Source organism: Dactylosporangium sp. NPDC050588, from assembly GCF_040654975.1.
GTDB lineage: Bacteria > Actinomycetota > Actinomycetes > Mycobacteriales > Micromonosporaceae > Dactylosporangium > Dactylosporangium maewongense.
This window is the reverse complement of the sequence record NZ_JBFAJA010000077.1, coordinates 1-57,671: the sequence shown is the minus strand read 5'-3', so window position 1 is coordinate 57,671 and position 57,671 is coordinate 1. Positions and strand designations below refer to the sequence as shown.

General features: G+C 72.9%; 48 protein-coding genes and 2 pseudogenes (1 of these 50 running past the window's edge). 30 read left to right on the top strand and 20 right to left on the bottom strand.

Going from position 1 to position 57,671, the window contains the following annotated elements; translation table 11 throughout:
• From AB0I21_RS41890 to lysX, 3 genes are all read right to left on the bottom strand, one after another.
• Positions 1 to 403, bottom strand: partial view of a cation:proton antiporter regulatory subunit gene (locus tag AB0I21_RS41890; RefSeq protein ID WP_360569243.1) — the 5' portion only. The gene continues 80 nt to the left of window position 1, outside the view; only the first 403 of its 483 coding nucleotides appear in the window; it begins with the start codon at positions 401 to 403; its stop codon lies beyond the left edge, outside the window.
• Positions 404 to 437: 34 nt separating this feature from the next.
• Positions 438 to 1,136, bottom strand: coding sequence for an IclR family transcriptional regulator (locus AB0I21_RS41885; RefSeq protein WP_360569242.1), 699 nt, complete (start codon positions 1,134 to 1,136; stop codon positions 438 to 440).
• A 62-nt stretch (positions 1,137 to 1,198) separates the two neighbouring features.
• Entirely contained in the window at positions 1,199 to 4,453 is a 3,255-nt protein-coding gene (gene lysX, locus AB0I21_RS41880; RefSeq protein ID WP_360569241.1) for a bifunctional lysylphosphatidylglycerol synthetase/lysine--tRNA ligase LysX, read from the bottom strand.
• A 57-nt stretch (positions 4,454 to 4,510) separates the two neighbouring features.
• Here lysX and AB0I21_RS41875 point away from each other — a divergent pair, with 57 nt between their 5' ends.
• Both AB0I21_RS41875 and AB0I21_RS41870 read left to right on the top strand, forming a co-directional pair.
• Entirely contained in the window at positions 4,511 to 5,008 is a 498-nt protein-coding gene (locus tag AB0I21_RS41875; RefSeq protein ID WP_360569240.1) for a hemerythrin domain-containing protein, read from the top strand.
• Positions 5,009 to 5,043: 35 nt separating this feature from the next.
• A complete protein-coding gene (locus AB0I21_RS41870) occupies positions 5,044 to 5,751 on the top strand; it encodes an SDR family oxidoreductase (protein WP_360569239.1) in 708 nt (235 codons plus the stop codon).
• On the opposite strand, the gene AB0I21_RS41865 is transcribed toward AB0I21_RS41870, so the two are convergent.
• Entirely contained in the window at positions 5,740 to 6,501 is a 762-nt protein-coding gene (locus AB0I21_RS41865) for a UDP-galactose-lipid carrier transferase (protein ID WP_360569238.1), read from the bottom strand. The genes AB0I21_RS41870 and AB0I21_RS41865 overlap by 12 nt on opposite strands.
• A gap of 105 nt (positions 6,502 to 6,606) precedes the next feature.
• On the opposite strand from AB0I21_RS41865, the gene AB0I21_RS41860 reads away from it, so the two are divergent.
• The 3 genes from AB0I21_RS41860 to AB0I21_RS41850 are packed head-to-tail and all read left to right on the top strand — an operon-like array spanning position 6,607 to position 9,319.
• Positions 6,607 to 7,632, top strand: a complete 1,026-nt coding sequence (locus AB0I21_RS41860; protein WP_360569237.1) for a lysylphosphatidylglycerol synthase transmembrane domain-containing protein — start codon at positions 6,607 to 6,609, stop codon at positions 7,630 to 7,632.
• Between the two features lie 50 nt (positions 7,633 to 7,682).
• Complete coding sequence (locus tag AB0I21_RS41855) at positions 7,683 to 8,969, top strand: DeoR/GlpR family DNA-binding transcription regulator (RefSeq protein WP_360569236.1); 1,287 nt, start codon at positions 7,683 to 7,685, stop codon at positions 8,967 to 8,969.
• A complete protein-coding gene (locus tag AB0I21_RS41850) occupies positions 8,966 to 9,319 on the top strand; it encodes a DUF4406 domain-containing protein (protein WP_360569235.1) in 354 nt (117 codons plus the stop codon). Before AB0I21_RS41855 ends, AB0I21_RS41850 begins: the two co-directional genes overlap by 4 nt.
• Before the next feature lie 18 nt (positions 9,320 to 9,337).
• Here the strand turns inward: AB0I21_RS41850 and AB0I21_RS41845 are convergent, their stop codons facing one another.
• Entirely contained in the window at positions 9,338 to 10,000 is a 663-nt protein-coding gene (locus AB0I21_RS41845; protein ID WP_360569234.1) for a Uma2 family endonuclease, read from the bottom strand.
• 49 nt (positions 10,001 to 10,049) lie between these two features.
• The gene (locus AB0I21_RS41840) at positions 10,050 to 10,754 is read right to left on the bottom strand and encodes a helix-turn-helix domain-containing protein (protein ID WP_360569233.1); all 705 of its coding nucleotides are present in this window, start codon (positions 10,752 to 10,754) and stop codon (positions 10,050 to 10,052) included.
• Positions 10,755 to 10,836: 82 nt separating this feature from the next.
• Here AB0I21_RS41840 and AB0I21_RS41835 point away from each other — a divergent pair, with 82 nt between their 5' ends.
• Positions 10,837 to 11,673: a class I SAM-dependent methyltransferase gene (locus AB0I21_RS41835; RefSeq protein WP_360569232.1), complete on the top strand. Its 837-nt coding sequence runs from the start codon at positions 10,837 to 10,839 to the stop codon at positions 11,671 to 11,673.
• A gap of 15 nt (positions 11,674 to 11,688) precedes the next feature.
• Here AB0I21_RS41835 and AB0I21_RS41830 read toward each other — a convergent pair whose 3' ends face one another.
• Positions 11,689 to 12,072: a DUF4386 domain-containing protein gene (locus tag AB0I21_RS41830; RefSeq protein WP_360569231.1), complete on the bottom strand. Its 384-nt coding sequence runs from the start codon at positions 12,070 to 12,072 to the stop codon at positions 11,689 to 11,691.
• A 42-nt stretch (positions 12,073 to 12,114) separates the two neighbouring features.
• Between AB0I21_RS41830 and AB0I21_RS41825 the strand changes: the two are divergent.
• A pseudogene (locus AB0I21_RS41825) lies at positions 12,115 to 12,696 on the top strand (response regulator transcription factor); the annotation flags it as partial.
• 105 nt (positions 12,697 to 12,801) lie between these two features.
• Here the strand turns inward: AB0I21_RS41825 and AB0I21_RS41820 are convergent.
• The 3 genes from AB0I21_RS41820 to AB0I21_RS41810 form a co-directional block, all read right to left on the bottom strand.
• A complete protein-coding gene (locus AB0I21_RS41820; RefSeq protein WP_360569230.1) occupies positions 12,802 to 13,638 on the bottom strand; it encodes a fumarylacetoacetate hydrolase family protein in 837 nt (278 codons plus the stop codon).
• Between the two features lie 34 nt (positions 13,639 to 13,672).
• Positions 13,673 to 14,359 (bottom strand): FadR/GntR family transcriptional regulator, encoded by a 687-nt coding sequence (locus AB0I21_RS41815; RefSeq protein WP_360569229.1) that lies wholly within the window; start codon positions 14,357 to 14,359, stop codon positions 13,673 to 13,675.
• 77 nt (positions 14,360 to 14,436) lie between these two features.
• Positions 14,437 to 15,138 carry a carbon-nitrogen hydrolase family protein gene (locus tag AB0I21_RS41810; RefSeq protein WP_360569228.1) on the bottom strand — a complete coding sequence of 234 codons (702 nt, stop codon included), beginning with the start codon at positions 15,136 to 15,138 and terminating at the stop codon, positions 14,437 to 14,439.
• A 105-nt stretch (positions 15,139 to 15,243) separates the two neighbouring features.
• Here AB0I21_RS41810 and AB0I21_RS41805 point away from each other — a divergent pair, with 105 nt between their 5' ends.
• The 3 genes from AB0I21_RS41805 (at position 15,244) to AB0I21_RS41795 (ending at position 18,814) form a co-directional block, all read left to right on the top strand.
• Positions 15,244 to 15,585 carry a hypothetical protein gene (locus AB0I21_RS41805; RefSeq protein ID WP_360569227.1) on the top strand — a complete coding sequence of 114 codons (342 nt, stop codon included), beginning with the start codon at positions 15,244 to 15,246 and terminating at the stop codon, positions 15,583 to 15,585.
• Between the two features lie 84 nt (positions 15,586 to 15,669).
• A complete protein-coding gene (locus AB0I21_RS41800) occupies positions 15,670 to 16,416 on the top strand; it encodes a hypothetical protein (protein ID WP_360569226.1) in 747 nt (248 codons plus the stop codon).
• Positions 16,417 to 16,600: 184 nt separating this feature from the next.
• Entirely contained in the window at positions 16,601 to 18,814 is a 2,214-nt protein-coding gene (locus tag AB0I21_RS41795) for a peptidase M6 immune inhibitor A (RefSeq protein WP_360569225.1), read from the top strand.
• A 163-nt stretch (positions 18,815 to 18,977) separates the two neighbouring features.
• On the opposite strand, the gene AB0I21_RS41790 is transcribed toward AB0I21_RS41795, so the two are convergent.
• Positions 18,978 to 20,738: a discoidin domain-containing protein gene (locus AB0I21_RS41790; protein WP_360569224.1), complete on the bottom strand. Its 1,761-nt coding sequence runs from the start codon at positions 20,736 to 20,738 to the stop codon at positions 18,978 to 18,980.
• A 338-nt stretch (positions 20,739 to 21,076) separates the two neighbouring features.
• Between AB0I21_RS41790 and AB0I21_RS41785 the strand changes: the two genes are divergently transcribed.
• The 7 genes from AB0I21_RS41785 to AB0I21_RS41755 all read left to right on the top strand — a co-directional run bounded on the left by AB0I21_RS41785 (position 21,077) and on the right by AB0I21_RS41755 (position 32,414).
• On the top strand, positions 21,077 to 22,465 hold the full coding sequence (locus AB0I21_RS41785; RefSeq protein ID WP_360569223.1) for an MFS transporter: 1,389 nt from the start codon (positions 21,077 to 21,079) through the stop codon (positions 22,463 to 22,465).
• Between the two features lie 36 nt (positions 22,466 to 22,501).
• Complete coding sequence (locus AB0I21_RS41780) at positions 22,502 to 23,785, top strand: cytochrome P450 (RefSeq protein WP_360569222.1); 1,284 nt, start codon at positions 22,502 to 22,504, stop codon at positions 23,783 to 23,785.
• Between the two features lie 203 nt (positions 23,786 to 23,988).
• A complete protein-coding gene (locus tag AB0I21_RS41775; RefSeq protein WP_360569221.1) occupies positions 23,989 to 27,819 on the top strand; it encodes a PA14 domain-containing protein in 3,831 nt (1,276 codons plus the stop codon).
• Positions 27,820 to 27,848: 29 nt separating this feature from the next.
• Positions 27,849 to 29,954 (top strand): glycosyltransferase, encoded by a 2,106-nt coding sequence (locus AB0I21_RS41770; protein WP_360569220.1) that lies wholly within the window; start codon positions 27,849 to 27,851, stop codon positions 29,952 to 29,954.
• Complete coding sequence (locus tag AB0I21_RS41765; protein WP_360569219.1) at positions 29,951 to 31,477, top strand: glycosyltransferase family 39 protein; 1,527 nt, start codon at positions 29,951 to 29,953, stop codon at positions 31,475 to 31,477. Before AB0I21_RS41770 ends, AB0I21_RS41765 begins: the two co-directional genes overlap by 4 nt.
• Positions 31,474 to 31,878: a GtrA family protein gene (locus AB0I21_RS41760; RefSeq protein ID WP_360569218.1), complete on the top strand. Its 405-nt coding sequence runs from the start codon at positions 31,474 to 31,476 to the stop codon at positions 31,876 to 31,878. Before AB0I21_RS41765 ends, AB0I21_RS41760 begins: the two co-directional genes overlap by 4 nt.
• Positions 31,879 to 31,973: 95 nt before the next feature.
• Positions 31,974 to 32,414 carry a universal stress protein gene (locus AB0I21_RS41755; protein ID WP_344502308.1) on the top strand — a complete coding sequence of 147 codons (441 nt, stop codon included), beginning with the start codon at positions 31,974 to 31,976 and terminating at the stop codon, positions 32,412 to 32,414.
• Positions 32,415 to 32,426: 12 nt separating this feature from the next.
• Here AB0I21_RS41755 and AB0I21_RS41750 read toward each other — a convergent pair whose 3' ends face one another.
• The 3 genes from AB0I21_RS41750 to AB0I21_RS41740 all read right to left on the bottom strand — a co-directional run bounded on the left by AB0I21_RS41750 (position 32,427) and on the right by AB0I21_RS41740 (position 36,499).
• Positions 32,427 to 33,608: a metallophosphoesterase gene (locus tag AB0I21_RS41750; RefSeq protein ID WP_360569217.1), complete on the bottom strand. Its 1,182-nt coding sequence runs from the start codon at positions 33,606 to 33,608 to the stop codon at positions 32,427 to 32,429.
• A gap of 89 nt (positions 33,609 to 33,697) precedes the next feature.
• Positions 33,698 to 35,470: a PAS domain S-box protein gene (locus AB0I21_RS41745; RefSeq protein WP_360569216.1), complete on the bottom strand. Its 1,773-nt coding sequence runs from the start codon at positions 35,468 to 35,470 to the stop codon at positions 33,698 to 33,700.
• A gap of 27 nt (positions 35,471 to 35,497) precedes the next feature.
• Entirely contained in the window at positions 35,498 to 36,499 is a 1,002-nt protein-coding gene (locus AB0I21_RS41740; protein WP_360569215.1) for an aminoglycoside phosphotransferase family protein, read from the bottom strand.
• Positions 36,500 to 36,662: 163 nt separating this feature from the next.
• Between AB0I21_RS41740 and AB0I21_RS41735 the strand changes: the two genes are divergently transcribed.
• Together AB0I21_RS41735 and AB0I21_RS41730 are read left to right on the top strand one after the other, a co-directional pair.
• Complete coding sequence (locus tag AB0I21_RS41735; protein ID WP_360569214.1) at positions 36,663 to 38,624, top strand: hypothetical protein; 1,962 nt, start codon at positions 36,663 to 36,665, stop codon at positions 38,622 to 38,624.
• A 55-nt stretch (positions 38,625 to 38,679) separates the two neighbouring features.
• Complete coding sequence (locus AB0I21_RS41730; RefSeq protein WP_360569213.1) at positions 38,680 to 39,789, top strand: FAD-dependent oxidoreductase; 1,110 nt, start codon at positions 38,680 to 38,682, stop codon at positions 39,787 to 39,789.
• Positions 39,790 to 40,153: 364 nt separating this feature from the next.
• Here AB0I21_RS41730 and AB0I21_RS41725 read toward each other — a convergent pair whose 3' ends face one another.
• Both AB0I21_RS41725 and AB0I21_RS41720 read right to left on the bottom strand, forming a co-directional pair.
• Positions 40,154 to 41,167 (bottom strand): LacI family DNA-binding transcriptional regulator, encoded by a 1,014-nt coding sequence (locus AB0I21_RS41725; protein ID WP_360569212.1) that lies wholly within the window; start codon positions 41,165 to 41,167, stop codon positions 40,154 to 40,156.
• 125 nt (positions 41,168 to 41,292) lie between these two features.
• The gene (locus AB0I21_RS41720; protein WP_360569211.1) at positions 41,293 to 42,120 is read right to left on the bottom strand and encodes a septum formation family protein; all 828 of its coding nucleotides are present in this window, start codon (positions 42,118 to 42,120) and stop codon (positions 41,293 to 41,295) included.
• Positions 42,121 to 42,313: 193 nt separating this feature from the next.
• On the opposite strand from AB0I21_RS41720, the gene AB0I21_RS41715 reads away from it, so the two are divergent.
• The 3 genes and pseudogenes from AB0I21_RS41715 to AB0I21_RS41705 form a co-directional block, all read left to right on the top strand.
• Positions 42,314 to 42,880, top strand: coding sequence for a sigma-70 family RNA polymerase sigma factor (locus AB0I21_RS41715; RefSeq protein ID WP_360569210.1), 567 nt, complete (start codon positions 42,314 to 42,316; stop codon positions 42,878 to 42,880).
• Complete coding sequence (locus AB0I21_RS41710) at positions 42,877 to 43,830, top strand: CU044_5270 family protein (protein ID WP_360569209.1); 954 nt, start codon at positions 42,877 to 42,879, stop codon at positions 43,828 to 43,830. Before AB0I21_RS41715 ends, AB0I21_RS41710 begins: the two co-directional genes overlap by 4 nt.
• Before the next feature lie 512 nt (positions 43,831 to 44,342).
• Positions 44,343 to 44,877: pseudogene (locus AB0I21_RS41705) on the top strand (IS5 family transposase); the annotation flags it as partial.
• Positions 44,878 to 45,282: 405 nt separating this feature from the next.
• On the opposite strand, the gene AB0I21_RS41700 reads toward AB0I21_RS41705, so the two are convergent.
• Both AB0I21_RS41700 and AB0I21_RS41695 read right to left on the bottom strand, forming a co-directional pair.
• A complete protein-coding gene (locus tag AB0I21_RS41700; protein WP_360569208.1) occupies positions 45,283 to 46,647 on the bottom strand; it encodes a DUF2252 domain-containing protein in 1,365 nt (454 codons plus the stop codon).
• A gap of 43 nt (positions 46,648 to 46,690) precedes the next feature.
• On the bottom strand, positions 46,691 to 47,416 hold the full coding sequence (locus AB0I21_RS41695; protein ID WP_360569207.1) for a tyrosine-protein phosphatase: 726 nt from the start codon (positions 47,414 to 47,416) through the stop codon (positions 46,691 to 46,693).
• 39 nt (positions 47,417 to 47,455) lie between these two features.
• Here AB0I21_RS41695 and AB0I21_RS41690 point away from each other — a divergent pair, with 39 nt between their 5' ends.
• Both AB0I21_RS41690 and AB0I21_RS41685 read left to right on the top strand, forming a co-directional pair.
• Complete coding sequence (locus AB0I21_RS41690) at positions 47,456 to 48,586, top strand: aromatic acid exporter family protein (RefSeq protein ID WP_360569206.1); 1,131 nt, start codon at positions 47,456 to 47,458, stop codon at positions 48,584 to 48,586.
• A gap of 67 nt (positions 48,587 to 48,653) precedes the next feature.
• Positions 48,654 to 49,319, top strand: a complete 666-nt coding sequence (locus tag AB0I21_RS41685) for a DUF3159 domain-containing protein (RefSeq protein ID WP_344502323.1) — start codon at positions 48,654 to 48,656, stop codon at positions 49,317 to 49,319.
• A gap of 58 nt (positions 49,320 to 49,377) precedes the next feature.
• Here AB0I21_RS41685 and AB0I21_RS41680 read toward each other — a convergent pair whose 3' ends face one another.
• Entirely contained in the window at positions 49,378 to 49,728 is a 351-nt protein-coding gene (locus AB0I21_RS41680) for an STAS domain-containing protein (protein ID WP_360569205.1), read from the bottom strand.
• Between the two features lie 131 nt (positions 49,729 to 49,859).
• Between AB0I21_RS41680 and AB0I21_RS41675 the strand changes: the two genes are divergently transcribed.
• From AB0I21_RS41675 to AB0I21_RS41665, 3 genes are all read left to right on the top strand, one after another.
• A complete protein-coding gene (locus AB0I21_RS41675; protein WP_360569204.1) occupies positions 49,860 to 50,465 on the top strand; it encodes an RNA polymerase sigma factor in 606 nt (201 codons plus the stop codon).
• Positions 50,465 to 51,328 carry a hypothetical protein gene (locus AB0I21_RS41670; protein ID WP_360569203.1) on the top strand — a complete coding sequence of 288 codons (864 nt, stop codon included), beginning with the start codon at positions 50,465 to 50,467 and terminating at the stop codon, positions 51,326 to 51,328. Before AB0I21_RS41675 ends, AB0I21_RS41670 begins: the two co-directional genes overlap by 1 nt.
• A 62-nt stretch (positions 51,329 to 51,390) precedes the next feature.
• The gene (locus tag AB0I21_RS41665; RefSeq protein ID WP_360569202.1) at positions 51,391 to 52,059 is read left to right on the top strand and encodes a hypothetical protein; all 669 of its coding nucleotides are present in this window, start codon (positions 51,391 to 51,393) and stop codon (positions 52,057 to 52,059) included.
• A 76-nt stretch (positions 52,060 to 52,135) separates the two neighbouring features.
• Here AB0I21_RS41665 and AB0I21_RS41660 read toward each other — a convergent pair whose 3' ends face one another.
• Entirely contained in the window at positions 52,136 to 52,651 is a 516-nt protein-coding gene (locus AB0I21_RS41660) for a type II toxin-antitoxin system PemK/MazF family toxin (RefSeq protein ID WP_360569201.1), read from the bottom strand.
• Positions 52,652 to 52,713: 62 nt separating this feature from the next.
• On the opposite strand from AB0I21_RS41660, the gene sthA reads away from it, so the two are divergent.
• From sthA to AB0I21_RS41645, 3 genes are all read left to right on the top strand, one after another.
• Positions 52,714 to 54,117, top strand: a complete 1,404-nt coding sequence (sthA, locus tag AB0I21_RS41655) for a Si-specific NAD(P)(+) transhydrogenase (RefSeq protein WP_360569200.1) — start codon at positions 52,714 to 52,716, stop codon at positions 54,115 to 54,117.
• Between the two features lie 103 nt (positions 54,118 to 54,220).
• Positions 54,221 to 55,720, top strand: a complete 1,500-nt coding sequence (locus tag AB0I21_RS41650; RefSeq protein WP_360569199.1) for a hypothetical protein — start codon at positions 54,221 to 54,223, stop codon at positions 55,718 to 55,720.
• Between the two features lie 1,729 nt (positions 55,721 to 57,449).
• The coding region (locus AB0I21_RS41645; RefSeq protein WP_360569198.1) for a hypothetical protein at positions 57,450 to 57,671 on the top strand (222 nt) is incomplete at its 3' end.

Genomic DNA, 57,671 nt, shown 5'->3' with positions numbered 1-57,671 from the left:
GGCCGAAGTCGGGCCGGGGGCTCGCGTGCACGGTCCCGCCGCGCAGCACGGCGACGATCGAGGCGCCGGTGCGGGTGCGGGCCTGCGTGTCGCCGAGGGTGCGGCCGTCGTACGGCGAGCCGGGCGCCAGCACCAGCTGCTCGGTGACGAGGCCGGTCACCTGCCGCTGCAGCTCGGCGAGGTGCTCCACGATCCGTGCGGTGCCGAGGTACTCGGCGACCGTGTTGGACTCCTCCGCGGACAGGGCCACGGAGACCACGCTGGTATCGGGGTCTTCCTTGTCGTAGATGACGAGGTCACGCCGCCCGCTGCGGTGGGAGACGATGCCGATCCGGCGGCCACGGGCGGTGGTCACCACGTGGCTCGTGCCGATGCCGGGGAGGTCGGTGCGCTCGACGTTCATACCCCATGGTACCGGAATTGGATCTATGTCAGCGTCAGCGACGCAACGCCTCGCCGAGCTCTTCGGTGGTGCGGACCAGGTTGGCGGCGATCTCGACGGCGTGCTCGTCGGTGAGCCTGGCGAGCGGCACGCCCACGCTGATCGCGTCGATGGTGCCGGGCACGGCCGCCGCGACGCAGCCGACCCCGGGCTGGAACTGGCCGCGTTCGTACGCCCATCCGCGGGCCCTGGTCTCGGCCAGCTCCTCGAACAGCGCCGCCCGGTCGGCGACGGACTCGCTGGTGTGGGCCTCGAACCCGCCGAGATCCAGCAGCGCGACGACCCGCTCCCGGGTCAGCTCGGCGAGGATCGCCTTGCCGCTGGCGGAGGCGTGGGCGGGCATCCGCCGGCCGACGGCGGAGCCGGCCGTGTCCTGCGCCGGCTCCCGGCTCGCGATGCAGACGACGCCGGGCGGGTCGAGACGCACCAGGCGCACCGTCTCGTCGAGCCGGTCCCGCAGCTGCGTCAGTAGCGGCGCCGCGAGCCGGACGGTGCGGTCGGCCAGCAGATAGGCGCTGCCCGGTCGCAGCGCCACCACGCCGATGGCGTAGCTGTCGTCGGGCTCGGCGACGACCCAGCCGCGGTCCACGAGCTTGCGGAGCCGGCCCCGGAGCACGCCCTCGGGCAGCCCGAGCTGACGCAGGAGCGACTCGAAGGTCACCCGGTCGGTAGCGGCGGACAGACGCTCAAGCACGTCGAGCGTCGGGCTATCGTCAGTGACGCGCATTAGAATCGCATTTCCCCACGCAGCGAGACTTAAACATTCCGGCCTGAACTTTTCTTCACGAGTGGGAACGGCAAGGTCTCGCGGATCGTCCGGCCGGTCAGCATCATGACGAGCCGGTCGACGCCGAGGCCCAGCCCGCCGCTCGGCGGCATCGCGAACTCGAACGCGTCCAGGAAGTCCTCGTCCAGCGACATCGCCTCCGGGTCGCCGGCCGCCGCCCGCAGCGACTGGGCCGTGAGCCGGGCGCGCAGCTCGACGGGGTCGACGAGCTCGGTGTACGCCGTGCCGAGCTCCATCCCGAACGCGACCAGGTCCCAGCGCTCGGCGAGCCGCGGGTCGTCGCGGTGCTGGCGGGTCAGCGGCGACACGTCGACGGGGAAGTCCGTGTAGAACGTGGGCCGGACCGTGGCGCCCTCGACCAGATGCTCGTAGAGCTCGAGGACGATCTGGCCGTGGGTCCACCCCTCCTGCCACCCGACACCGTGCCGGTCCGCGACCGCCCGCAGGTCCTCGACGGAGGCGTCCGGCGTGACCGTCGCGCCCGCCGCCCGGGAGACCGCCTCGTACACCGGCACCACCGGCCACTCGTCGCGCAGGTCGACGACCTCGTCGCCCCGGGTGAGCACGCACCCGGGGCCCGCCTCGGCGGCGGCGAGGATCAGCGAGCGGGCCAGGTCGCGCATCGTGGTGTAGTCGCCGTACGCCTCGTAGGCCTCCAGCATCGTGAACTCGGGGTTGTGGGTGGCGTCGACGCCCTCGTTGCGGAAGTTGCGGCCGATCTCGAAGACCCGCTCGACCCCGCCGACGGCGAGGCGCTTGAGGTACAGCTCGGGCGCGATCCGCAGGAAGAGCGGCATGTCGTAGGCGTTGGAGTGGGTCACGAACGGCCGGGCGTTGGCGCCGCCGTGCACCCGTTGCAGCACCGGCGTCTCGACCTCGACGAAGTCGCGGCCGTGCAGGACGGCGCGCAGCGCGAAGCCGACCGCGGAGCGCAGCCGCACCATGTCGCGGGGCGTCGAGTTGACGATCAGGTCGACGTGCCGCTGCCGGACCAGCGCCTCCGGGTCCGCGAGCCCGCGGTGCTTGTCCGGCAGGGGGCGCAGGCACTTGGCCGTCAGGCACCAACGGTCCGCCATGACCGACAGCTCGCCGCGCTTCGTCGTGCCGACGACGCCGCCGACACCGACGTGGTCGCCGAGGTCGACCGTGGCCGCGAACGACGGGTCGTCGCTGATCATGACCTGCAGGTCGCCGGACCAGTCGCGCAGGGTGGCGAAGCACAGGGCGCCGTGGTCGCGCAGCCGCACCACCCGGCCGGCGACGCTGACCCGGTCGCCGGTGCTGGTGCCGGGCGGGAGGCCTGGGTGCGCCGCCCGGACCGCGGCGATCTCGTGGGTGCGGGCGAACCCCGGCGGATACGGGTCGACGCCGTCCCGGCGCAGCGCCTCGAGCTTGGCGAGCCGGACCCTGACCTGCTCCGGCCGCCGGTCCTCGACGGCGGGGGCGGGCTCGACCTCGATCAGCGCCCGCGGTGCCTCGCTGGAGACCGGCGTGCCCCGCCGCAGCAGGGTGCGCAGGTTGGGCACGACCAGGAACCCCTCGGCCGCCGCCGACGCGAGGCCGACCTTCGCGAGGTCCCGGACGTCCTCGAAGCACAGGAACCGCGGCAGCCACTGCGGGTGGTACTTCACGTTGGAGCGGTACAACGACTCCAGCTGGAACCAGCGGGACGCGAACAGCAGCAGCGTCCGCCACAGCCGCAGCACCGGCCCCGCGCCGATCCGCGCCCCCTCCTCGAACACGGCCCGGAACACGGCGAAGTTCAGCGACACCCGCTCGACACCGAGGCGCGGCGCCTCCCGCATCAGCGTCGCCACCATGTGCTCGACCAGGCCGTTGTCGCTGGCCCGGTCGCGGCGCATGAGATCGAGGGACAGCCCGTCGGCGCCCCACGGCGTGAACGACAGCAGCGCCACCTCCCGGCCGTCGCGGTTGTGCGCCTCGACGAGCACGCACTGGCCGTCGTTGGGGTCGCCGAGCCGGCCGAGCGCCATCGAGAAGCCGCGCTCGGTCTCCGTGTCGCGCCAGCGGGCGGCGAGCTCGATGATCCGCGCCATCTCCTGCGCGCCGATGTCGGCGTGCCGGCGGATCCGCACCGTGTACCCGGCCCGCTCGACCCGGTGCACCGCCTGGCGGACCTGCCGCAGCCGCGGCGCCTCGAGGTCGAAGTCGCGCACGTGCAGGACCGCCTCGTCGCCGAGCTGGATGACGCGCAGCCCGGCGCGGGCGTACGCGGTCGCGCCCTCCTCGCTCGCGCCCATCACCGCCGGGGTCCACGCGTAGTCGCGGGCCTCCCGCAGCCACGCCTCGATCGCCGGCGGCCACGCGTCGGGCTCGCCGAGCGGGTCGCCGCTGGCGAGGGAGACGCCGAAGACCACCCGGTACGTGACGGCGGCGCGCCCGGTGGGGGAGAACACGACCTCCTTGTCCCGGCGGGTCGCGAAGTAGCCGAGCGAGTCGCGGCGGCCGTGCGCGGCGAGCAGCTGCCGGACGCGCCGCTCCTCGTCGGCGTCCAGCGACGCGGTGGCCCGCTGCGAGCGCAGCAGCGCGAACAGGGCGGCGAACAGGGCGATCGCGCCGAACGCGCCGAGGATCAGGTTGACCCAGCCGGGGGCACGGCCGTGCAGCCCCACGTCGAAGCCGAACGCTCCACCGAGGACGGTCTTGCCGCTGTACGCGAGGCGCCCCGCACCCGGCCCGAGCGAGCCGGGGAACAGCTCGACCAGCCCCCAGCCGAGCAGCGTGAACGCGCTGATCATCACGCCGAGGGTCGCGAGGGCCTTCGGCAGGCTGGCCCGCTGGACGCGGGCGGAGAACCCGCCACGGGCCAGCCACAGCAGCGCCAGCAGCACGGAGGTGATGACGGCGTTGGCCAGGCCGGCCGCCGCGCCGTGCCACGGCAGCCGCAGCTCCCGCGCCTCCTCGCCGCGCTCGGCGCCGCCGAGCAGCACGAACACGTCGAACAGCAGCTGCGCGCCGAGGAACAGCACCAGGATCCAGTAGATGACGCGCTTACGGTTGTGCACGGCGGCGGCGAGGGTCGCCAGGATCGCGGCGTAGCCGAGGTTCGCGGGCGCCGGCAGCAGCAGCGCGTCGACGGTGACCCGCACGGGGTGGACCCGCGACCCGAGCGCCGCGGAGACCGCGGCGACGGCGCACAGGACGGCCACGGCCAGCAGCCCGCCGGCGAACCAGTCGGGAAGCCTCGCGCGCAGCGTGTTCATCCGGACATCATGGCGGAGCGCGTTTCGGAACTCGCCCCGCGGGTGATGATGCTTGGCATGGAGGACATCACCGCGCTCATCCTGGACGACCACCACGCGTTCCGCCGCGGCTTCGCCCGCCTCGACGACGCCCGCGGCGAGGAGCAGCTCACCGCCGTGTGGGAGTCCCTGGCCCTCCACCTGGAGATCCACGCCGAGGCCGAGGAGCGGATCCTGTACCCGCACCTGCTCAAGCGCTCCGACGACGCCGACGAGGAGACCGACGACGCGATCCGGGACCACAACAAGATCCGGGACGCGATCGAGGCGGCCCGCTCCCAGCCGGTCGGCTCCGACGGCTGGTGGAAGGCGGTGTGGGAGGCCCGCACCGAGAACAGCGAGCACCTCGCCGAGGAGGAGGACGAGGTGCTGCCCGACTTCCGCAAGCACGCCGACATGGACCTGCGGGTGTCACTCGGCGCGCAGTGGCTCACGTTCTACGGCGAGCACCCGAGCGGCAAGGGCCTCACGTTCCGCGACAAGGACCCGCAGCAGTACATCCGCGACAACAGCTAGGCATATCGGGTGCGTCGCGGGGGACCTACCCGCGCATGACAACTGTGCTGATCACCGGTGGTCTCACCGGCATCGGGCGGGCCACCGCCGAGGCGTTCGTGGGCCAGGGCGCGGACGTGGTGGTCGCCGGCCGCCACGACGCCGAGCTGCCCGCCGGCGCCGTCTTCATGCACGCCGACGTGCGGAGCGAGGATGACGTCCGCCAGCTGGTTGACGACACCGTCACGCGCTTCGGCTCCCTCGACGTCGCGGTCAACAACGCCGGCACCGAGGGCACCCCGGGCGCCGTGGTGGAGCAGACCGCCGACACCTACGCCGCGACCTTCGACACCAACGTGCTCGGCACCCTGCTGAGCATGAAGCACGAGCTGCGGGTCATGGCCGAGCAGGGCCACGGCAGCATCGTCAACGTCTCGTCGGTGCTCGGCCACCAGGGTGCGCCCGGCTCGGCCGTCTACGTCGCCAGCAAGCACGCGGTCGACGGGCTCACCCGCTCGGCGGCCCTGGAGGCGGCCGGCACCGGCATCCGGGTCAACGCCGTCGCACCGGGGCCCGTCCAGACGCCGATGCTGCAGCGGTACGAGACGTCCACCGGCTCGTCCGATCTGGTGGCGGGCGTCCCGCTCGGCCGGCCCGCCACCCCCGACGAGATCGCGAAGGCCGTGCTGTTCCTCGGATCCGAGGCGTCCAGCTTCATGACCGGCGAGGTGATGTACGTCGACGGCGGCGCGTCAGCCCGGTAGTTCGAGCCCGTGGCGGTCCAGGGCCTCCTCGACCGCGGCGCACACCTGCTCCACCACGAGCACCCGGGCCGTGGGCTTGTCGTCGCCGGGGATGACGTGCCACGGCCCGGCCGGGTGGTCGGTGTGGGCCAGCATGTCCTCCACCGCCTGCTTGTACGCGGGCCGCTTCTCCCGGTTGCGCCAGTCCTCGTCGGTGAGCTTCCACGAGCGCAGCGGGTCGTCGCGCCGGCTCTGGAAGCGGCGCAGCTGCTCCTTGCCGGAGATGTGCATCCAGAACTTCACGATGACCATGCCCTCGGCCGCGAGGGTCCGCTCGAACTCGACGATCTCCTCGTAGGCGCGGCTCCACTGCTCCTCGGTCGCGAACTGCTCGACGCGTTCGACGAGGACCCGGCCATACCAGGACCGGTCCAGGACCGTCATCCCGCCCCAGCCCGGCAGCACCGGCCAGAACCGCCACAGGAAGTGGTGCCGCTTCTCGTCATACGTCGGCGCCGCGAACTGCGCCACCCGCACGTGCCGCGGGTCGAGGTGGTCGACGAGCCGCTTGATCGAGCCGCCCTTGCCGGAGGCGTCCCAGCCCTCGAACACCACGCACAGCGGCGGTCCGAGCCGCGCCTTGTCGCCACCGATCTGCCCGCCGAGCGTCAGCCGGAGCCGCAGCAGCCGCTCCTGGGCCGCCGCGAGCCGGAGGCCCGCCTCCGATTTGGGCAACGTGTCGTGGAGGTCGACCTTCGACAGGCGCTTCATGGCCTCCAGCCTCGCACGGGTTCACCCTCCGTGCGTGACGAGCGCAACGCACTTCCTGTCGCCCATGTGGCCGCGCCGCAACCAAAGGATGGGACAGTACTGGGCATGAGCACGAAACGGGCGCTGCGGATCGCCGCGCTGCTCGTCGTGCTGGGTGTGGCCACGATCACGCTCAAGGACAAGCTGCCAGACCCGGACCAGATCGCCGACACCATCGCCTCCGCGAGCCCCTGGTGGCTGGTCCTCGCCGCGGTGGCCGAGCTGGTCTCCCTGCGGCACTTCGCCCTCCAGCAGCGCCGCCTCCTCGCCGGTTTCGGGGTGCGGATGTCGGTGCCGCGGGCCGTCGCGGTCACCTTCACCCGCTCCGCGATCTCCTTCAGCCTGCCGGCCGGGTCCGCCGTGTCCGCGGGCTTCGCGTTCCGCCAGTTCCGCACCGCCGGCGCCACCCGCCGCACCGCCGGTGCCGTGGCCGTCCTGTCGTCCCTGCTGTCCGGTCTGGCGCTGCTGCTCATGTACGGCGCCGTCGTCCTCGTCCCGCACGGCGACGTCACCGGCACCGGCCACACGCTCGGGCTGGTCCTCACCCTGCTGGCCGGTGCCACCGTGGTGTTCGGCCTGGACTTCCTGCTCTTCCGCGGCCCGCTGCCGCCCGCGCCCGCGCTCGACGAGGAGCCGGCCGGCCGTGCACCGGGCGGCCTGGTCGCGCGGGCCAGGGCGGCGGTCGCGCGCACCGTCGCCGACCTGCGCCGCCTGCCGCCCCGATCCTGGGTGGTGTCGCTGGTGCACGCCACCGTCAACTGGGGACTGGACTTCGCCTGCCTGGCCGCGACGGCCGCCGCGTTCGGCATCGACGTCAGCATGGTCGCGCTGGCCACGGTGTACCTGACGGTGCAGCTGGTCCGGCAGGTGCCGATCAGTCCCGGCGGCATCGGCGTGGTGGAGGTCGCCCTGCTGGCCGGCCTGGTGTCGGCGGGCGCGCCGCAGGGCCCGGCCGCCGCCGCGATGCTCGTCTACCGGCTGCTGTCCTGCTGGATCATCATCCCGCTCGGCGCCCTCACGTACGCCGTCCTCCGCCGCCGCCCGGCGCCGGAGCCGTCCAAGGCCCCGCGCCAGCCGACCCCGGTCGCGTAAACCTCACACAGATCTTTCAAATTTCACAACGTCCTGTTAGATTCGGTGCCGTGCCCGCACCGGATCGACTCGACCTCACCCTGCGCCTCGTCCGCGGCAGCGGCCGGCTGACCCTGGCCGAGCTCGCCACCCGCCTCGGCGTCTCGGAGATGACCGTCCGCCGCGACCTCGACCAGCTGCAGGAGCAGGGCCTGGTCCGCCGGGTCCGCGGCGGCGCCGTCGCCCTGGACGTCCCGGCGGACGAGGCGGGCTTCGACGTCCGCGCCCAGTGGCGGTCGGCGACGAAGGCCCGCCTCGCCGCGGCCACCGCCGACCTGATCGCCCCCGGCGGCACCGTCCTGCTCGACGCCGGCACCACCACCGCCGCGGTGGCCGCCGCCCTGGCCGCCCGCTTCGGCGCCGCCCCATCCCCCGCCGGGCCGCTGACGGTGGCGGTGCTCAGCCTGCAGGCGGCGGTCCGGCTCGCCGACCAGCCCGGCATCAGGCTGCTCATCCTGGGCGGCGAGTCCCGCGCGGGGGAGCGCAGCCTGGTCGGCCCGCTCGCCCTGAGCGCCCTGGACCAGCTGCGCTTCGACACGTTCATCATGTCGATCGGCGCGGTCCATCACGACCTGGGCTGGTCCGAGTTCGACCTGGACGACGCCGCCGTGAAGCGCGCCGCCCTGCGCCGCGCCGGCCGGACCATCGTGGTCGCCGACGCCAGCAAGCTGGGCGTCCAGGCGTTCGCCCGGGTCGCCCCACTCTCCGCCGCCGACATCTTCGTCACGTCCACCGCCCCTCCAGCCGCCACCTCCGGCAGCGCCATCGGGGCCGGCGGTGCTTCGGGCGCCGCCACTCCGGCCGGCGGTGCTCCGGGCGACGGTCCTTCGGGTGGTGTCACTTCGGCCGGCGGCCCTTCCGGCGGCCCCACTCCGGCCGGCGGTGGTCCGGGCGGCGCCACTGCGGCCGGCGGTGTTCCGGGCGGCGGTCCTTCCGCCAGCGCCACTTCGGGCGCCACCACTTCGGCCGGCGGTGGTCCGGGCGGCGTCACTGCGGTCGGCGGTGGTCCGGGCGGCGTCACTGCGGCCGGCGGTGTTCCGGGCGGCGGTCCTTCCGCCAGCGCCACTTCGGGCGACGCCACTTCGGCCGGCGGTCCGTCCCGCAGCGCCACTGCGGCCCGTGTCACTTCGGGCGCCCCCACTCCTGACAACGCCACCTCTGACGGCGGTGCCGCCTACGGCAGTGCCGCTTTCCACGGCGCCGCCGCGACGGATGCCGCGGCCGAGACGCTCGCAGCGCTGCGGGCGGCCGGCGTCGACGTCATCACCACCGACAACCCTGAGGAGTTCCCGTCATGATGATCCTGGTAGCCGGCCCGTACCGCTCGGGCACCGGCGACGACCCGACCAAGCTCCAGGCCAACGTCGACGCCATGAACGACGCCGCCGTCACCCTCTTCCGCGCCGGCCACCTCCCGGTCACCGGCGAGGCGCTGGCCCTGCCCCTCATCGAGCGCGCGGGCTCCGCCACCATCGGCGACCCCGTCTTCGACGAGATCTTCCACCCGATCTCCGCCCGCCTCCTCACCCACTGCGACGCCGTCCTGCGCATCGGCGGCCCCTCCACCGGCGCCGACGAGATGGTCGCCCAGGCCCGCACCGAGGGCAAACCCGTCTACACCACCATCACCGAGGTCCCCGCCCCGTAGCCGTGCGGGTCGCGTTGCTCAGGCTTGGCGACGCGCGATCCGGCGCAGCAGCGCGTCTGGATCTAGGGTGACGTCGAGAGGCTTCGTGAGGGTGAGCGTCTGGCCCGGGCCTACCTTCGCCTCCTCGTCATATCGCCCGCCTGCCAGCCGATGCACGTGCATCGTGACCGCTCCCGACAGCTCCTGCTCAACGACCAGATACCAGGCGATTCCTGCTGCCGCATAGAGCGGCATCTTGATGAAGCGGTCCACGCCAGCGGTGCTCGGTGAGGCGATCTCGACGGCGAGCATCACGTCGTCGGCGGCGATCGTGTCGTCGCCTCCGTCGACGTCGGCCACGATGAGGTCCGGAATGAGGATGCGGCCGGAGCCGAGCCGGACGTTGACCCCCTCCAGGGCGAATAGACCTGCCTCGGCGGCGCGTTCGTCGAACGCCGCCCATAGGAGTGATGACAGCAGCTGGCGCCGGTTCTTCGGTGCCGGGCTCAACAACAGACTCCCGTCAATCAGCTCGATGCGATGCCCGGCGGGGTCGATGGCGAGGTATTCGTCCTCGGACCAGGGGCCGTCATGGTCGAGCGGAGCGAAGCTCATGCGGTCATGCATCTCCCGGTGACTGCTGGCGTCACCAGCCTGCCATGCGGCGGGGGCATCGACGATGCGCACGTCCTGAAGGGTCACCAGCTCACCCTGCCAGATGTCGGCTTAAGAGTACAACTTGATCGGCGTTTCAGCGCGAATTGATCGGACGCTCGGAGCGTGGGGCGCGGGGGACGGCGGCGAAGGAGATGAGCTTGAACCAGGCGGGCACGTCGCGGCGCAGGTCGGGCGGGCCCTGGATGGTGACGGCGCCGGAGCGCAGGGCGTCGGACCAGTCCAGGTCGCCGAGCCAGACCTCGACCATGCTGCGCAGGTCGGCGGTCACGTGCACGGCCACGTCGAAGCCGGGGTCGGCGTCGCACACGTCCGCTTCGGTGGGGGTGAGGACGAGCCACCAGTTGCGCAGGGAGGCGGCGACGGCCGGGAACTCGAACTGGATGACGGTCCGGCCGGAGGGGAGGGCGTCGTGGTCGACCCGCCGGTGCATGTCCCACAGCAGGATCTTCGGGTCGAGGTCCTGGTCGCCGAGGTGGCCGATCCAGCGGATGCCCCACTCGCCGAGCGCGGCGACGATCGGGGCGAGCTCCTGGCCGGCGCGGGTGAGGCGGTAGCGGACCTCGACGCCTGACTTGTGGCGTTCGGCGATACCGGCGGCGACCAGGTGCTGGAGGCGCTTCGACAGCAGTGTCGGGGACATGCGGGGCAGGCCGCGGCGCAGGTCGTTGAAGTGCCGGTCGCCGCCGACGAGCTCGCGGACCACGAGCAGGGTCCAGCGCTCGTCGAGCAGCTCCATGGTCTTGGCCACCGGGCAGAACTGGTAGTACGACGCTCCCATGTGCGCACCGTAATGTCGGCTCGGCGACTAGTACAGATCCTGTACTGGTGACGCCCCGGCGACGATTCCTACGGTCGAAGGCATGCAGATCGCAGACATGACCGCCGATCAGGCGCTGAAGAGCAGGCACCGGGCGATGTGGGCGACGGGCGACTACGCGGCGGTCGCCGCGGACGTCATCCCGGCGCTCGGGCCCGTCCTTTCCGAGGCCGTGGCCGCCGGGCCAGGGCAGCGGATTCTCGATGTGGCCGCGGGTTCGGGCAACGCGGCGATCCCGGCCGCGCGGGCCGGCGCCGACGTGGTCGCCACCGACCTCACCCCCGAGCTGCTGGAGACCGGCGAGGAGCTGGCCGGCCGGCACGGCGTCACCCTCGAATGGCAGGCCGCCGACGCGGAGTCGCTGCCGTTCGCGGCGGGCGCGTTCGACACCGTGATGTCGTGCGTCGGGGTCATGTTCGCCCCGCACCACCAGGTGTGCGCCGACGAGATCGTCCGTGTGCTGCGGCCGGGCGGGACGATCGGGCTGATCAACTGGACGCCGCAGGGCTTCATCGGGCAGATGTTCGCGACGATGAAGCCCTACGCGCCGCCCCCGCCGCCCGGCGCCCAGCCGCCGCCGCTGTGGGGCGACGAGGCCCACGTCCGCGCCCTGTTCGGCGACCGCGTCACCGACGTCGTGGCGCAGCGGCGGATGCTGCCCGTGACGGTGTTCCCGACCGCGGAGGCGTTCCTGGAGTTCTTCAAGCGCACCTACGGCCCGACGATCGCCGTCTACGCCGCGAACTCCGGCGACCCGGCGGCGCTCGCGGCGCTGGACGAGGCCCTGCTGGACCTGGCCCGGCGCCACGACCTCGGCGGCGGCGTGATGGAGTGGGAGTACCTGCTGTTCACCGCCCGCACCGGGGCGGCAGGCGAGTAGCCGCCGGGGGCCGGCTCAGCGCACGCCGCGGACCAGGAGCAGGACGCCGGTGGTCATCTCGAAGACGAACATCGGCGCATACAGGGCGGGGTTGACGACCGCGGTCGCCTCCGGGAACGCGATCGTGACGAGGCTGCCCGCGGCGAGCAGCGCGGACGCCACGACGCCGAGCCCGGCCAGCCACCGCGGCACGTACCGCGACCGGTACAGCAGACAGGCGAAGACCGTCGAGCCGAGGCCGAGGAAGACCAGGCCGATGCTGTACCCGACGGCGTGGGCGCTGGTGGCGACCCAGGCCAGCGCCGCCGCCGCCTGGTCCGGGTCGAGCGCCCGCACCTCGTCGGCGCCGCTGACGAGCTGGAGCACGACGGTGTTCGTCAACGTGTACGCGGCGAGCACCGCCACCTGCGCCAACCGCCAGAACGCGCCCAGCGCCGCCAGGTCGTCGGTGAGGCGGGCGACGGCGCGCACGCGGTGCGCCTGGCCCGCCAGACCCGCCCCGACGTGGTGCTCATGGACATCCGGATGCCGGGCGTCGACGGCCTCGCGGCGACCCGGCAGATCGTCGCGGACCCGGCGCTCTCCGCGGTGCGCATCCTCGTGCTCACCACGTTCGAGCTGGACGAGTACGTGGCCGAGGCCCTGCGGTCCGGCGCGGCCGGGTTCCTGGTGAAGCACACCGACCTGGCCGAGCTGGTCCGGGGTGTGCGCGTCGTCGCGGCCGGCGACGGGCTGCTCTCGCCGGGCGTGACCCGCCGGGTCATCGAGCGGTTCGCGGCCCGTACCGCCGGCCCGGCGTCGCCGCGGCGGCTGGCCGGGCTCACCGACCGGGAGGGGGAGGTCGTCGCGCTGGCCGGTCAGGGCCTGTCCAACGACGAGATCGCCGCCCGGTTGACGGTGAGCCCGGCGACCGCCAAGACCCACGTGTCGCGCGCGATGGTGAAGCTCGGCGCGCGCGACCGTGCGCGGCTCGTGGTCTTCGCCTACGAGGCCGGCCTGGTCCGCCCCGGCTGGCTCGACTGAGGCGGGCCCGGGCCGGGCCCGCGGAGAAGGGCTGGACGAGGCGCCGGCGCCGGCGGCCCAGGCCGTCGATGGAGGGATGGACGAGGCGCCGGCGCCGGCGGAAGGCTAGACGAGGCGCTGGCGCTGGCGGCCGAGGCCGTCGATCTCCAGCTCCATCACGTCGCCGGCGCGCAGGTACGGCTGGCCGGGCAGGCCCATCGCCACCCCGGCCGGCGTGCCGGTGTTCACGACGTCGCCGGGGCGCAGCACCATGAACTGGCTCAGGTACCAGACGAGGTGCGGCACGTCGAAGATCATGTCGCCGGCGAGCTCGTCCTGGCGGGGCTCGCCGTTGACCCACGACCGCAGGCGCAGCTCGGGCACCGCCAGGCCGTCGGCGGGCACGAGCCAGGGGCCCAGCGGGTTGAACGTCTCGCAGGACTTGCCCTTGTCCCACTGGCCGCCGCGCTCCAGCTGGAACTCGCGCTCGGAGACGTCGTTGCTGATGGCGTAGCCGGCGATGTGCGCGGCGGCGTCGGCGGGGCTGTCGAGGTAGCGCGCCTCGCGGCCGATGACGACCGCGAGCTCCACCTCGTAGTCGGTCTTGACGCTGTTGCGCGGGATGCGCACGTCGTCGTCAGGGCCGACGACCGTGTCGGCCGCCTTCATGAACACGACCGGCTCGGCGGGCGCCTCGGCGCCGGACTCCGCGGCGTGCGCGCGGTAGTTGAGCCCGATGCAGACGACCTTGCCGGGGCGGGCGACCGGCGCGCCCCGGCGGAGGCCCTGCTCGGGGAGCACGGGCAGGGTGTCGAGCGCGTCGCGGACGCGGGCGATCCCGTCGGCGGCGAGGAACCCGCCGTCGATGTCGGCGGTCAGCCCCTCGAGGCTCCGCGCGCGGCCCTCGGCGTCGAGCACCACGGGTCGTTCGGCACCGGAGGGTCCAAGCCGGGCAAGTCTCATGGGTTGCCACGGTACGAGCGAAGTGGCCAAGTGGTCAAGCCAATCCCTGCCCTTCACGGGCGACGGTCGCGATCCGCTCCAGGTGCGCCGTCATGGCGTGGCGCGCGGCGTCGGGGTCGCGCGCCTCCACGGCCGCGACGATGGCCTCGTGGTCCCCGGCCGTCCGCTCGTGTACGCCGGGCCGTCCCGACGTCATGGACCGGCTCGACCGGCCGAGGCCGGACAGGGACTCCAGCATCGCGGCGAGCAGCGCGTTGCCCGACGCGCCGGCGATCAGCCGGTGCAGCCGCACGTCGGCCTCGACCTGGTCCTCGCCGAGGATCGCCGCCCGCATGGCCGCGACCTGCTCGCCGGTGGCACGCTGCGCGGCGAGCGCGGCCAGGGCCGGCTCGAGCAGCAGGCGCGCCTCGAACAGCTCCTCCACGGTGCGCTCGTTGAGCGCCATCACGAAGCGCATCGGCTCCAGCAGCGCCGCCGTGGACAGCCCTGCGACGAACGTGCCCGCGCCGTGCCGGCTCTCCAGGATGTTGAGCCCGACGAGCGCCCGGATCGTCTCGCGCAGCGTCGGCCGGCTGATCCCGAGCAGCTCGCTGAGCTCGCGCTCCGGCGGCAGCCGCTGCCCCGGCGCGAGCCGGCCGTCGACGATCATCTGCTGGATGGCGCGCACGGCCCCTTCCGCCGCCGAGGTGCGCTCCACCTTCGCGAACTCCGCGCCGCTCACCCCGCCCACGCTACGGCAGGCTTTGGTATGGGCGCGGGGTGGGCACGGGGTAGGCGGTGAGGCGGACCGGCGAGCCGCTACGGCAGGGTGGTGACGGCGAACGTGCCGGGGTCGGCGCCGGTCCGGGCGACCGCGGTGCCGTCCGGGGACCAGATCGTCGAGTGGCCGGCGGTGTCGGCGTAGCCGTCGCCGGTCGGGCCGGCGAAGCTGGCGAGCGCGACCCACACCCCGTGCGCCTTGGCGATGCGGGCGCCCCGGCAGTCCTGCTCGGCGAGCTCGTCGGCGGACATGCACATGGCGGCGGCGTACACGTCGATGCCGAGCGCGGCGGTGCGGGCCTGGTGCTCCGGGACCGAGGTGTCCTTGCAGACGGCGAGGCCCAGCCGGTACCCGTCGACGGTGACGACGGCGGGACCCTCGGCGGGCCGGAAGCGGCGCTGCTCGGAGGTGCCCAGGTGCACCTTGCGGTAGGCGACGGTGACCGTGCCGGCGACGCCGTCCACGGCCAGGACCGCGATGTGCGGGCCGCCGGCGCCGTCGACCGGCGCGCCGGCCAGGGCGAGCGTGCCCGTGTCCTGGCAGGCGTCCAGGAGCGGGGACAGGGCGGGGTGGTCCACCGGCACCACGTCGGCGTCGAGCTCATAGCCCGTCAGTGACAGCTCGGGGAAGACGACGACCCGCGCGCCCGCCGCGTGGACCACCGCCGCGTGGGTGGCGGCGTTGGCGGCCACGTCAAAGGCGTCGCACTCCGGCTGTGCGACGGCGACGATCAGAGGCATCCGTGAATCTTACGTGGCGGGCGGCCGTCCCCGAGGCCCGGCCGCACCAGGGTCACCCGCCGGCAACATCTTGACGTTCATCGATGTCAATGGTTGGCTGCGAGGGTGCTGAACCGGTGGTTCCCCGCCCTCGCGGCCCTTGCGCTCCTGACCGTCGCCACGCCCGCGCACGCCACCCCGGGGCAGCCGGAGGTGTCCGCGGACCCGTCCAACGCCTGGAGCGCCGAGCTGCGCGCCGTCGGCGGCGACGACGTCAACGTCGCCTGGACCGGCGCCGCGCTGCGGCTCGCCGACCCGTCCACCGCGCCGGGCGGGCAGCGGGCGCCGGTGGCGCAGGGCATGCTGCTCACCGCCGCGCACACCCTCGCCACGCCCGCGAACCTGGTCACCGCCGCCGTCACCGGATCGGCGGACGTCGAGTACCGCGGCCGGAGCGGCGACCGGTAGACCGAGTGGCAGACGGCAGGCACCCCCCTCAAGGAGTCTGTCGGCGTCGTCGAGGTGCGGGTGGTCCTGACCGGGGCGGCATCCGTGACCGCCGTGCGGCTGGCGGCCTCCAGCGCGCCCGCCGCGACCGGGCTCGCCGCCGTCGGCAACGTGTACCGGGTGTACGCGACCCGCGAAGGGCTCGTCGGCGGCACCACCGCGAACGGCCACGTGATCACCAGCCGGGACCACTTCGTGGCGCTGCCGTCGCGGCGCGGCCTGTCACCGAAGGGCACCGGCGACTACACCGTGCGGGTCTGCACGACCAGCGGCGCGCGGTGCGAGTTCGCCCCCGTCTGGGACGTCGGCCCGTGGAACACCACCGACGACTACTGGAACCCGCCGGCGACCCGCCAGTCGTGGAAGGACCTCCCGCAGGGCCGGCCCGAGGCGCAGGCGGCGTACCAGAACGGCTACAACGGAGGGAAGGACCAGTTCGGCCGCGCCGTCGCCAACCCCGCGGGCATCGACCTCGGCGACGGCGTCTTCTGGGACGGGCTGCAGCTGACGGACAACGCGTGGGTCGACGTCGCCTACCTGTGGACCGCCGGCGGGCCGCGCGGCGTCATCGGCAGCGGGCCGCTGAACATCCGGGCCGGCGCCGCCTCCACGTTCGCGAGCAAGGGCTACGCCGCGACCTACGCCCAGGTGCCGATCGAGTGCTGGGTGACCGGCCAGTCGATCGCCGGGCCCTACGGCACGACGACCCGCTGGGACCGCGTCGGCGCCGGGCAGTACGTCAGCCACGCGTACATCTCCTCGACGTCGGGCGGTGCGGCACCCGCCTGCTGAATCCGTGCATTGGCGGCACCGAATGCAAGCGATCCCTCGTCGACACCCTCGCTATTCGATGCGAACGTTGCCGATGGATGCCGTGGCGATAGTGTGCCTTGTCAATATCATCACGGGTTCGGTCTGCCAGTTTCCGGTCGCGGTCACCCCCGCCCGGTGCTGCGGGCCGAATTGAGGAGGCTTCATGGTGCGGAAACGCCTGGTCACGACCGCGGTCGTCGTCCTCGCCGTGCCGGTGCTCGTCGCCCTGCCGGTTTCCCCGGCGTCGGCGGCTCCGGCCAAGGCGCCTGCGGCGTCCGGTGCGAGCACGACGTCCGACACGCGGCACATGACGCGGACCCAGTTCACGTTGGACGGCAAGCTGGTCGACACGTCGAAGATGGCGAAGCCGGCGCAGCAGCGGCGCTCGCTGGCCGCGGGGGAGACCCCGGCGGTCGGCACGGTCCGTCAGTGGCTGGGTTCGGACGACTACCAGGGCCGGCTGTACCGCAAGGACTACGTCCTGCGCGGTGTCGGCGAGCACATCGAGGTCTGGGTCGCGGTCGACACCTCGTTCCCGGCGGGCGACTGCCGTAACGCGGTGCCGAACACGACCACGGTCACCGACGCGCAGGTGGCGAACTTCATCCACGAGTTCGACACCAACATGTACCCGAAGGAGACCGCCGCCTTCAGCACGCCGCCGAACCGGGACGGCAGCAACGCGCTGCTCGGACCGGACGCCAACGGCAACGGCGGCGTCTACACCGGCGGCGGCGAGAAGACCGTCACGCTGGTCGACAACGTCCGGGACGACAACTACTACACGTTCCCGGCCGCCACGACCTACATCGCGGGCTTCTTCTCGACGCAGTTCAACGAACTGTTCGACCGCAACGTCATGACGATCGACGCCTACGACTGGGAGCACCGTACCGGCGCCAACCCCGTCGACGCGCCGAGCAGTGACGTCTGCACCAGCCGCCCGGCCCGGCCGACCCTCTACGAGGGCACGTTCGCGCACGAGTGGCAGCACCTGCTGCTGTCCTACGTCGACCCGAACGAGACGACGTGGCTCAACGAGGGTCTCGCGGACTTCGCGCAGACGCTCACCGGCTACGTCGACGGCACCAAGACGGTCTACGACAAGGGCGGCGACAGCCACCTGTACTGCTTCCAGGGCTACGGCCCGGTGCAGACACCCTTCAACCCCAACCCCCGTGACTGCGGTGGTTCCCAGAACTCGCTCAACCTCTGGGGTGAGGGCGGCAGCGGCGCCGGTGTGCTCGCCGACTACGGCAACGCATACCAGTTCCTGCTGTACCTCTACGACCACTACGGTCAGGACATCATCGAGAAGCTGCACCGCGACGGCGCCCTGCAGGGCATCAAGAGCGTCGACGCGGCCGTGAAGGCCGAGGGTGCCAAGGACGCGTACACGGTGCTGCACGACTACCAGTCGTCGGTGCTGCTGGACAAGCTCCTGGACGACTCGCGCTGGAGCCTCGTGCTCGGCGCCGACAAGGCCAAGGTCACGTCGAAGAGCGTCCGCTCCTCGGTGAACCTGGCGAACACCCAGAGCTACAGCGTGCCCGGAGCGGCCCCCAACGGCGCCGACTACGTGCTGCTGCAGAAGAACGGCACGGCCATCAAGGGCAAGGACCTGCGTTCGCTCAAGTTCACCGGCGCGTCGGCCCTGCCGTCCCTGCCGCTGGCCTGGACGCTGGTCAACAACGACCCCGACCGGCCGGGCAACTCGGTGCTGTTCTCGGGCAACGCCAACAACACCGACGCCACCGCGGTCATCCCGGTGACGGTCCCCGCCTCCAACGCGACGCTGACCTTCCAGGCGAAGTACGGCGCCGAGCTCGGTTACGACTACGGCTACGTCGTGGTCTCCACCGACGGTGGCACGACCTACACCGCGATCCCCGGTGACAAGACCGTCGACGCGCCGCTCGGGCCCGGCCTGAACGGCACGACGAACGGCTTCGAGGCGCACAGCTTCGACCTGTCCGCGTTCGCGGGCAAGTCGATCCTGCTGGGCATCCGCTACGTCAGCGACGGCGGTGTCAACGAGGGCGGCCTGCTCGTCGACGACATCGCGCTCGGCGGCACCCTGCTGAGCGACGGCTCCAGCCTGGCGCCGTTCGACTCGCCGACGGAGATCACCCCGGTCAAGGTCAAGAACTGGCACGTGAAGCTCGTCGGCATCGACGAGGCGAACCACCTCGCGTGGCAGTTCGAGTTCACCGGTAAGAACAGCATCACGCTCAACTGGATCCAGCTGGCGCTGCTGTCGCTGTTCCCGAAGGTCGTGGCGGTCGTCGCCTACGACGAGCCGACGGAGCAGGTCCAGCAGTACGCGCCGTACACCCTCACGGTGAACGGCGTCGTCCAGCCGGGCGGAGCTGCCTGACACCTCCGGGTGCCATGACGGCGGGCACCCCTTGCCTCGTGCGAGGGGTGCCCGTCGTTGCGTTTGCCGCTGGTGTACGGCGTGTCGCGCGCTGCCGAGAAGGCGCTACCGGCCTTCAGCGTTGCTGTGACGCGTCACCGGCATTCGGCGTTGTCGTGGCGCGTCACCAGCCGACGGCCACCAGCAGCCACTGCGGGTTGCCGTGCGAGACGAACGACGACTGGCCGGCGTAGTCGTCGTACGGGAACCCGTACGACAGCTTGTCGATGGCGTGGTCGTGCCAGAACTTGGCGTAGTAGTTCGCCGGCGCGGCCTGGTAGTACAGGCTCGGCGTCGACCAATCCGACTGCGGCAGCTGCCGCACGTGCCGGTTGAGCGCCGCGCAGTTCGCCGGATCGTTGGCGAGCACCCCGGCGCAGCCGAAGACGTCCGACGTCGGGGCGTTGATGCCGTACTGCGCGGCGTACGCGGTGAAGTAGTTCGCGTTGACGCCGCCGGCGCGGAACGTAGGGTCGCTGCCCGGCGCGATGATCCGGTACGGCGCCTGCGACTGCGCCAGGACGTCGAACTGGGCCGGCACCTCGTCGATGAACCGCTGGAACGTCGCCGCGCGGCTCTCGGCGAACGTGGCCTGGTCCTCGCCGACCTGGACGTCGTAGCCGTCGCGGGCGTGCAGCCGCATCGCCAGCTTCAGCCCGAACGCGTCGACGCGGGTGGTGTTGCCGTTGAAGACCGACGGCCCGACGGTGAACTCGATGAAGTCGTAGTACTGGCTGTTCGGGCTGCCGAGGTAGAAGTACATCCGGCCGGCGGAGTTGGCCGGCATGTCCAGGTACGGCTGCTCGGCGATGCTGTGCGTCTGGCCGTTGAAGCTCCAGTACACCTGACTGTCGGGGTACTGCCCGTTGGTGCGGTTGAGCACCTTGACCATGACGACGTTGGACGGGTTGGGGATGGAGCTGGTGTCGCCCCAGAACGACCCCGGCGGCTGGGACGGCGGCTGCGACGACGGCGGCTGCGAGGTGGGCGGCACCGGTCCGGTCGTGCGGACCGCGAACTCCCACAGCGAGTAGCCGTAGGCGGTGGCGCGGGCGGTGCCGTTCATCCGCACGTACCGGCCGCTGCCCGACACGTCGAGGGTTTGGATCCCGCCGGTGCCGGCGGTGGTGGAGTAGACGGTCGTCCAGGTGCTGCCGTTGGTGGAGAGCTGGATCGTGAACGACCGCGCGTAGGCGGCCTCCCAGTTCAGGACCACCTGGCAGACGGTCGCCGTCGCGCCGAGGTCGACCTGGACCCACTGCGGGTCGCTGAACGCGCTGGACCAGCGGGTGCCGGTGTTGCCGTCGAAGGCGGCCGACGCGGGCGACGCGGCGTTCTCCGTCGACGACGCGGTGGCCGGCCGGCCCTGGGCGGCGTTCGCGGTGCCGCACGTGGTGCCGCCGGTCGTGCCGTACACCTGGAACTCCCACAGCGAGTAGCCGTAGGCGGTGGCGCGGGCGGTGCCGTTCATCCGCACGTACCGGCCGCTGCCGGACACGTTGAGGGTCTGGATGCCGCCGGTGCCGGTGGTGGTGGAGTAGACGGTCGTCCAGGTGCTGCCGTTGGTGGAGAGCTGGATGCTGAACGAGCGGGCGTAGGCGGCCTCCCAGTTGAGCACGACCTGGTCGACCGTGGCGGTCGCGCCGAGGTCGACCTGGATCCACTGCGGGTCGCTGAACGCGCTGGACCAGCGGGTGCCGGTGTTGCCGTCGGTGGCGAGGGCCGCGCCGGACGCGGCGTTCTCCGTCGACGACGCGGTGGTGGGCCTGCCCTGCGACAGCAGGCTGCTGGCGGCGTTGGCGGAGGTGACGGTGAAGGCGGCGTAGCCGGCCACGAGCGCGGCCACGAGCAGGCCGGCGAGGCGCCGGCCCTTCAGTCTGGGCATGGTTCTCTTCTCCTGGGCTTCGGATGGGGGCGTGCGTGACCGTCGCCGCACCACGTCGATGCACCGGGAGGGCGGTTGCCGGTGCTGGCGGGCGTCCGGTCGGACCGATCGAAGAGAGCGCTCTCTCGAACTCAGAGTGGTCGATCCGCGCTGCACCGTCAAGACCCGCGTTTTGAGGCTCGCCGATGCGGGCACGGGGCTTGTCAGGGAATCCTGGGAGGTGCACCTTGTCCGACACGCAATCTGGCCCTCAGTCAGCCGCAGGGTCTACCGGCGTCATCCGCAGCCTGATCCCGGCCCGGATCGACCGGCTCACCTGGGCTCCGTTCCACACCAGGATGGTGTTGGCGCTGGGCACCGCCTGGGTCCTCGACGGCCTGGAGATCACCATCGCGAGTGCCGTCGGGGCGGTGCTCAACAAGCAGGAGACGCTCGGGCTCAGCAGCACGCAGGTCGGCGCCATCGCCACCGTGTACCTGCTGGGCGAGGTCTTCGGCGCGCTGTTCTTCGGCCGCCTGTCCGACGCGCTCGGCCGCAAGAACCTGTTCGTCGTCACGCTCGGCGTCTACCTCGCCGGCAATGCGCTGACCGCGCTCACCTGGGGAAACGGCACGCTGAGCCTGATCTTCCTCTACCTGACCAGGTTCATCGCCGGCGCCGGCATCGGCGGTGAGTACGCCGCCATCAACTCCGCGATCGACGAGATGATGCCGGCGAAGTACCGCGGCCGCGTCGACATCGGCGTGAACGGCACCTACTGGGGCGGCGCCATCATCGGCACGCTCGGCACGTACATCCTGCTGAACCACATCTCGCTCAACATCAGCTGGCGGCTCGGGTTCCTGATCGGGCCGATCATCGGTCTGCTCATCTGGAACCTGCGCAGGCACCTGCCGGAGAGCCCTCGCTGGCTGATCATGCACGGGCGCGAGCGGGAGGCGGAGGAGAGCATCGCGGCGATCGAGCGGGACGTGGAGCGGTCGGGTCAGACCCTCGCCCCGGTCGACGAGCGCGCCGCCATCGAGATCAAGCCGTCCACCTCGCACGGCTACCTGTCCCTGGTCAAGGTCCTGTTCCGGCGGATGCCGTCCCGGTCGGCGCTGTCCGCGACCCTCATGATCACGCAGTCCTTCCTGTACAACGCCATCTTCTTCACCTACACGCTGGTGCTGTCGAAGTTCTACGACGTCGACGCGGAGAAGACCCCGATCTACCTGATCGCCTTCGCCGTCGGCAACCTGGCCGGCCCGCTCCTGCTCGGCCACCTCTTCGACACCGTCGGCCGCCGTAAGATGATCACCGGCACGTACCTGATCTCCGGCATCCTCCTGGCCATCTCGGCCTGGATGTTCGACGCGGGGATGCTCAACGCGTTCACGCAGACCCTCGCCTGGTGCGTCATCTTCTTCTTCGCCTCGGCCGGCGCCAGCTCCGCCTACCTGACCGTCAGCGAGATCTTCCCGCTCGAGATCCGGGCCCAGGCGATCGCCGTGTTCTTCGCCATCGCCCAGTGCTTCGGCGCCATCGGCCCGATCTTCTACGGCTGGCTCATCGGTGAGGGCGAGGACCCCGGCAAGCTCTTCATCGGCTATCTGATCGGCGCCGCGGTGATGATCGTCGGCGGCGTCGTCGAATGGTTCCTCGGCGTCGACGCCGAGGGCAAGCCCCTGGAGGACGTCGCCGTCCCGCTCTCCGCCGTCACCACCCGCCCCCGCTCGACGGGCTGACCATCACGGGCCCCGCTCATGGTACCGTCTAGTACCATGAGCGGGACGCTGGTGCGGTGGGCGACGAGGCACGGGTTCGCGCGACTGGGCATCAGCGCCGCGGCCCGCAAGGGTGACCCGCAGGCGCGGTTCTTCGTCGACCCCGCCGTCCGCGCGGACCCGTACCCGTTCTACGACCAGATCCGTGCGCAGGGGCCGCTGGTCCACGGGCGGATCATGTGGGCGACCGCGCGGCACGACGTGGCGTCGGCGGTGCTGCGCAGCGAGGCGTTCGGCGTCGGGTTCAACGACCAGCGGCTGCCGGCGCCGATCGCGCTGCTGTGGCGGCTCGGCCGGCGCACCGCCCCGATCGGGCCGGTCGACCCGCCGTCGATGCTCGTCACCGACCCGCCGGACCACACCCGCTACCGGCGGCTGGTCTCGAAGGTCTTCACCGCCCGGGCGATCGAGGCGCTGCGGCCCAGGATCGAGCGGACCGCCGAGGAGCTCCTGGACGGCCTGGGCCCGCGGTTCGACCTGGTCGAGCAGTATGCGGCGCTGCTGCCCGTCACCGTCATCGCCGACATCCTCGGCGTGCCCCTGGCCATGCGTCGGCAGTTCCTCGACTGGGGCACCATGGCCGCGCCGACGCTCGACCTGGGGCTCACGTATCGGCAGTACCGGCGCACCGAGATCGGCATCCGGCAGAGCAACGCGTGGATGCGCGGGCACTTCGAGCGGCTGCGCCGCGAGCCCGGCGACAACCTGCTCAGCCAGCTGGTGCACCTCGAGGGCGAGCAGCTCACCGACGACGAACTGCTCGCCACCGCGGGCCTGCTGCTCGCCGCCGGCTTCGAGACGACGGTCAACCTGCTCGGCACGGGCGCGGCGCTGCTGATGGCCCACCCGGCGCAGCTGCGGCTGCTGCGGGACGACCCGTCGCTGTGGCGCGGCGCCGTGGAGGAGATGCTGCGGTTCGACTCCCCGGTGCAGAATTCGGCACGCGTCTGCCAGCGGCCCGTGGAGATCGCCGGCACCCGGCTGCAGCCCGGCCACGTGGTCGTGCCGATGCTCGGCGGCGCCAACCGCGACCCCGCCGTCTTCGCCGACCCCGGCCGCTTCGACGTCACCCGCGCCAACGCCCGCGACCACCTGTCCTTCTCCGGCGGCGTGCACTACTGCCTCGGCGCCGCCCTGGCCCGGCTGGAGGGCGAGATCGGGCTGCGCACCCTCTTCGACCGCCACCCCGGCCTCACCGTCGCCGGCGAGCCGCGGCGCCGCAAGACGCGGGTGCTGCGCGGCTACGAGTCGCTGCCCGTCGCCGTATCGGTGACCGTCTGACCGCGGGCGCGTCTCCGGCGTGTTTCCGGCGGAACCGTTCCGCCGTATTCTCCGTGCGCCGATGAATTGACCAGCGGCCGAAACAATGCCGACCCGAAATTGTCGTTCCCACATCACACAGCACCCCGAGGATGCGTGCCGAGGGATGACTGTGGGGTGGGCAATTGCGCAAGCGGCCGGTATTCGTCGCATTACTGACACTGGTGGCGGCACTGCTGCCCGGTGCGGTGCCGGCCGGCGCCGCGACCCCACCCGGATTCTCCACGCGACTCGTCGTCGGTGAAGGCCTCGACGGCCCGTCGGGATTCGACATCGCCCCCGACGGCCGCGTGTTCATCCTCGAACGCAGTGGCAAGATCAAGATCTTCAAGGACGGCCGTCTTCTCCCGGAACCCTTCGCTGACCTGCCCTCGGAGGCCTCCGGCGACCGCGGGCTCATCGGCATCGCGTTCGATCCCGGGTTCGGCGTCGCCAACCACCACGTGTACTTCTATTACACCGGGCACGACCTGCTGAATCACCTCGTGCGATTCGACGCCTCGGGCGACATCGGCACCGACGGCCCGTACACCATATTTCAGACACAATCACCGTCGCAGCTGCTGCACGTCGGCGGAAGCATCAAGTTCGGACCCGACGGAAAGCTTTACTTCGCAGTCGGCGACAACGGCTATCCACCGAACGCACAGGACCTGACCAACCCACACGGCAAGATTCTGCGGATCAACCCGGACGGCACCATTCCGCCGGACAACCCTTTCGCGGGGCAGCCCGGAAAACTCGGTGCGATCTGGGCATACGGATTCCGCAACCCGTGGCGGTTCCAGTTCGACAGCGCCACCGGCCGGCTCTACGGCGGCGACGTCGGCGACTACACGTGGGAAGAGCTCAACCTCATCGTCAAGGGCGGCAACTACGGCTGGCCGGTCCACGAGGGCCGCTGCACCGCCGGCTGCGCCGGCTACACCGAGCCGCTGCACGCCTACAACCACGACGGCGGCAGCGGCGCGGTGACCGCCGGCCCGGTCTACCACGGCGGCCAGTTCCCCGCCGAGTACCAGGGCAGCATGTTCTTCGGCGACTACTCGCGCGGCTTCATCAAGCAGGCGCTGCTCGACGACGCCGGGCAGATCACCCAGGTCCGCGACTTCGACCTCGACGCCGGCAGCGTCGTGGACCTGAAGGTCGCCCCCGACGGCTCGCTGTACTACCTCACGTACTTCCCCGGCCAGCTGTACCAGGTCTCCTACAGCCTCGCGGGCGGCGCGCCGGTCGTGCGGGCCCAGGCCGACCGGACGGGCGGGCCGCAGCCGCTCACCGTCCACTTCACCAGCGCCGGCACGAGCGACCCCGACGGCGACGACCTCACGTACCACTGGGACCTCGGCGACGGCAGCGGCAGCACCGCACCGGATCCGGTGAAGACCTACGCCGCCGTCGGCGTCTACCCGGTGACGCTGACCGTGTCCGACGGCCGCAACACCGTCACGTCCCGGCCGATCGTCGTGCAGGTCGGCTCCCCGCCGACGGTCCGGGTCGCCGCGCCCGCCGACGGTGCCCGCTACGACGCCGGCGACACGATCACCTACAACGTGTTCGGCACCGACGCCGCCGGCTACGACGTCAGCGACGGCGACCTCAAGACCGAGGTGTTCCTGCACCACAACACGCACGTCCACCCGTTCGTCGGGCCGCTGACCGGCCGGGTCGGCACGTTCACGATCCCCGTCACCGGCGAGGCGTCGGCCGACACCTGGTTCGAGATCAAGGTGACGGTCACCGACCGCAACGGGCTCACCAGCGCGAAGTCCGTCTTCATCTACCCGCGCACGGCGCCGATGACGTTCGCGACCAGCCCGCCGGGCCTCGGCGTGACCCTCGACGGGGTGCCGGTCCCGACCCCGTCCACGGTCCAGGGCGTGGCCGGTTTCCGGCGGGAGATCGCCGCGCCGCCGACGACGCGCGCCGCCGACGGCACCGTGTACCACTTCACCGGCTGGTCCGACGGCGGCGCGATCCGGCACTTCGTCACCACCCCCGCCGCCGCCACCACGTGGACCGCGACCTACGCGCCGTCGGCGCCGTTCCTCGGCGAGTACTTCAACAACCAGCGGCTCGACGGCCCGCCCGCGCTGACCCGGCAGGACCCGGTGGTCGACTTCATCTGGTCCGTCGACCCGCCCGGCCCCGGCGTGAACGCGGACCACTTCTCCGCCCGCTGGTCGAAGACCGAGTTCTTCGCCACCGGCCGGTACCGCTTCACGGTCGCTTCCGACGACGGCGCCCGGCTGTTCATCGACGACCAGGTCGTCATCGACCAGTGGCACGACCAGGGCCCGACCGCCTACGAGTACGTCGCCGACCTCGCCGCCGGGCAGCACAGGATCCGGCTGGAGTTCTACGACAACGTGGTCGACGCGAGCGCGAAACTGACCTGGGAGACCACGCCGGACCAGCCCCGCGACACGTTCACCGCCGAGTACTGGAACACCCCGGGAGCCGGATCCGCGCCGGCCGTCCCGGCGACCGCGCCGCAGCTGCGCCGCGACGAGACGGCCGTCGACCACGACTGGGGTCTCGGATCGCCCGACCCCGTGATCGACGCGGACCACTTCGTCGCGCGGTTCACCCGCCCGCTGACGCTGACCGCCGGCTACTACGACTTCGTCACCACGTCCGACGACGGGGTGCGGCTGTGGGTCGACGCCCAGCTCGTCGTCGACCACTGGGGCGACCAGGGCGTCACCGAGTACCGGACCCGGCTGGCGCTCGGCGGCGGCGCGCACACGATCGTCATGGAGTACTACGAGAACGCCGCCGGCGCCCTCGCCCGGCTCGGCTGGAGCCGCGCCGGCGACCTACCCCCGGCGCCGGCGTACGAGGCGAGGTACTGGAACACGCCCGGCGCCGGCTCGCAGCCGTCGATCCCGTCACGGGCGCCGGACCTCGTGCGGGACGAGACCGCGATCGACCACCCGTACGGCGCCGGCGGCCCCGGCGGCGGCATCGACACCGACCACTTCGTCGCGGTGTACACCCGCACCGACGTGCTCCCGTCCGGCCTGTACCGGTTCGCCGGCGCCAGCGACGACGGCATCCGGGTCATCGTCGACGGCGCGGTCGTCCTCGACCGGTGGCGGGAGCAGAACGAGGAGTTCACCGCCGACAAGCTGCTGCTGGGCGGCCCGCACACGATCCGCGTCGAGTACTACGAGAACGCCGCCGGCGCCCAGCTGCGGTTCGGCTACCGGCGCGTCGGCGACGTCACCTCACCACCCGGCTGGGACGGCGCCTACTACCGCGGCACCGACCTGACCGGGGCGCCGGCGGTGCAACGGCAGGACGCCGCCGTCGACTTCGACTGGGGGCTCGGCGCGCCCGGCCCCGGCGTGCCCGCCGACGGGTTCTCGGCCCGCTGGACCCGCACCGACAACCTCGCCGCCGGCGTCTACACGTTCCGGCTCCTCGCCGACGACGGCGTCCGGCTCTACGTCGACGGCGTGCTCGTCCTCGACGAGTGGCGCGACCAGCCGCCGACCATGTTCGTGGTCCAGCGCAACCTCGCCGAGGGCGCCCACGTGATCGCCGTCGAGTACTACGACAAGGCCGCCGGCGCCATCGCCCGGCTCAGCTACGCCAAGACCGCCGACCCGCCGCCACCCACCCCGTGGACGGTGTCCTTCTACGCCAACCCGACCGCCACCGGGGAGCCCGTCCTGACCCGGCAGGACCTGGCCGTCGACCACGACTGGGGCCTCGGTGCCCCCGCCGAGGGGCTGCCGGCCGACGGGTTCTCCGCCCGCTGGACCAGGACCGACCACCTGCCCGGCGGCACGTACCGCATCACCGCCACCAGTGACGACGGCATCCGCGTCTCGATCGACGGAGCCGTGGTGATCGACGGATGGTCCGACCACCCGCCGACCACGTACACGTTCGAAACCCCGCTGTCCGAAGGCGACCACACGGTCACCGTCGAGTACTTCGACAGCGGCGGCGGCGCACTGGCGCGCTGTTCGGTCATCCGGTTGTGAAGCTCATCGGTCGTATCGAAGGAGATCCCGTGACCCCGAAGGCCACGATCGTCATCCCTTGCAGGCACGAGGAGGAGAACGTCGGTCCGCTGATCGCCCGGTTGTCGGCGGTGCTGCGCGACGCCCCGTTCGAGCTGCTGTTCGTCGACGACAGCGACGACGAGCGCACCGTCGACGCCATCGCGGCCGCCGCGGCCCGCCTGGAGCGCGACGACCTCCGCGTCCGGGTCTTCCACCGCACCGGCGGGCAGCGGACCGGCGGCCTCGCGGGCGCCGTCGTCGACGGGTTCCGGCGGGCCCGCGCGCCGAAGGCCCTCGTGATGGACGCCGACCTGCAGCACCCGCCGGAGCTGGTGCCGGCGCTCCTCGCGGCCCTCGACGAGCACGACCTGGTGATGGCGAGCCGCTACCGGGAGGGCGGCAGCAGCGGCGGCCTCGACGGCCCGCTGCGCCGCCTGGTGTCGACCGGCTCGACGATCCTGGCGCGCCTGGCGTTCCCGTTCGCGCTGCGCGGCGTCACGGACCCGATGACCGGATTCTTCGCGGTACGCCTGGGCAGGATGGACACCGAGAAGCTCCGGTCGCGCGGGTTCAAGATCCTCCTGGAGATCCTCGCGCGGTTCCCCCGCCTCCGCCGCACCGAGCTGCCGCTGCGGTTCGCCGAACGCGTCGCCGGCACCAGCAAGGGCGACCTGCGCCAAGGAATGCTCTACCTGCGGCAGCTGCCCTGGCTCCGGCTCGTCACCTGGTTCGCCGCGCCCGCCGTCCGGTGGGGCGCGCTGCTCGGCACCGTCGCCGCCGGCACCGCCGCCCTCGCCGTGTCACCGCTGTCCGGCGCCGCCGTCCTCGCCCTGCTCGTGACCGCCGTCGCGCTGTACAACACCGTCGTCGGCGCCCTCGAGGTCCGGTGGCGCCTGTACGGCTGGCGCACCCCCGAAGCCGTCGAGCAGATGCGCTGGCCGGCCGCCGTCCCCGACGAGGCGAAGGAGCGCTTCACCGTCATCGTGCCGGCGCTCAACGAGGAGTTCGTCATCGCCGGCACCCTGCGGCACCTGCTCCAGCAGGACCACGACGACTACGAGATCCTCGTGTCGCTGTGCGAGGGCGACGACGCGACCCTCGCCGAGGTCCGGCGCGTCCAGGCGCTCGACGACCCGCACGGCCGGGTCCGCACCGTCGTCCGCGCGTACTCCAGGTCCAACAAGCCACGCCAGCTCAACGCCGCGCTCGCCGTCGCCACCGGCACCGTCATCGGGGTCGTCGACGCCGAGGACGACGTCGCGCCGCAGCTGCTCACCCGGGTCAACACCCTGCTCGGCCGCACCGACGCCGACGTCGTGCAGGGCGGCGTACAACTCATGACGCTCGGCACCCGCGCCCGCGACTGGTTCAAGGTCCACAACGTGATGGAGTACTTCTTCTGGTTCACCAGCCGCATGTTCTACCAGGTGCGGACCGGGTTCGTGCCGCTCGGCGGCAACACCGTGTTCATCCGGCGGCGGCTGCTGGAGCAGGCCGGCGGCTGGCCCGACAACCTCACCGAGGACTGCGCGCTCGGCGTCCTGCTCTGCACCCGGTACGGCGCCCGCGTGGTCGCCGCCTACGAGCCGGAGCTCGCCACCCGCGAGGAGGTCCCGCAGACCATCGGCGACCGCCGGGCCGGGTCCCTCTTCTGGCAGCGGGTCCGGTGGAACCAGGGCTTCCTCAGCATCCTGCTCGAGGGCCGCTGGGCGACGCTGCCCACCCTGCGGCAGCGGGTCCTCGCCGGGTACATCCTCGCGACACCGTTCCTGCAGGCCTTCTCCGCGCTGCTGCTGCCGCTGTCGATCGCCACGATCCTGTGGCTGAAGGTGCCCGTCGGCGTGGCGATGCTGATGTACGCGCCCTTCGTGCCGATCCTCATCACCCTCGCGACGCAGCTCGTCGGGCTGCGCGAGTTCGCCCACGCGTACCGGCAGAAGGTGCTGTGGCGGCACTACCTCTTCCTGCTCGTCGGCGCGCCCGTCTACCAGTGGGTGCTGATGGGCGCGGCGTTCTGGGCCGTGTGGCAGCACGTCGACGGCAACACCACCTGGCACAAGACCGCCCACGGCGGCCACCACCGGCCGCTGGCTCTGGAAGGCGCCGTCGCGTGACCGCCGTCCTTGAGATCGAGCGGAGCCCCGTCCGTGGTGCCGCTGCCGCTGCCGCTTTTGCTGACGAGCCGCGTGCGTCGCGCTGGCGCACGCACCGGGCGTCGTTGCTCGTGCTCGCCCCGCTGCTCGTCCTCGCCGGGCTCGTCAACGGGTGGAACCTGCACGGCTGGCCCGGCCGCATCAACGACGACGAGGGCACCTACGTCAACCAGGCCTGGGCGCTGCTCGACCACGGCGCCCTGTCGCACTACACCTACTGGTACGACCATCCCTTCCTCGGCTGGGCGATCATCGCCGGCTACGCGGGCCTCACCGACGGCTTCGACCGCGCCCCCAGCGCCGTCATGGTCGGCCGCGAGGTCATGCTCATCTCGGCGCTGGTCAGCTGCGCCCTGCTGTTCCTGCTCGCCAGGCGGCTCCGCTTCAGCCGCGGCTGGGCCGGCGCCGCCGTGTTCCTGTTCGCGGTCAGCCCCCTCGCGGTCTACTTCCACCGCATGGTGTTCCTGGACAACCTCGCCACCATGTTCGTCCTCGCCGCGCTCGCCGCCGCCGCGTCACCGCGCCGCAGCGTCGGCGCCGCCCTGTGGAGCGCGATCTGGTTCGCCTCGGCCGCCCTGTGCAAGGAGACCATCGTCATCCTCCTGCCGGCCCTGGTCTGGCTGCTCGTCCAGCACACCTCCCGGCGGACCCGGGTGTGGAACCTCGGCGTGTTCCTCGTGTCGTTCGGTGTACTGGTCGCCTCCTACCCGGTGTTCGCGCTGCTGAAGAACGAGCTCCTGCCCGGCGAGGGCCACGTCAGCCTCGGCTGGGCGCTGTGGTGGCAGCTGTTCGCCCGCTCCGGCAGCGGCAGCCTCCTCGACCCGTCGTCCGGCACGTTCAGCCTCGCCAGGTCCTGGATCGACCTCGACCCGTGGCTCCTGCTGCCCGGCGTCGTGCTCATCCCGCTCGGCCTGGCCGTGCGCCACCTCCGGCCGATCGGGCTCGCCCTGCTCATCCAGGTCGGCATGATGTGCCGCGGCGGCTACCTGCCCTTCGCCTACGTCATCGCCCTGCTGCCCTTCGCGGCCCTGCTCATCGCCGGCGCCGGGGCTCAGCTCTCGGCGCGGCTGCGTGCTCCGTTCGTCGTCGCCGCCGCTGTACTGGCGGCGCTCCTCGTCCTTCCCGGCTGGGCGACGACCCTGCGCGAGCAGGCATCCTTCGACGGCAGCGCCAACTCCCGCGCCGCGACCCGCTGGGTCGTCGACCACGTCGACCGGTCCGCGGTCGTCGTCACCGACGACTACATCTGGATGGACCTGAAGCTCGCCGGGTTCACGAAGCCGGTCTGGCTCTGGAAGGTCGACACCGACCCGGAGGTGATGACCGAGGTCCTACCGGCCGGCGTGGCCAGCATCGACTACATCGTCATGGCCGACCAGGCCGCCAGTACCCTCGCCGGCCTGCCGACCCTGCGCCGGGGCGTGGAGTCCTCGACCGAGGTCACCCGCTTCGGCGACATCATCGTCCGGAAGGTGCACCCGTGAAGTCCCTCCTGCGCATGGCCGGGTTCGGCGCCGTGGGGGCCTCCGGGGTCCTGCCCAACCTGGCCGTCATGTGGCTGCTCGTCGACCACTGGCACCTGCACTACCTGCCTGCCGCGGTGGCCGCGACCGAGGTCGCCATCTGCTGGAACTTCGTCCTCGTCGACCTCGTGGTGTTCCGCGACCGCCGCGGCCGGCACTGGGCGGGGCGCCTCGCGCGGTTCGTGGCCCTCAACAACCTCGACCTGGCCGTCCGGCTGCCGCTGCTCGCGCTGCTCGTCGCATGGGCGGGCGTCGACGAGCTCGCCGCCAACCTGGTGACCCTCGTCCTGGCCTTCGCCCTGCGCTTCGCCGTCACCAACCGCTTCATCTACCGCCCCGTGCCACTCCCGGAGTCCGCCTGACAACTGCCGCTTCATCGCCTCGCCGCTCCTTCTGACACCTGCCGTGCCGCGGCCCCCGGATGCGCATCCGCCGGGTGCTGCGGCATGCTGGTGCCGTGGTCTTCGAACTCGGCACCGACGGCCCGAAGGTCATCGTCGTCGGCGTCGACGGCTCGGACCCGTCCCTGCGCGCCGGTGCCTACGCGGCAGGTCTCGCCCGCAGGCAGGGCGCCCGGCTCGTCGTGGTCTACGTCGCCGGCGCGCCCACCGCGAGCCTCTTCGTCGCCGGCGCGGCCGCCGCCGTCGAGCAGGCCATCACCGACGCCACCGAGGACATGCGCCGCCAGGTCGAGGCCGGCTCCGTCCACGCCGGCATCCGCGCCGAGTTCGTGGCCGCCCGCGGCGACCCGTATTCCGAACTCGTCCGCGTCGCGACCGAACTGCGCGCCGACGCGGTGGTCGTCGGCGCCTCCTCCCGCCTCGGCCACCGCTTTGTCGGCTCCCTCGCCGTCCGCCTCGTCAAGTCCGGCAAGTGGCCCGTCACCGTCGTCCCCTGACCCGTCAACGGGTCAGACGCGGCGTAGGGTCAGTTCGGTGATCTCGCTCGGGGCGAAGATGCGGAACGGCGGGCCCCAGAAGCCGGTGCCGCGGCTGGTGTAGAGCTGGGTGCGCGCGCCGTGGCGGGTCAGGCCCTGCACGACCGGCTGGTCGAGGCGCACCAGGTAGTGGAACGGCCACATCTGGCCGCCGTGGGTGTGGCCGGACAGTTGCAGGTCGATGCCGTGCGCGACGGCGTCGTCGACCTGCTTCGGCTGGTGGGCCAGCAGCAGGACCGGCAGGTCGGGGTCGGCGCCGGCGAGGGCGGTCGCGTGGTCGGCGCGGTGGCCCGCCAGGCCGGTGCCGGCGGCGGTACGGTCGTCGACGCCGGCCACGACGAGGCGGTCGCCGCCGCGCTCGACGACCAGGTGCCGGTTGTGCAGGGCCTCCCAGCCGAGCTCGCCCATCCGCTGCAGCCAGCCCTCGGCCTCGCCGTAGTACTCGTGGTTGCCGGTGACGTAGACACGGGCGTAACGGGCCTTGACGTCGCCGAGCGGGGCGGCCTGCTCGGTGCGCTGCGCGACGGTGCCGTCGGCGATGTCGCCGGTGTGGGCCACGATGTCGGCGTCCAGGGCGTTGACGACCTCGGTGACGCCGCGGGACCAGCGGGCCCGGTCGATCGGGCCGTAGTGCGTGTCGGTGAGCAGGACGACCTTCAGCCCGTCCAGTCCGGCGCCGAGGCGGGGGATCGCGACGTCGACCCGGCGGACCCGCGGCACCTTCATCGCCTCGACGTAACCCCACAGCAGCAGGCCGACGGCCAGGACACCGGTGAAGCCGGCCACGATCCGGGAGCGCAGCGGGTCGCCGACGCCGCCGGCGAGCAGGCCCAGGCGCAGCAGGTCGCCGGCGACGGCCCACACGAAGAGCTGCCACACCACGCCGAGGGTGGTGTCGGCGACGCGCGACGCCCAGTCCACGTGGCGGCGGCCGTGGCCGAGCATCATCAGCACCGGGAACGCGACGGCGGTGCCGGCGAACAGGACGGTGCCGGTGACGCGGACGCCGAGGGGCCACCCGTTGCCGGACAGCACCAGCGACCACCACGGCACGCCGAAGAGCAGCGCCAGCACGGTGGTGAGCGTCAACGCGAAGAGCACGGGGCGCAGCAGCGACCGGCGCCGCGCGACTGGGACCGCTTCAGTGGTAGCCACACTTCAGCATGGCACGCAGTGCCATCACCCGGCCAAAGCACGGCCGGGCGAACCTGTGATCCGTCACAGGTCACACGAACTGGAGACGACTACTGGTACTTGCGGGATGAATTGTCCCGGTTCGCCGCGCCCGGGGTGGCCTCCCAGTGGCGGCGCAGCACCTCCAGCTCGTGCCGCCGCTGCTCGGTCACGTCGCGCATCGTGAGGACCAGGCCGCGGACGAGCCGGTCGTCGCGCAGGTCGCGGAAGCGGACCTCGACCAGCACCCGGGTCCCGTCGGGGCGGCGCAGGCTCCACGTGTCGCGGGTGCCGTCCCGCCCGCCGGCGAGGGCCACCCCCAGCGTCGTGTCGACCTGCTGGCGGTCGTCGGGCGCCACGATCTCCCGCAGCGTCGCGAACGGCGTCGGCCAGATCCCCAGCAGTTCCGTCACCGACGGGCTCGTGTAGCGGATCCGCTCGTCGTCGTCGAGGACGATCACGACGTCGTTGGTGTGCTCGGCGACGGCCCGCAGGTAGTCGTCGCTGTCGCGGCGGCTCGCGGCCTCGGTGAGCGCGATCCGGGCGAGCGCGAGCGCCGCCTGGCCGGCGAGCACGGTCACCGCGTCCTGCACGGTCCGCAGGTCCCTGCGCTCGGCGGCGATGTACAGCACGGCCGCGTCGAGCGGGCAGATCAGCACGTCGCCGAACTCGCCGAGCCGCTCCTGCCACAGCGGCGGCGTCGCGCCGACGGGCACGATCCGCGGCGCGGACAGTTCGTTGAGGGGCAGCAGGTCGGTGAGGCTCGAGTCGACGACGATGATGTGCGGCGTGTCGGCCGGCAGCAGCTCCCGGACCGCGGTCCGCACGGCGACGGCGACCGCGCCCGCGTCGGTGACGCTGACCAGGACCGTGCCCGCGTGCCGCAGGGTGCGCTCGCGGCGCAGCCCTTCCGCGTGGTGCCGGACGGCGTCGTTGAGCCTGGTGACGAGGAGCGCGAGGGTGATGCCGGCGACCGCCGCGATCATCGGGCCGTCCTGGACGGAGCCGGTCAGCGCCTGCGCCAGCAGGACCAGCGGGGCGAACGCGACGGCGCCGAGCAGCCACGGCATGCCGAGCCCGCGGTCGGGGGTGTCCGCCGTCGTGGGGGCGGTCGGGGGAGCGGTGAGCCGGGCCATCGACGGCAGCAGCGCCGCCGCGCCCCAGCACGCGTAGAGCACGAGGTACGCGGCGTCGGCGGGCCCGCCTGGTGCCAGCCCGTCGCGGGACTGGGCGAGGCCGTACGCCACGTCACCGATGAGCATCCCGGCGGCACCGGCGGTGAGCAGGATCGCGGAGGGGTTGCGCGGCGCCGCGCGGGTCAGCCGGACCGTCACGACCAGCACGACGACGTCGCCGAGCGTGTACGCCGCCTGGATCGACCACTCGGTCCCGGTCATGCCGTCGGCGGAGAGCCTGGGGCCGACGATGAACACCCAGCCGGCCAGCAGCGTGGCGCTGGCGAGGGCGAGCAGGTCGAGCAGGCCGGCCCGGCCGGCGAGCGTCGACGAGGCGCGGGTCAGCCCGATCAGCGCGGCCGCCACGAACGGGAACATCGCCAGGTAGCACAGGTCGACGAGGGGTGGCGGGTCGGTGGTGGCGCCCACGATGAGCCCGTAGAGGAAGTCGCCCGACATCATCGCCACGAGCGCGGCGGCGAGCGCCCACCACGGGCCGGGGCGTTGTGGCCGGTGCCGCCGGACCCCGAGCACCACGGCCCCGGCGGCGCACAGGCCGATCCCGGCCCAGGCGACGGAGTCGAGCTCGGGCGCGACGAACAGCGTGCAGGCGAGCACCGCCATCAGCGCGCCATACGCCGCGGCGATCAGGACCTGCCGTCTACCCATCGACATCCTTACCGTATGTAGCGTCCTCTATACCACACTGTGGCCGACCGGACCTAGGTCCCGGTGGTCGGCGAGCAGCTGCGGCGTCACCCACTCGCGCCGCCCGCGCGCCTCCTCGCCGGTGATGCCGCGGCTGGGCATCTCGGCGAGCAGCAGCACGGCGAACTGCATCCGGTACAGCATCAGCCGCAGTCGCTGCGACGGCGTGAACGTGTGCGGCGTGGCGCCGTAGTACCCGCGCAGAACCGGGTGTTCGGGCAGCTCCTCCATCCTCCGGCCGATCGCGGTGGACACGAAGTCGTACAGCGGGTCGCCCCAGAAGTACCGCTCCCCGTCGACGAGACCGGTGAGCCGGGAGGCGGAGCCGGCGGCCTCGCACAGCACGTTGCCGTCCCACAGGTCGAAGTGCACCAGCGCGGGCCGCTCGACCTCGGCGAGGACGCCGGCGTGCCGCTCGATCGTGGCGAGCACCTCGCCGGCCGGCACCGGCAGCGCCACCTCCCAGTCGGCGGCGTCGGCGAGCAGGTCGGCGGTCATCGCGGTGAACGCCGCCGCCCACGTGGCCCCGGACGCCCGGCCGTCGCCCTCATAACCGAAGTGCGGGCCGGTCACCCCGTGCAGGTGCCGCAGCGCCACCCCGAGCTGCTCGCGCACGGCCTCGCCGGCGGTCTCGTCCGGCAGCTCGGTCAGCGGCCGGCCCGGCAGCAGCCCGACGACCACCACGTCGTCGTCCGCGTGCAGCACCGGCGGCACCGGAACGTGCGCCGTGTTCGCCGCCACCGTCCGGTAGTACCGCGCCTCGGCCGCGATGACGCCGCGCTCGTACCGCAGCAACGGCACCTCCGGCGGCGGCCCGACCTTCGCCACCACCTCCCGCCCGTCGTCCAGCGTGGCCCGCCACACCGCGGCGAACGTCCCGCCGCTCAACGTTCCACAGTGGACGACGTTCAGGCCGGCCCGCTGCCGCAGCAGCGTGGTCACCTCGCCGGCGGTCAGGAGGCGCTGGGTGGGGCTGGGGGCGTGGGACACCCCAACACTCTAGGCGAGCGGCGGGGGTCGTGATCAACATTCCGTCAACATAGGCGTTGATCATTGGATCTGTTAAATCCTGTATTGACAAGCATCGGGGGTGGTGTAAACGACCTTGCAGGCCATAGCGTGCACGAAACGCCTGACTCAATGGGGAGGCCAAGTGAGGAAAAGGCTAGCGAGTCTCGCCGTCGCCGGGTTGGTGGGCGCGGCGCTGGTGGCGCTGCCGCAGAGTCCCGCCGCGGCGGCGCCGTCCAAGGAGCTCAGCGACGGCATCAAGCGCCAGCTCGCCGCGGGGGTCCAGGTCGTGCCGAAGCAGCAGGCCACGCTGAAGGCCCCGGCCGGCGCCGTCAACCCCTACACCGCCCTGCTGAAGGATCCCGGCAAGGTCGACAAGTACTACTGGTCCGAGGTGGCCAAGCAACAGGCGGCCGCACGGGCCAACCTGAAGAAGAACTCACTGACGGCGGCGGCGACGTCGCCGTTGCTGCACGACGAGGCCGAGCCGCGCGGGACGTTCGGGTCCAACGACAGCCACGCCACAGCGGAGCTGGTCAAGGGCTTCGGCACCGCCAAGAAGCTGAACAACCGGGCCCGCGTGCTCGGTCAGCTGTCGCCGGAGACGGTCAGCCCGACCATGGTCTCCGCGCCGGCCGAGGACAACGGGGCCATCCCGATCGCGTCGGACCTGCTGCTCGGCGCCGGCCGCCGGGGCATCTCGACCAGCGGCGACATCGGCGACGGCCCGCACGGCAGCGCCGGCGACGACACCGGCGACTTCGACTTCATCAAGGTGACCGCGCTCGCCGGGCAGCAGCTGCTCGCCGGCACGGACACGCCGAGCGGGCCGCTGGACACCGTCATCGGCCTGTACGACGCGACCGGCGAGCTCGTCGGCACCGACGACGACGGCGGACCGGGGCTGGACAGCCTGCTGGACTTCACGTTCACCACGTCCGGCACCTACTACCTGCTCATCTCCGGATTCGGCACCGGCACGGTGTTCCCCGCCGACCCGTTCGACTCCGGCAGCGGGCTCGGGTCGGGCAGTGAGGGCCCGTACCTGCTCACCGCCACGCTCGCCTTCCCCGACCGCGACTTCTACGCCGTCGACCTGCTCGCCGGCGACGTCCTCGGCGGTTCGGTGACCGGCGTCGGCACCCGGCTGACCGTCCGTGACCCGTCCGGCCGGATCGTCTTCGGCTCCGAGCAGGACGCCAGCTTCATCTACGCGCCCAGCTCGCCGCTGCCCGGCGGTGGCAACGCGGTCGTGTCGCAGGTCGCGGCGACCTCCGGCCGGTTCACCGTGGAGGTGGGCGGCAACGCCGGCCTGTACGACATCACCCTCGAGGCCTATCGCCCCGGCCCCGAGGCGCAGGACAACGGCACCGTCCAAACGCTCTTCCTGGACTTCGACGGCGCCCGGATCAACACCGCCATCTTCGGCGGCCCCGGGGTGCGCACCCTGTCGCCGCTCGCCGGGTTCCTCGGCAAGTGGGGGCTGAGCGCCGCCGACGAGAACAAGGTGATCAACGAGGTCGTCGCGGCGGTGAAGGAGAACATCATCACCGACATGAAGGAGCGCGGCACCGACCCGCGCTTCGGGCTGAAGATCCTCAACAGTCGCGACAACCCGGACCCGTTCGGCCAGCCGAACGTGCACCGCATCGTCGTCGGCGGCACGATCGCCGAGTCGGGCATCGACACCATCGGCATCGCGCAGTTCATCGACCCGGGCAACTACGCCACCGAGGACAGCGCGATCGTCCTGCTCGACGTGCTCAGCGACCCGAGCGGCGCGGCGTCGCTCAACACGTACATCACCCCGGCCAGCAACAAGATCAAGTTCATCGGCCGGGCGCTGGGCAACGTCATCACCCACGAGGCGGGTCACCTCTACGGCAACTTCCACACCGACCCGCTGAACTCCACCCCCAACCTCATGGACGCCGGCGGCGCGTTCCCCGGCCTCTTCGGGGTCGGCCCGGACAACATCGGCGGCACCGCGGACGACTTCGACTACGACTTCGGCGACGACGAGTTCTACCCGGACGAGGGTCTCGTCGGCGTCGAGGACACCCTGAACACCGCGGCCTGGGGCCTCACCAAGGGCAAGGCCAAGTGACGCGGTAGACAGCGCCGCGCAGGAAGATCCGCGTCCACGGTGGGGTTTCCCCAGCGTGGACGCGGATCCGGGCATCGTGGTGATCGGCGCCGGCCAGGCGGGCCTGTCGGCCGCCTATCACCTGCGCCGGCTCGGCCTGGACCACGTCGTGCTCGACGCCGACGCCGCACCGGGCGGCGCCTGGCAGCACCGCGCACCGTCCCTCGACGCGTCCTCGCTGCACCGGATCTTCGACCTGCCCGGCCTGCCGTTCATGCCGCCGTCCTCGGGCTCCGCGGCGTCCGTCGTCGCCGCGTACTTCGCCGACTATGAGCGACACTTCGGACTCGACGTGCGGCGGCCGGTGCGGGTCCTCTCGGTGTCGCGCTCGTCCTCTTCGTCGGGTTTCGTCGTCGGTACGACCGGCGCCCCGCTCCACGCGCGAGCCATCGTCAACGCGACCGGCACCTGGACGCGCCCGTACATCCCCACCTATCCGGGCACCTTCGCCGGGCGGCAGCTGCACTACGCGGCGTACCGTGGCCCGGCCGAGTTCGCCGGCCTGCGGGTCATCGTCGTCGGCGGCGGCAACTCCGCGGTCCACGTCCTCTCCGAGCTGCCGGGCGTCGCCGCCTCGGTCCGCTGGGTGACCCGTCGCCCGCCCGTCTTCCACGACGGCGAGTTCACCGAGGACCACGGCCGCGCCGTGATCGCCTCGGTCACCGCCCGGGTCACGGCCGGCCTGCCACCCGCCAGCGTCGTGAGCGTGACCGGCCTCGGGTACACCACCCTCGTCCGCGCCGCCCTCGCGAAGGGCGCCCTGGACCGGCACCCGATGTTCGACCGTCTCGTCCCCACCGGCGCCATGTGGGGCACCACCTTCGAGCCCGCCGACGTCATCATCTGGGCCACTGGCTTCCGCGCCGCCCTCACCCACCTGGCCCCGCTCCACCTGCGCGAGCCGGGCGGCGGCATCCGCATGACCGGCACCGCCACCACCCGCGAGCCCCTCGTCCACCTCATCGGCTACGGCCCCTCCGCCAGCACCGTCGGCGCGAACCGCGCCGGCCGCGCCGCCGCCCTCTCCCTCGCTGCTGTGCTTCCGCCCCACCGCTTCGCGGCGGGTCCCGGCGGGGATTCTCACCCGCACCCCAATGCGCCGCAAGCGGCGCACAGCCGCGCGTGACGCGCTGGCTGGGACCGCGCGTGCGCGCCGCATCCGGTGGTCACCGCCCTCCGCTTTCTTGATGGTCCGCCGGCGATCTCAGGTTCAACGCCGGCGGCGCGCGGTGGTGCCATGCGGTGCCGACACATGACGTCCGCGGTGAATGGACTGAGCCGGAGGCCGGCGCTGCTGCGCTGGACCGTCGGCGGCGGCCGGGTGCCGCGCCCGCAGGGTTCACGGGCCGCTGCTCACTGTCCGGCGGTGCGCAGGCGTTCGCGGGTTCGGGGCGTGAGCGACGGCCGGGCCGCCGGGCGGTCTTCAACATGTCATGGCCATCGCCGGACCCCGTCCTCGCCCGGGGGACGCAACCTGGCCGCTCGCGGGATTACGGCAGCCGGGGTGGGGCGATGGAGGCGCGGGAGCGCAGGGGCATGTCGACGAGGTGGGTGCCGGGCTCGCGGTCCGGGTCCAGCAGGAGCTCGACGGCGCGGCGGCCGAGCTCGAAGTGGGGGAGGGCGACCGACGTCAGCTGCGGCCGCAGCCACGACGCCAGGTCCGAGTCGTCGAAGGAGACCACCGACAGGTCCTCCGGGATGCGCAGCCCGGCGGAGGCGGCGGCCTGGTAGGCGCCCATGGCGAGCCGGTCGTTGAGGCAGATCAGCGCCGTCACGCGCGGGCCGCCGGCGAGGAAGGCGCGGACGGCGTCGTACGCGGGCTCCGGCCACCATGAGCACTCGACCGTCCCCGCCACGCGCAGGCCGGCGGCGGCCAGTGTCTCGTCGATGCCGGTGCGGCGGTTGCGGGCGGCGTACACGTGAAGGGCGGACTCGCCGACGATGTGGATGCCGCCCGTGTGACCGGCGGCCAGGAGCGCCGACGCGGCCGAGCGGCCCGCGGCGAGCTCGTCGGGGACGACACTGACGGCGCGACGGCCGCCGGTGACGCAGTTGACGAGGACGACGGGATGGCCGCGCAGGGCCGACGGGACGCGGATCTCGCGGGTGTACATCGCGGCGTAGAGGAATCCGTCGACACCACGGTCGAGCATGTCCTGGATGAGCCGCTGCTCGGTGGCGGGGTCGCCCTCGGTCTCGCCGATGAAGAGCAGGTGCTGGCGGGTCAGCGCGGTGGCGGTGCTGCCCCGGATGATCTCGCCGGCGAACGCGTCGGTGGCGATCGTGTCCGACACGAGGCCGATGGTCTGCGTGACGCGGGTGCGCAGGCTGCGGGCGGTCAGGTTGGGCCGGTAGTCCAGCTCGCGGGCGGCGCGCAGCACGCGCTGCTCGGCGTCGGCGGAGATGCGCATGTCGCGGCGGCCGGTGAGCACGAACGAGGCGGTCGTGCGCGAGACGCCGGCGCGCCGCGCGACGTCCAGCAGCGTCACCCGACCGGCCGTCATCCGCCCCCGCCCAACGACGAACCCCTCCAGCACAGCGATGCCCGGGACCAGTTTGCCGTAAAGGAGCGCACGGTTCGACGAGTGTCACCGTCCGGAGGGACGTCGACGCTGCTGAATGCGTCCGCTCAGATGGCTTTGCTGCCGTTGCCCTTCAACGTGCGGCTGATCTTCTTCGGCAGCAGCACGAAGCAGTGCGCGCTGTGGTTGCCGGCGCCCCACTCCTGCGCGTTCACGGCGACCAGCGGGTACCAGTAGCGCGCCTTGGCGCTCGCGAGCGGGTTGATGGCGCCGCCGGTGTAGCTGCGGATCTGGTCGACGCACGCCGTGTCGAACGCCGCCTTCGATGCGTCCCGGCTGGCCGGGTACGTGCCGGACTTCGACGTGATGAGCCCCATGAACTCCGCGTCGTGGGGCGCGGTGCAGGCCACCGGCGTCAGGTCGCTCCAGCTGTCGATGCCGCCGACGAGGGCCATGCACCCGTACAGCCGCTCGCTGCCGGCCCGCAGGCTGCCCTGCAACGACGCGGTGCCCTCCTCGAAGTAGCCGTCGTGGCTCTTCAGCGCCGCCACGTCGCACCGGAAGAACCTCGCGCCGCCCCGCCACTGGGTGGTGGTCGGCGGGTACACGAGCAGCCGCGCCCTGCCGAGCTTCCAGGACCCGCCGAGGAACTTCGTGACCTCTGCCTCGCACGCGGCGTAGGTGTCGGCGATCTTGTCCAGCGTCGGCGGCGTCTCGGCGTCGGCCGTGGCCCCGGTGAAGTGCCCGACGTGCACGGTCTCGCCCATGTGCGAGCCGCTGCACGGCGCCGCGACCGTGGCGATCGGCACCGTCACGATGTCGTCGACGGTCGGGGTCGAGGTGCTCCAGCAGTCACCGGCCTTCGGCTCCGGCACCTTCGCCTCGGGGATCATGGCCCACCCGTTGACGAGGTCCTTGTCGACCCCCGAGGGCACGCTCTTTGTGCACCCTGTCACCGCCGCCAGCAGTACCACCGCGACAGCTACCATCCATGATCGCACCACGTCAATGCCTCCCCCGCGAACGCGCGCGGTGTGCAGTGTGTCAGCAGCCGATCAATCCCACAAGCGAGAAGAATTCGTGCCGCAAGGGAGGGAACCCGGCGGCAGCCGCGGACAGGTATCAGGTGTGACAGCTGAAATGCGGGTCCGGATCCGGGCCGGGGACGCCGACGCCTTCGGCGCGCTCTTCGACGAGCACGCCGACGCGGTCCACCGGCACGCCGTGTGGAGCACCGGCGACCCGGCGCACGCCGAGGACGTGGTGTCGCTGACGTTCCTGGAGGCGTGGCGGATCCGCGGAACCCTGCACCCCGACGGCGGCAGCCTGCGCCCCTGGCTGCTCGGCATCGCCACCAACGTGCTGCGCAACCGCCGGCGCGCGGCCCGCCGGCACAGCGACGCGCTGCGCCGGCTCCCGCCGCGCGACACCGTCCCGGACTTCGCCGACGAGGTGATCGCCCGGATGCACGACGCCGACCAGCTGGCCGCCGCGGTGGCGGCCCTGCGGGCGCTGAGCCGGGCGGACCGGGAGGTGTTCCTGCTCTGCGTGTGGTCGGAGCTGGACTACGCGTCGGCGGCCGAGGCCCTCGGTGTCCCCGTCGGGACCGTGCGCTCCCGGCTGTCACGGGCCAGGACCCGGCTGCGGGCCCTGACACAGCAGCCGGACTCCGTCGAGCAGGGAGAGCACCGATGAACGACCCGACCGCCCCCGCCGCCCCGCCCGTGCCCGTCCTGCCCGCGGTCCGCCGGCAGGCGCTGCGGCACCACCTGGTGAACGAGCTCCGCCGGCCGGTCCGGCGCTCCCGGCGGACGCTGCTGCTCGTGCCGGCGGGCGTGCTCGCCGTCGCCCTCGCCGCCGGCGTGGTCGCCCACTCGCTGGCGCCGGTCAGCGCGCCGCTGGTCGTCACCGTCGCCCAGGGCGACCACGGCGCCGCGACGCTGCTGCTGCAGCGGATGGCCGCGGCGGCGACCGGCGAGCCGGGCCCCTCGACCGGCGAGCCGGGCCCCTCGACCGGCGGCGGCGAGTACCTCTACGTCAAGAGCCGGGTCGCGTACTCGGAGGTGGGCGACGGCCCGGCCCGCCTCCAGCCGGTGCACGAACGGGAGATCTGGATCCCGCTCTTCCACCGCGGCGACGGCCAGGTCCGCCAGCCGTTCTACGACGTGCCGCTCCTCGGCGCCATCCCGTCGACGCGGAAGCTGCCGGACATGACACCCAACGCGCAGGTCGTCGACCTGCCCGCCGACCCGGACGAGCTGCTGGCGAAGCTCTACCAGCGGCACACCGGACAGGGCAACGACCCGGACAGTGCGGTGTTCACCGCGATCGGCGACATCCTGCGCGAGTCCCTCGTCCCCCCACAGATCAGGGCCGCCCTGTACCGCGCCGCGGCGAAGATCCCGGACGTCGAGGTGGTCCGCGGCGTCACCGACGCGGCCGGCCGCCCAGGCATCGCGGTCGCCCACACCGACCGGAGCTGGCGCCATGAATGGATCTTCGACGAGCGCACGTTCGACTACCTGGGCGAGCGCAGCTACCTCGTGCAGGACACCGTCGACGGCCCGGCCGGCACGGTCCTGGGCATGTCAGCGGTCACCCAGCGAGCCGTCGTCCCCGACCTCGGCGCCCGCCCGAAGCGCTAGCCCCGGTCCAGGGCCGGCCGCGGCGCTCGGTGCCGTGTTTTCTGAACGGTTTCTGTCGTACCCCTGTGCTTGAGTGTCGGTGTGCCTCGACATCGCGCCGCTCACACTCCAGGGTTGTCTGCCGTCGTGGCTGCGCCTGGACCGCACCGGGCCCCATCCGGTGGAGCCGGCCAGCTCGGCGGCACCGCTGTGAGGGCGGCCGGTTGTGGGCGGGGGTGACTGCTGAGGCCACGCATCACCACGCACGCGCCCGGCCCGGCCCCGGTCTCCGGCCAGGTCGCCGACGGGCCGATCTCGGTGTCGTCCCACCGCCGACGAGGGGCAGCGCGGCGGCCGTTCGGATCGCGTGGCGGCCATTCTGATCGCGTGGCGGCCATTCTGATCGCGTGGCGGTCGTCGGGGCCCGGCGCGGGACCGGACCTGACGGGCATGGGCTGCTCGTCTCCGGCCGCACGGTCCACGCCGAGCATCGCATGCACCTGACCGACCCGAAGCACGGCCGCCACGCGACCGAACTGCACGCCGCCGGGAAGCTGGACTGGTCCCGGGCGGTCATCGACTCCTCCCACATCCGCGCCGCCCGCCGCGGCCCAAAGGCGGACAGAGACCGGTCGACCGCGCCAGAGCGGGCTCGAAGCACCACGTCCTGACCGACGGCGCCGGCATCCCCCTGGCCGCGTCCCTGACCGGCGGCAACCGCAACGACATCACCCAACTGCTGCCACTGATCGACAAGGTCCCGCCCGTCCGCGGCCGACGCGGACGCCCACGCCAACGACCCGACCAGGTGTTCGCCGACCGCGCCTACGACCGCGACAAGTACCGCCGCACCGTCCGCGCCAAAGGCATCCGCCCACGCATCGCCCGCCGCGGCACACCCCACGGCTCCGGCCTCGGCATCTACCGCTGGGTCGTGGAACGCACCATCGCCTGGTACCACGGCATGAGACGACTCCGCATCCGCTGGGCACGCCGCGACGACATCCACGAAGCCTTCTCAGCCTCGCCACCTGCATCATCACGTACCGACACGTTGCCCGACGTTGTTAGGAACTCTCAAAGGGTCAGGCTGCCACGGGACCGGGCGATCCCTCTGCCTGCCTGTCGGCGTTACGCCCCAATGAGCACCGCCGGACCCGCACGACTGTGGAGTCGACCTGAGCCTCCCAGTCGATGCCGCTGTCCGCGGCGGGGAGGGAGTCGTCCCGGTCCTTCAGCATCGCCCAGCGCCGTCGGCGGTCCACCGCCGCAACCGCTGATACGGCGCCATGCCGTTCCGGCAGGTCACGTCCCGGCGACCAGGTCCGCTTCACCCCGGCAGACCGCATGGCGGTGATCCTGCCACCGGGCGTCGCGGACGGGCTGAGCCGGTGACGGTGCCAGCGCAGCCCGCTCGGCGCCTTGCGTGGCACAGGCGGGAACGGGCCGACCCGATGATCCGTGAGGCGGAACCTAGACGCCGGTTGTGGCGGGGAGTTTGCCGGCGTTGACGGCGGCGACGAGGGCCGCGTGGTCGGCTTCGGTCTGGTCGGCGTAGGCGGCGGCGAAGGTGGCGAAGCCCTCGTCGAACTCGTCGCCGTCGGCGGTGTCGGGGGCGCCGCAGTAGCCGGACAGGGTGCGCGGGTCGATCGACTGGGCGTGGGCGCGGGCCAGGACGACGCCGCATACGCGGGCGTAGTCGTCGAGCTGGCCGGCGCGCAGCGTCGTCGGGTCGATCGAGCCCTTCATGTCGCGGAACTGGCGCACCAGATAGGGCACGCCGTCGATGCTCGTCCAGCCGAGCAGCACGTCGCTGACGGTCTGCATCCAGCGCTGGCCGCGCACGACCCGCTCGCCGGCGTGCTGCTCGGGCGCGGGCGGCAGGTAGGGGGCGAGGGCGGACGCGCGGGCCTGCTTCACCTGCAGCACGAGTGCCTCGTCGTGGTTGCCGTGCAGGAGCACCACATAGGAGCGGAGGCCGACGCTGCCGAGCCCGACGATGCGGTGGGCGACGTCGACGACGGCATAGCGCCCGAACAGGGTGCGGATCTCCTCCTCGAGGGTGGCGGCATAGCCCTCCAGGGACTCGATGACGCGGAACGAGTCGGTGGAGTCGAGCGGCACCAGGATCGGCGGGTCGGGGGTGAAGCGCCACGCGTCGTGGTCGAGGCGCTGGGTGAACTTCTGCGCGACACGGCGGCTGGTGTTCTTCTTCGCCTTCTTGCGGACCCGGTCGAAGACGTCGGCGAGGTCGCCGATGCCGAAGTGCTCCAGCGTCGAGTGGTCGGTGGTCAGGTAGTACGCCTCCAGCAGCGACATGTCGGCGAGCTCGGCGAGGGCCGTGCGGTAACCGGTCGCGCAGTCGCGGGCGGCGTCGCGGCACTCGTCCTCCGGCAGGCCCGCCTCCCGGCCGGCGCTGACGATGCTGGCGGTGAGGCGCTTGAGGTCCCAGTCCCAGGGCCCGACGACGGTCTCGTCGAAGTCGTTGACGTCCATCACGAGCCGCCGCTCCGGCGAGGCGAAGAAGCCGAAGTTGGCCGCGTGCGCGTCGCCGCAGATATACCCGTGGAGCCCGGTGTCGGCGCCGCCGGCGAGGTCGGCGGCCATGACGGCGGCGGAGCCGCGCAGGAACGCGAACGGGGAGCTGATCATGCGGCCGACGCGGATCGGCACCAGCTCGGCGACGCGCTCAGCGTTGGAGGCGGCGATCACGGCGACCGGATCGCGGCCGGCCGCCGTGCGGGGCTCGGTCAGCGACTTGGCGGGGGTGCTGGTGCGACGCTGGACGCCCTCGGCACGCAGTGCTTCGGGGGCCGCCCATCCGGTGGAGCCGATCATGCCCTTACGGTAACGGCCCGCAGGTGACACGGCGGTGTCAGATTCATGGCTCCAGCAGGTGCTCCTCCAGCGCCGTGAGGTGCGTCTCCGGCAGGCCCATCTCCAGCAGGTACCCGCGGACGGAGCCGTGCCGGCCGTGCACGTCGCGCAGGAACAGCCGCATCGCCTCGGCGGGCGCGGCCAGGTACCGCTCCGGCATCTTCGCGATCTCCGGGTTGATCCGGCGCAGGTACGCCATGGCGGGGCCGGTCGCGCCGGCGGTGAGCGCGTAGTCCTCGGCGATGTCGTCCTCGGCGACGCCGAGCGCCCCGAGGGTCAGCGCGGACACGACGCCGGTGCGGTCCTTGCCGGCGGTGCAGTGCACGACGACCGGCGCGTTGTCGGCCTCCGCGATCACGGCGACCGCGGCGACCATCGCGGCGGCGCCGGTGTAGGCGATGTCGAGATACCGGTTGGCCAGCCAGCGGGCGTCGCTGGGCTCGTCGTGGTCGGTCGCGTCCTCCCACTCGGCGTGCTCGGGGTGCAGGTGGTGGTAGGCGAGGCCGGGGAACTCGGGCACCCGCCCGTCGCGGGCGATCTCCCGCGGGCGGCGCAGGTCGATGACGGTGCGCACCCCCACCGCGGTGAACGACGCGGCGTCGGCGGGGTCGATCCGGCTGAGCGAGTCCGATCGGAAGAGCCGGCGCCAGCGCACCGTCCGGCCGCCGGTGCCGGTGTAGCCGCCGAGGTCGCGGAAGTTGAACAGGTTGGGGTGGTCGTAGCTGCGCACGCTGCGACCTTATCGGGTGCGCCGGTAGGCTTAGGTTCCGTGGATCCGGCCAGGTCGAAGCGTGCGTCGGTCACCGAGCCGCTCGGCGTGCTGCTGGCCAGCGTGCCGAAGAGCCGCCCGAGCTGGCTGACCGTCGTCAAGACGACCGTCGCGGCGACCACGGCCTGGGTCCTCGCCCGCCAGCTCGGTGACAACGTCGCGGTGCTCTTCGCCCCGATCGTCGCGATCCTGACGCTCCAGGCCAGTGTGTACGGCTCGATCGCCACCGGCGTGCAGCTGCTCTTCGCCAACCTGGTCGGCACGGCCGTCGCGATCGGGTGGGTGAAGTTCCTCGGCCTCAGCTGGTGGTCGCTCGCCCTCGCCGCGTTCGGCGCCCTGGCCCTGGCCCGGCGGGTCACCAACACCCCGCTCGCGCGCAACCAGCTCACCATCGCGGTGCTGGCGGTGATCATGCTGGCGCCGGTCGCCAAGGGGTACGGGCAATGGCGCTTCATCGACGTCGCCATCGGCAGCGTGGTCGGGCTGGTCGTCGCCGTGGTCGTGCCGGAGCGGCCGCGCCTGCGGCAGGCCTGCGAGGCCATCTCCGTCTGGGCGGCGGGGTGCGTGTCGGTGCTGCGGGACATCGCCGACGAGCTCGACCGCCGCGACGGGACCCCGCCGCTGGACGCCCGGGACAGGCACGACTGGATCCCGGCGTCGCGGGGGCTGACCGACCTGAGCACCGCCGCCGCGGCCGAGGTCGCCGCGGTCGAGGAGACGGCCCGGCTCAACGTCGCCGCCGTCCGGCTCGGGGAGCGGGTCGTCGCCCTGCACGAGGAGCAGGTGTTCCTGGTCCGGATCAGCCTGCAGATCAGGTCGGTGTCGCTGGCCGTCGACCGGCTGTACGACCGGCCGGGGCAGCCGCCGGCCCTGGACCGGCAGACCCTCGCCGCGCTGCTGCGGTCGATCGCGGCGCTGCTCGAGGACCTCCTCGCCGGCAAGGAGACCGACGACACGCTGCTGCGGGAGGAGCTGACCGGCGCCGTGGAGCGCACCCACCAAGTGTTCCCGAGCGCGGTCGCGGTCCTCGACTCCGTCAGCCTGCTCGGCCGGCTCGACCAGCTGCGCCAGGACATCGGCGGCGAGGACGCGACCGCCCTCATCGACCCGGACACCCTGCCGCGATCGTGACTCTCAGTCCAGCACCGGGCATGATAGGGCAGGCTTACCTGGGTCTGGCCGCTGAAAGGTGTGGACGGTGCACAACGGGGACGAGTCACTCGCCACCCTGCTCGGTGGGCGGCGAGCGGCGCTCGACAGCGTCGTCCCTGTCGCCGGGTTCGTGGCGGGCTGGCTCGCCGGCGGCCGGTCGATCGCGTTGGGGGCCGGGATCGCGGTGCTCGCCGGCGCGGCCGTGGCCGTCTGGCGGCTGCGGCAGGGGCGCCCGCCCGCGGCGACCGTCGTCAGCCTGCTGCTGGTCTGCCTGGGCGCGATCGTGGCGCTGCGCACCGGCCGGGCCGAGGACTTCTTCCTGGTCCGGCTGCTGACGAACGCGGCGAGCGCCCTGGCGTGGGCCGGCAGCATCCTGGTCCGGTGGCCGTTCCTGGGCCTGATCGTCGGCACCGTCCTGGGGCAGAAGGCCAGGTGGCGGCGCGACCCGGCGCTGCTGCGGGCGTACCAGGCGGCGAGCTGGGTGTGGGTCTGCCAGTACCTGGTGCGGCTGCTGATCTTCGTGCCGCTGTGGTGGACCGGTCACGTGGTGTGGCTGGCCACCGCGCAGGTGGTGCTGACCTGGCCCCTGGTCGCGGCGTGCCTGGCCGTGAGCTGGTGGGTGTTGCGGCGCAGCCTGCCGCCTGGCCATCCCGGCCTGCGCCATCCGCAGGCGGCGCCGACCGGTACCGACGCCGGCGCCACCCACCAGTGACGCCGGTGCCGCGCAGGGCCTCATCAGCCCCTCGGCGCGGCCTCGGTCAGGGCTGCTGTCAGGGCGCCTTGAGGGCGATGACGGCCTCGTCGACGGTGTCGGTGAGGGTGAAGACGCGGTCGAGCGCGGTCAGGTCGAAGATCCGGCGGATGCGGGCATGCGGGCAGACCACCGCGAATCCACCCGATTCGGTTTCCCGCAACCGCTTGTGTACTGACACCAGGACCCGCAATGCTGTGGAGTCGATGAACTCCACCTCCGACAGGTCCAGCACGAGCAGCGTCGCTCCCTCGTCCAGGCAGCGGTGCACCCACGTGTGCAGCGCGGGCGACGTGGCGACGTCGAGCGCCCCGGTCGGGGTGACCACGACACAGCCGTCGACGGTCGCGGTCGCGAAGGCGTCGGTCATGTCCGCTCCCACGGCCCTGTTCGGTGCGGCAGTCGGTCCCTCAACGGTGATCCCCCTCGATGCGCGGATGGTGCTCGTCCCCGAAGGGGCGGCCCGCGCTCGCGACGCGTTACACCCGGTCGGCGACGCCGGTGCGTGACGCCGACCTTGCCGCGCCGTTACGGGCGGCGGCCAGCGGTGACGAGACCGGTTTCGCCGTGCTGTGGCGCGCCCTGCAGCCGGCGGTCCTACGGTACCTGCACGCGGTGTGCGGCGATGCGGCGGAGGACGTGGCGTCGGAGACGTGGCTCCAGGTCGTCAGGGACCTGCCACGCTTCGGGGGGGACCCGACCGCGTTCCGGGTCTGGCTGTTTCGCATCGCCCGGCACCGCGCCATCGACGACGGCCGCCGGGTCTGGCGCCGCCGGGAGGAGAGCCGCGACCACGTCGAGTCCGGCCGCCCCGCCCCGGACGCGGCCGCCGAGGTCATCGAGCACGCCGGCACCGAGTGGGCGCTGCGGCTCATCGGCGAGCTGCCCCAGGACCAGGCCGAGGCGGTCCTGCTCCGCGTCGTCGCCGGTCTCGACGTCGCCGGCACCGCCGAGGTCCTCGGCAAACGCCCCGGTGCCGTCCGCATCGCCGCCATGCGCGGCCTGCGCCGCCTCGCCGCGCACCCCCAGGTCAGCGCCCGCCGCGTCCCCGCCGGCACCACCGGCGCGGGCGCCGATCTTCCCCACGCCCACCTGGAAGGTGCCTGATGCTGGGCTGGTGGCGCCGGCGGGCGCTGGCGAAGGCGGAGGCGCAGCGACTCCTCGAGCGCATGACCGGCGAATCCGGCGGCCCCTCCGGCCCCGGCGACCGCGGCCGTCGTGAGACCGGCGGCCACAGCGGGACCGGAGGCCACAGCGGCCCCGGACGTCGCGAGACCGGTGACCGCGGCGGCGGCGGCAACGGGCAAGGCGGGAGTCGCGGGCGCGGCGAACCGGGCCGGACCGGCAACGCCGGGGACTCGCCGCTCGAGGGGCTGCTCCGGGCGGCGGCCGGTCCGGCGCGGCCCGGGGAGCTGGCGGGGGAGCAGGCCGCGGTGGACGCGTTCCGGCGGGAGTTCGCCGCCGGCGGCGCCGGTGCGCCGGTGGCGCCGCGGCGGGCCGGGCCGCCCAGGCGGCGGGCCGCGGTGCTCGCGGCGGCGCTGACGGCCGGCGTGCTGGCCGGGGCCGGGATCGCCGCCGGTGCCGGCAGGCTGCCCGCGCCGTTGCAAAGCGCCGCGCACGACTGGATCGACCAGGTCCCCGACCACGACCCCGCGCCCGCGCCCGCGGCACCGACCCGGACCGTGCGGACCGTGCCGCCGACCACACCCGCCGCGCAGCGGTCCAGTGAGCCGGCGGTGACCCCGAGCCCGGCGGCCCCGACCGCCACGGCCGGCAAGGACATGCGGAAGCTCTGCGGCGAGTGGCAGAAGGTCCGCGACGACCCGCACCGCAAGCCGATGGATCCCGCGGACCTGAACGTGCTGACCGCCGCCGCGGGCGGGGCGGACCGGATCGAGGCGTTCTGCGGCCTGTCGCCGGCGCCGACCGGTACCAAGTCGAAAAACAACCGGTCGTCCAAGAACGCGTGACGTGATCGCGTGCCCGGCGTTGAGCACCACGACGACGGACGATCGCGACGGGAGTGGACGCCATGGACGGGACCACGGAACAGCTGAGCATGACCGCCGCCGAACTGTCGTTCCTGCTGGCCAGCGGTGGTCAGCCGGGCGAGGCGCCCCGGCTGCTCGGCCTGACCGACGCCGACCGGGCCGACGCGGTCCTCAGCGCCGGGCTCGGGTCGCTGCTGCTGCGCCACCTGGCCGCGCCCGTCGACGGGCAGAAGCTGGAGATGGCGCCGGCGGTCGCCGCGGTCGCCGCCGGGCTGCACCGGCCGCGCGCGTTCGTGCAGGTCGGCCTGACCGCGGAGGACCACGCCGACGGGGCGCTGCTGTTCGAGGCGGAGATGACCCGGTTCCTGGTCGCCGCCCGCGCGTACCGCTGCTACGACATCACCCCGATCGGCGCCGATGTCGACGTGCGCGAGCCGCTGCTGGGGATCGCGGACCGGTTCCTGCACCGGCACCGGCCCGCCGTCGCCACGTTCAACACCTCGACCGTGCAGGACGTCGCCCGCGGCAACGCCCCGGCCCGGGCGACCCTCGCGTCGGCGACCGACGGCACGTGGCGCTTCGTCGGCAGCGACGGCACCGACGAGGCCGCCACCGTGGTGGACAGCTTCGACGAGGCCGCCGCCCTCATGCGCGACGAGCTGGCCAAGATGCTGCCGGTGTTCCAGCCCCAGCCCCAGCCCCAGACCTGACGGCCGGCGTCGGTCCCCGCCGTACTCAGTCCCGGCCGTACTTCAGTCCTAGCCGTACTTCAGTCCCAGCCGTACTTCAGTCCCAGCCGTACGAGGAACGCAGCCGCTCGGCGACCAGGTCGAAGCGCTCCCGGTCGAGGATGGCGCCCTCACGACGGATGCCGTGCTCCTCGACGGTCAGGACCCGGTCGAGGCGGACCCAGCTGGGCCGCTGGTCGCGGTCCCACGAGCCGGGCCCGAGGGCGAGCCAGTTGCGCTGGCCGTCGCGCTCGCTCTGGCTGGACAGCATCAGCCCGACGAGCTCCGTGCCCTTGCGCCCGACGACGAGGACCGGCCGGTCCTTGCCCTGGTTGGGGTCGTCCTCGTACTCCACCCACGTCCACACGACCTCGCCGGGGTCGGCGGCGCCGTCGAGCTGCGGGGCGTACTGCAGCAGCTTGTCGCTGACGTGCTTCGGCGGCGGTCCCGGCTTGTGCAGCGTCGCCCTGCCGGCCGGCGCCGAGCGGGGTGGCGTGGGCACCGGCTGCGTGGGCGCGGGGGCGGCCGGCCGGCCGCCGAGCCGGGTAGCCAGGTTGCGAAGAAGTCGTTTCACGCGGACGACCATAGTCCCGATCGTCTGGACGGCGCTTGCCAGCGCACTGGACACTGTCGTTCATGTACGACTTCGATGTCCTCGTGCTCGGTTCCGGCCCCGGCGGGCAGAAGGCGGCCATCGCGGCCGCGAAGCTCGACCGGCGGGTCGCCGTCGTCGAGCGGCGCCACATGATCGGTGGTGTCTGCATCAACACAGGCACCATCCCGAGCAAGACCCTGCGCGAGGCGGTGCTCTACCTGACCGGCCTGAGCCAGCGGGAGATGTACGGGCAGAGCTACCGCGTCAAGGACGACATCACCGTCGGCGACCTGGGCGCGCGCACGCAGCACGTGATCGGCCGGGAGATCGAGGTCATCCGCAGCCAGCTGGCCCGCAACCGGGTGAAGCTGCTGCAGGGCACCGGCGTCTTCGTCGACCCGCACACGCTGTCGATCTCCGACGAGCACGGGCACTCGTCGCTGGTGTCCGCCGAGAAGATCATTCTCGCCGCGGGCACCCGGCCGGCCCGGCCCGACAGTGTCGAGTTCGACGACACGACGATCATCGACTCCGACGGCATCCTCAACATCGACAAGATCCCCGCGTCGATGGTCGTCGTCGGCGCCGGGGTCATCGGCATCGAGTACGCGTCCATGTTCGCCGCCCTCGGCACCAAGGTCACCGTGGTCGAGCGGCGCGACCGCATGCTCGACTTCTGCGACCTGGAGATCGTCGAGGCTCTCAAGTACCACCTGCGGGACCTGTCGGTGTCGTTCCGCTTCCGCGAGTCCGTCGCCGCCGTCGAGCGGCACGGCCGCACCGCCGTCGCGGTCCTCGCCAGCGGCAAGCGGATCGCCGCCGACGCCGTCATGTACTCCGCGGGCCGGCAGGGCGCCGCCGACCAGATCGGCCTGGAGAAGGCGGGCCTGGAGGCCGACAAGCGCGGCCGGATCACCGTCGATGAGCACTTCCGCACCGAGGTGCCGCACATCTACGCCGTCGGCGACATCATCGGCTTCCCGGCCCTCGCCTCGACCTCGATGGAGCAGGGCCGCCTCGCCGCCCACCACGCGTGCGACGAGCCGGTGCGCGGCATGCAGCTGCTCCAGCCGATCGGCATCTACACGATTCCCGAGATCAGTTTCGTCGGGCGTACCGAGGACGACCTCACGGACAACAACATCCCGTTCGAGGTCGGCATCTCCCGCTACCGTGAGCTCGCCCGCGGGCAGATCATCGGCGACTCGTACGGCATGCTGAAGATCATCGTCTCGCCGGAGGACCGCAGCATCCTCGGCGTGCACGTCTTCGGCACCGGGGCCACCGAGCTCGTCCACATCGGCCAGACCGTCATGGGCTGCGGCGGCACCGTCGACTACCTCGTCGACGCCGTCTTCAACTACCCGACGCTCGCCGAGTCGTACAAGGTGGCCGCCCTCGACGCGATGAACAAGATGCGCTCGGTGTCGCGCCTGACGGCGTGACGATGTGACGGGCACCACACCGCAGAACTCCAACCTCGGGCACGGCCGATGAAGTTACAGGAGGCGGACGACGACACGGGGGAAGGCGCGGATGCTGCGACACGTGAGACTGGTGCTGGTGGCGGCGCTCCTGGCTGCCTCCGCCGCTTGTACGGGTGACAAGCCGGCCGAGGATCCGTTCGCCGCGTTCGTCGCCGGGTGGCAGCGGGCCGACCTCACGGGCGTCGAGCTGCGCACGCCGGCCGGGCAGCCCCTGGCCGCCGACGCCGCCAAGCAGCTGCTGGCGGGCACCGAGGGCGACCTCGCGGCCCGCCGGCCCGCGCTGACGAGGAGCGGCGCGGCGACCGTGCGCAAGGACGACGCCAGCACCAGGCTCGGCGTCGACTGGACGCTGCCCGACGGCCGGCACTGGGCATACGAGACGACCGTCGACGCCCGCAGGATCGACGGCCGGTGGGCGGTCTACCTCGGCCCGGCCGTCGTGCATCCCGACCTGCCCGACGGCCGGCGGCTGACGCTGCGCTCCACCCCGGCGAACCGCGGGGTCGTCCTCGCCGCCGACGGCACGCCGATCGTGTCGGAGATCCCCGTCGTGCACATCGGGGTCGAGCCGCGGCTGGTCCGCGACGTCAACGCCCTCGTCCAGCGGCTCGACCTGGTGTTCCGGTCCGTGCGGGTCGACGTCGACACCTCGGCGCTGCCGGGGCGGCTCGCGGCCGCGAAGCCCGACGCGTTCGTCGACCTCGTCACGCTGCGCCAGACCGACTACGCCGAGATCGAGCGGGACCTCGCCGCCACCGACGGGATCGCCACCCGGGCCGGCACCCTGTCCCTGCCGCTGACCCGCACGTTCGGGCGGGCGCTGCTGGGCACGTCCGGCCCGGCGACGAAGGAGCTGATCGACGCCGGCGGCGGCGTGCTGAAGGCCGGCGACATCACCGGGCTCACGGGGCTGCAGCGCCGCTACGACACCGCCCTGCGCGGCACGCCCCGGGTCGAGATCGTGGCGGCCGACCCGCAAGGGGCGAAGCCGGCCGACAAGGTCCTGTACACCGCGTCCGCCGTCGACGGGGCCCGGGTGCGCACGACGATCGAGGTGAAGACGCAGCAGGCGGCGGAGGCCGCCCTGGCGGCGACCACGAAGCGTTCGGCGCTGGTCGCGGTCCGGGTCGCCGACGGCGCGGTGCTCGCCGCCGCCAACGGCCCCGACGCCGCCGGCTACAACCTCGCCTTCCAGGCCGAGCTGCCCAGCCCACCGCTCGGCGTCGACGGCGCCGCGGCCGGTTTCGGCGCTTTATGGAAGCTCGGCGCCGACATGTACACCGGCAAGGCCACCGCGGCCGGCGTCGTCGGCTCGCCCCTCGTCTACGCGGGCGCCGCCGCGGCGGCCTCCCGGGGCCAGTGGCGCCAGCCGGTCCTGCTCACCGAGCCTTCCCCCGGCCCACCCGCCGCCGACGGCCCACCGGTCACCGGCACGCTGACCGTCCCGACCATGTCCGTCGGCGTCCGCGGCGGCGTCGCGTACTGCGTCTACGTCGAAGGCGCCGGCCAGGACGTCACCGGCCCGATCGCCGAGGCCTTCCTGAAGACCCTGAGCGCCTGAGGGGCGCGCCGCACGCGGGTTCGGTCGACGCGGCCCAGGCACCACCCGGCCCGCCGCTTCGCCGGGCGCGTCGCACCGCGGGCGCTGCTGACGGACGCGGGTGCAGCTGTGCCCGCCGTACGCGGGTTGACGTGGCCGGACCGGTCGCGCGGGTGCCCACGGCCGGCGTCGCCGTGCTGTCGTTTCCAGTCAGCGGCGCGGCCGGGTGGTCGGGCTGCGGTCGCTGCTGGCGGGCGGGGTGTCGTTGTGTCCGCTGTACGTGCGTCGACGCGGCCGGACTGATCGCGTGGGCGCCGGCGGCCGGCGCTGCCGTGCTGTCGTTCCCGGTCGGCGGCTACGCCCTGGTCTGCGGGGCTAGCATCGCCGTCTGCCGATCGCGGCGGCGTCGCGTACTGCGTCTACGTCGAAGGCGCCGGCCAGGACGTCACCGGCCCGATCGCCGAGGTCTCCCTGAAGACCCTGAGCGCCTGAGGGGCGCGCCGGACGCGGGTTCGGTCGACGCGGCCCAGGCACCACCCGGGTTCGGCGGGCGGGTCGGGCTACCGGGCGCTGCTGGCGGACGGGGGTGCCGTTGTGTCCGCTATACGGCGTCGACGGTGGCTGGACTGTTCTCGCGGGTGCCCACGGCCGGCGTCGCTGTGTGTCGTTCCCGGTCGGCGGCTTCGCCCTGGTCGGCGGGGCGGGCGTCGCTGTCTGCCGGTGCGCGGTGGCGCCGCGTGCTGCATCTCGTCCAAGGCGCCGGCCTGATCGCCGAGGCATTCTTGAAGGCTCTGAACGCCTGAGGGCGCGCCGCACGCGGTTCGGTTGACGAGGCACGGGCCCGACCCGCCCCACCGGTTGGCCGGGCGGGTCGGGCCGCGGGCTCTCCCGACGGACACGGTGCCGTTGTGCTCGCTGCACGTGCGTCGCCGCAGCCGGACCGGTCACGCGGGGTGTCCACGGCTGGCCTGGTCGTGCGGGGTGTCCGCGGCGGGCGTCCCCGTGCTGTCGTTTCCGGTCGGCGGCCAAGCCCTGGTCGGCCGGGCGGGCCGGGCTGCGGTCCCTACTGGCGGACGCGGTGCCGTTGTGTCCGCTGGACGTGCGTCGACGCGGCCGGACTGGTCGCGCGGGTGCCATCGGCCGGCCGGTCGGGCGTGGGTGCTGGCGGTCGGCGTCGCCGTGCTGCCGGTCGGCGACTTGGCGCTGGTAGGCCGGGCCGGGTCGGGCTGTGGGCGCTGCTGGCGGACGCGGTGCCGTTGTGTCCGCTGTACGTGCTCGACGCGGCCGGACTGGTCGCGCGGGTGCCATCGGCCGGCTGGTCGCGTGTGGGTGTTGGCGGTCGGCGTCGCCGTGCTGCCGGTCGGCGACTTGGCGCTGGTCGGCCGGGGTGGGTCGGGCTGTGGTTCCTGCTGGCGGACGCGGTGCCGTTGTGTCCGCTGGACGCGGGTCGACGCGGCCGGGCCGGTCGCGCGGGTGCCTGTGGCCGGCGCTGCCGTGCTGTCGTTCCCGGTGGGCGACTATGCCCTGGTCGGCCGGGCTGGCTTCGCCGTCTGCCGGTGCGCGGCTGCCGTCGCAACGCGCCTACCGTCCATGGATGCCGCTGCCTCGCCCGAGTGTGATCGGCGGCGGGCATGGGCCACAGCCAGGTCGCCGGCGTCCCTGGCGACGGAGCTGCCGGCGACGGAGCTGCTCGGGGCGTGGCTGGTCGGGGGAGTGCCGCGCGTCCCGCCCTGACTGCCTGCTTGCCGTTGTGTCGCTCGTTGCCGCCCGCGCCGCCCCCGCGCCGCCCGCGCCGCCCCCGCGCCGCCCGCGCCGCCCCCGCCGCCCCCGCGCCGCCCGCGCCGCCCCCGCGCCGCCCGCGCCGCCCGCGCCGCCCGCGCCGCCCGCGCCGCCCCCGCGCCGCCCGCGCCGCCCCCGCGCCGCCCCCGCGCCGCCCGCGCCGCCCCCGCGCCGCCCGCGCCGCCCGCGCCGC

Bases quoted from the DNA above. Each gene is read 5' to 3' on its own strand.
- lysX (WP_360569241.1), bottom strand. From the start codon at position 4,453: ATGAACACGCTGCGCGCGAGGCTTCCCGACTGGTTCGCCGGCGGGCTG.
- AB0I21_RS41875 (WP_360569240.1), top strand. From the start codon at position 4,511: ATGGAGGACATCACCGCGCTCATCCTGGACGACCACCACGCGTTCCGC.
- AB0I21_RS41870 (WP_360569239.1), top strand. From the start codon at position 5,044: ATGACAACTGTGCTGATCACCGGTGGTCTCACCGGCATCGGGCGGGCC.
- AB0I21_RS41865 (WP_360569238.1), bottom strand. From the start codon at position 6,501: ATGAAGCGCCTGTCGAAGGTCGACCTCCACGACACGTTGCCCAAATCG.
- AB0I21_RS41860 (WP_360569237.1), top strand. From the start codon at position 6,607: ATGAGCACGAAACGGGCGCTGCGGATCGCCGCGCTGCTCGTCGTGCTG.
- AB0I21_RS41850 (WP_360569235.1), top strand. From the start codon at position 8,966: ATGATGATCCTGGTAGCCGGCCCGTACCGCTCGGGCACCGGCGACGAC.
- AB0I21_RS41840 (WP_360569233.1), bottom strand. From the start codon at position 10,754: ATGGGAGCGTCGTACTACCAGTTCTGCCCGGTGGCCAAGACCATGGAG.
- AB0I21_RS41835 (WP_360569232.1), top strand. From the start codon at position 10,837: ATGCAGATCGCAGACATGACCGCCGATCAGGCGCTGAAGAGCAGGCAC.
- AB0I21_RS41820 (WP_360569230.1), bottom strand. From the start codon at position 13,638: ATGAGACTTGCCCGGCTTGGACCCTCCGGTGCCGAACGACCCGTGGTG.
- AB0I21_RS41810 (WP_360569228.1), bottom strand. From the start codon at position 15,138: ATGCCTCTGATCGTCGCCGTCGCACAGCCGGAGTGCGACGCCTTTGAC.
- AB0I21_RS41795 (WP_360569225.1), top strand. From the start codon at position 16,601: ATGGTGCGGAAACGCCTGGTCACGACCGCGGTCGTCGTCCTCGCCGTG.
- AB0I21_RS41790 (WP_360569224.1), bottom strand. From the start codon at position 20,738: ATGCCCAGACTGAAGGGCCGGCGCCTCGCCGGCCTGCTCGTGGCCGCG.
- AB0I21_RS41785 (WP_360569223.1), top strand. From the start codon at position 21,077: ATGGTGTTGGCGCTGGGCACCGCCTGGGTCCTCGACGGCCTGGAGATC.
- AB0I21_RS41780 (WP_360569222.1), top strand. From the start codon at position 22,502: ATGAGCGGGACGCTGGTGCGGTGGGCGACGAGGCACGGGTTCGCGCGA.
- AB0I21_RS41745 (WP_360569216.1), bottom strand. From the start codon at position 35,470: ATGGGTAGACGGCAGGTCCTGATCGCCGCGGCGTATGGCGCGCTGATG.
- AB0I21_RS41725 (WP_360569212.1), bottom strand. From the start codon at position 41,167: ATGACGGCCGGTCGGGTGACGCTGCTGGACGTCGCGCGGCGCGCCGGC.
- AB0I21_RS41710 (WP_360569209.1), top strand. From the start codon at position 42,877: ATGAACGACCCGACCGCCCCCGCCGCCCCGCCCGTGCCCGTCCTGCCC.
- AB0I21_RS41700 (WP_360569208.1), bottom strand. From the start codon at position 46,647: ATGATCGGCTCCACCGGATGGGCGGCCCCCGAAGCACTGCGTGCCGAG.
- AB0I21_RS41680 (WP_360569205.1), bottom strand. From the start codon at position 49,728: ATGACCGACGCCTTCGCGACCGCGACCGTCGACGGCTGTGTCGTGGTC.
- AB0I21_RS41670 (WP_360569203.1), top strand. From the start codon at position 50,465: ATGCTGGGCTGGTGGCGCCGGCGGGCGCTGGCGAAGGCGGAGGCGCAG.
- AB0I21_RS41665 (WP_360569202.1), top strand. From the start codon at position 51,391: ATGGACGGGACCACGGAACAGCTGAGCATGACCGCCGCCGAACTGTCG.
- sthA (WP_360569200.1), top strand. From the start codon at position 52,714: ATGTACGACTTCGATGTCCTCGTGCTCGGTTCCGGCCCCGGCGGGCAG.